Source organism: Stenotrophomonas sp. Ste86 (assembly GCF_024519465.1).
Lineage (GTDB): Bacteria > Pseudomonadota > Gammaproteobacteria > Xanthomonadales > Xanthomonadaceae > Stenotrophomonas.
This window is the reverse complement of sequence record NZ_JALJRW010000003.1, coordinates 1-57,057: the sequence shown is the minus strand read 5'-3', so window position 1 is coordinate 57,057 and position 57,057 is coordinate 1. Positions and strand designations below refer to the sequence as shown.

46 protein-coding genes and 1 pseudogene are annotated in these 57,057 nt (G+C 68.2%); 28 read left to right on the top strand and 19 right to left on the bottom strand.

The genetic code is table 11. The annotated features are described in order from the left end of the window. Positions 1 to 340 precede the first annotated feature (340 nt). A complete protein-coding gene (locus NR101_RS04055) occupies positions 341 to 1,222 on the top strand; it encodes a hypothetical protein (protein ID WP_256776895.1) in 882 nt (293 codons plus the stop codon). 122 nt (positions 1,223 to 1,344) lie between these two features. Here NR101_RS04055 and NR101_RS04050 read toward each other — a convergent pair whose 3' ends face one another. Further along, complete coding sequence (locus NR101_RS04050) at positions 1,345 to 1,944, bottom strand: DUF6058 family natural product biosynthesis protein (protein ID WP_256777709.1); 600 nt, start codon at positions 1,942 to 1,944, stop codon at positions 1,345 to 1,347. 285 nt (positions 1,945 to 2,229) lie between these two features. On the opposite strand from NR101_RS04050, the gene NR101_RS04045 reads away from it, so the two are divergent. Then, positions 2,230 to 3,120 (top strand): NAD(P)-dependent oxidoreductase, encoded by an 891-nt coding sequence (locus tag NR101_RS04045; protein ID WP_256776893.1) that lies wholly within the window; start codon positions 2,230 to 2,232, stop codon positions 3,118 to 3,120. 382 nt (positions 3,121 to 3,502) lie between these two features. Here the strand turns inward: NR101_RS04045 and NR101_RS04040 are convergent, their stop codons facing one another. Continuing rightward, complete coding sequence (locus tag NR101_RS04040; protein ID WP_256776892.1) at positions 3,503 to 3,658, bottom strand: hypothetical protein; 156 nt, start codon at positions 3,656 to 3,658, stop codon at positions 3,503 to 3,505. Between the two features lie 244 nt (positions 3,659 to 3,902). Here NR101_RS04040 and NR101_RS04035 point away from each other — a divergent pair, with 244 nt between their 5' ends. After that, the gene (locus NR101_RS04035; RefSeq protein WP_256776891.1) at positions 3,903 to 4,745 is read left to right on the top strand and encodes an alpha/beta hydrolase-fold protein; all 843 of its coding nucleotides are present in this window, start codon (positions 3,903 to 3,905) and stop codon (positions 4,743 to 4,745) included. An 80-nt stretch (positions 4,746 to 4,825) separates the two neighbouring features. Continuing rightward, positions 4,826 to 5,500 (top strand): MliC family protein, encoded by a 675-nt coding sequence (locus tag NR101_RS04030; protein WP_256776890.1) that lies wholly within the window; start codon positions 4,826 to 4,828, stop codon positions 5,498 to 5,500. A 40-nt stretch (positions 5,501 to 5,540) separates the two neighbouring features. Here NR101_RS04030 and NR101_RS04025 read toward each other — a convergent pair whose 3' ends face one another. From NR101_RS04025 to NR101_RS04010, 4 genes are all read right to left on the bottom strand, one after another. Continuing rightward, positions 5,541 to 6,206 carry a DUF3011 domain-containing protein gene (locus tag NR101_RS04025; RefSeq protein ID WP_256776889.1) on the bottom strand — a complete coding sequence of 222 codons (666 nt, stop codon included), beginning with the start codon at positions 6,204 to 6,206 and terminating at the stop codon, positions 5,541 to 5,543. Between the two features lie 123 nt (positions 6,207 to 6,329). Then, entirely contained in the window at positions 6,330 to 6,596 is a 267-nt protein-coding gene (locus NR101_RS04020; RefSeq protein WP_256776888.1) for a hypothetical protein, read from the bottom strand. Between the two features lie 80 nt (positions 6,597 to 6,676). Beyond that, the gene (locus tag NR101_RS04015; protein ID WP_256776887.1) at positions 6,677 to 7,078 is read right to left on the bottom strand and encodes a response regulator; all 402 of its coding nucleotides are present in this window, start codon (positions 7,076 to 7,078) and stop codon (positions 6,677 to 6,679) included. A gap of 86 nt (positions 7,079 to 7,164) precedes the next feature. Beyond that, positions 7,165 to 7,929, bottom strand: a complete 765-nt coding sequence (locus NR101_RS04010; protein ID WP_256776886.1) for a CPBP family intramembrane glutamic endopeptidase — start codon at positions 7,927 to 7,929, stop codon at positions 7,165 to 7,167. A gap of 163 nt (positions 7,930 to 8,092) precedes the next feature. Between NR101_RS04010 and NR101_RS04005 the strand changes: the two genes are divergently transcribed. Then, a complete protein-coding gene (locus NR101_RS04005) occupies positions 8,093 to 8,392 on the top strand; it encodes a zf-TFIIB domain-containing protein (RefSeq protein WP_256776885.1) in 300 nt (99 codons plus the stop codon). Between the two features lie 22 nt (positions 8,393 to 8,414). Here the strand turns inward: NR101_RS04005 and NR101_RS04000 are convergent, their stop codons facing one another. The 6 genes from NR101_RS04000 to NR101_RS03975 all read right to left on the bottom strand — a co-directional run bounded on the left by NR101_RS04000 (position 8,415) and on the right by NR101_RS03975 (position 15,801). Continuing rightward, positions 8,415 to 8,927, bottom strand: coding sequence for a GNAT family N-acetyltransferase (locus tag NR101_RS04000; RefSeq protein WP_256776884.1), 513 nt, complete (start codon positions 8,925 to 8,927; stop codon positions 8,415 to 8,417). Positions 8,928 to 9,189: 262 nt separating this feature from the next. Continuing rightward, positions 9,190 to 10,269: a copper resistance protein B gene (locus tag NR101_RS03995; protein WP_256776883.1), complete on the bottom strand. Its 1,080-nt coding sequence runs from the start codon at positions 10,267 to 10,269 to the stop codon at positions 9,190 to 9,192. Beyond that, a complete protein-coding gene (locus tag NR101_RS03990; RefSeq protein ID WP_256776882.1) occupies positions 10,266 to 12,059 on the bottom strand; it encodes a copper resistance system multicopper oxidase in 1,794 nt (597 codons plus the stop codon). The genes NR101_RS03995 and NR101_RS03990 overlap by 4 nt, the downstream gene beginning before the upstream one ends. Before the next feature lie 104 nt (positions 12,060 to 12,163). Further along, positions 12,164 to 12,559 carry a CopL family metal-binding regulatory protein gene (locus tag NR101_RS03985; protein ID WP_256776881.1) on the bottom strand — a complete coding sequence of 132 codons (396 nt, stop codon included), beginning with the start codon at positions 12,557 to 12,559 and terminating at the stop codon, positions 12,164 to 12,166. 94 nt (positions 12,560 to 12,653) lie between these two features. Next, the gene (recQ, locus tag NR101_RS03980; RefSeq protein WP_256776880.1) at positions 12,654 to 14,456 is read right to left on the bottom strand and encodes a DNA helicase RecQ; all 1,803 of its coding nucleotides are present in this window, start codon (positions 14,454 to 14,456) and stop codon (positions 12,654 to 12,656) included. A 793-nt stretch (positions 14,457 to 15,249) separates the two neighbouring features. Then, complete coding sequence (locus NR101_RS03975; protein WP_256776879.1) at positions 15,250 to 15,801, bottom strand: Dps family protein; 552 nt, start codon at positions 15,799 to 15,801, stop codon at positions 15,250 to 15,252. A gap of 96 nt (positions 15,802 to 15,897) precedes the next feature. Here NR101_RS03975 and hrpA point away from each other — a divergent pair, with 96 nt between their 5' ends. Further along, on the top strand, positions 15,898 to 20,001 hold the full coding sequence (gene hrpA, locus NR101_RS03970) for an ATP-dependent RNA helicase HrpA (RefSeq protein WP_256776878.1): 4,104 nt from the start codon (positions 15,898 to 15,900) through the stop codon (positions 19,999 to 20,001). Between the two features lie 53 nt (positions 20,002 to 20,054). On the opposite strand, the gene NR101_RS03965 is transcribed toward hrpA, so the two are convergent. After that, entirely contained in the window at positions 20,055 to 20,579 is a 525-nt protein-coding gene (locus NR101_RS03965; protein ID WP_256776877.1) for a hypothetical protein, read from the bottom strand. A 125-nt stretch (positions 20,580 to 20,704) separates the two neighbouring features. Here NR101_RS03965 and NR101_RS03960 point away from each other — a divergent pair, with 125 nt between their 5' ends. Together NR101_RS03960 and NR101_RS03955 are read left to right on the top strand one after the other, a co-directional pair. Next, complete coding sequence (locus NR101_RS03960; RefSeq protein WP_256776876.1) at positions 20,705 to 22,885, top strand: bifunctional (p)ppGpp synthetase/guanosine-3',5'-bis(diphosphate) 3'-pyrophosphohydrolase; 2,181 nt, start codon at positions 20,705 to 20,707, stop codon at positions 22,883 to 22,885. 29 nt (positions 22,886 to 22,914) lie between these two features. Then, positions 22,915 to 24,471 carry a hypothetical protein gene (locus tag NR101_RS03955; protein ID WP_256776875.1) on the top strand — a complete coding sequence of 519 codons (1,557 nt, stop codon included), beginning with the start codon at positions 22,915 to 22,917 and terminating at the stop codon, positions 24,469 to 24,471. Between the two features lie 4 nt (positions 24,472 to 24,475). Here NR101_RS03955 and NR101_RS03950 read toward each other — a convergent pair whose 3' ends face one another. Continuing rightward, complete coding sequence (locus tag NR101_RS03950; protein ID WP_256776874.1) at positions 24,476 to 26,575, bottom strand: glycosyltransferase; 2,100 nt, start codon at positions 26,573 to 26,575, stop codon at positions 24,476 to 24,478. Between the two features lie 96 nt (positions 26,576 to 26,671). Here NR101_RS03950 and mrcB point away from each other — a divergent pair, with 96 nt between their 5' ends. The 4 genes from mrcB to tsaB are packed head-to-tail and all read left to right on the top strand — an operon-like array spanning position 26,672 to position 32,477. Beyond that, positions 26,672 to 29,110, top strand: coding sequence for a penicillin-binding protein 1B (gene mrcB / locus NR101_RS03945; RefSeq protein WP_256776873.1), 2,439 nt, complete (start codon positions 26,672 to 26,674; stop codon positions 29,108 to 29,110). Between the two features lie 22 nt (positions 29,111 to 29,132). Continuing rightward, positions 29,133 to 29,663, top strand: a complete 531-nt coding sequence (locus NR101_RS03940; RefSeq protein WP_256776872.1) for a hypothetical protein — start codon at positions 29,133 to 29,135, stop codon at positions 29,661 to 29,663. Between the two features lie 37 nt (positions 29,664 to 29,700). Then, complete coding sequence (locus NR101_RS03935; protein ID WP_256776871.1) at positions 29,701 to 31,764, top strand: ATP-dependent DNA helicase; 2,064 nt, start codon at positions 29,701 to 29,703, stop codon at positions 31,762 to 31,764. Positions 31,765 to 31,769: 5 nt separating this feature from the next. Continuing rightward, complete coding sequence (gene tsaB / locus NR101_RS03930) at positions 31,770 to 32,477, top strand: tRNA (adenosine(37)-N6)-threonylcarbamoyltransferase complex dimerization subunit type 1 TsaB (RefSeq protein WP_256776870.1); 708 nt, start codon at positions 31,770 to 31,772, stop codon at positions 32,475 to 32,477. Between the two features lie 118 nt (positions 32,478 to 32,595). Here the strand turns inward: tsaB and NR101_RS03925 are convergent, their stop codons facing one another. Continuing rightward, positions 32,596 to 33,483 carry an energy transducer TonB gene (locus tag NR101_RS03925; protein ID WP_256776869.1) on the bottom strand — a complete coding sequence of 296 codons (888 nt, stop codon included), beginning with the start codon at positions 33,481 to 33,483 and terminating at the stop codon, positions 32,596 to 32,598. Beyond that, positions 33,480 to 34,430: a glutathione synthase gene (gshB, locus tag NR101_RS03920; protein WP_256776868.1), complete on the bottom strand. Its 951-nt coding sequence runs from the start codon at positions 34,428 to 34,430 to the stop codon at positions 33,480 to 33,482. The genes NR101_RS03925 and gshB overlap by 4 nt, the downstream gene beginning before the upstream one ends. A 250-nt stretch (positions 34,431 to 34,680) precedes the next feature. On the opposite strand from gshB, the gene pilG reads away from it, so the two are divergent. The 7 genes from pilG to NR101_RS03885 all read left to right on the top strand — a co-directional run bounded on the left by pilG (position 34,681) and on the right by NR101_RS03885 (position 46,846). After that, positions 34,681 to 35,082: a twitching motility response regulator PilG gene (gene pilG / locus NR101_RS03915; RefSeq protein ID WP_017356958.1), complete on the top strand. Its 402-nt coding sequence runs from the start codon at positions 34,681 to 34,683 to the stop codon at positions 35,080 to 35,082. Positions 35,083 to 35,100: 18 nt separating this feature from the next. Continuing rightward, complete coding sequence (locus tag NR101_RS03910; protein WP_256776867.1) at positions 35,101 to 35,463, top strand: response regulator; 363 nt, start codon at positions 35,101 to 35,103, stop codon at positions 35,461 to 35,463. Then, positions 35,463 to 35,993: a chemotaxis protein CheW gene (locus tag NR101_RS03905; RefSeq protein WP_256776866.1), complete on the top strand. Its 531-nt coding sequence runs from the start codon at positions 35,463 to 35,465 to the stop codon at positions 35,991 to 35,993. Before NR101_RS03910 ends, NR101_RS03905 begins: the two co-directional genes overlap by 1 nt. A gap of 43 nt (positions 35,994 to 36,036) precedes the next feature. Beyond that, positions 36,037 to 38,073 carry a methyl-accepting chemotaxis protein gene (locus tag NR101_RS03900; RefSeq protein ID WP_256776865.1) on the top strand — a complete coding sequence of 679 codons (2,037 nt, stop codon included), beginning with the start codon at positions 36,037 to 36,039 and terminating at the stop codon, positions 38,071 to 38,073. A 94-nt stretch (positions 38,074 to 38,167) separates the two neighbouring features. Then, on the top strand, positions 38,168 to 45,040 hold the full coding sequence (locus tag NR101_RS03895; RefSeq protein ID WP_256776864.1) for an Hpt domain-containing protein: 6,873 nt from the start codon (positions 38,168 to 38,170) through the stop codon (positions 45,038 to 45,040). Then, a complete protein-coding gene (locus NR101_RS03890; RefSeq protein WP_256776863.1) occupies positions 45,027 to 46,343 on the top strand; it encodes a chemotaxis protein CheB in 1,317 nt (438 codons plus the stop codon). Before NR101_RS03895 ends, NR101_RS03890 begins: the two co-directional genes overlap by 14 nt. Before the next feature lie 29 nt (positions 46,344 to 46,372). Then, a complete protein-coding gene (locus tag NR101_RS03885; RefSeq protein WP_256776862.1) occupies positions 46,373 to 46,846 on the top strand; it encodes a chemotaxis protein CheW in 474 nt (157 codons plus the stop codon). Between the two features lie 250 nt (positions 46,847 to 47,096). On the opposite strand, the gene NR101_RS03880 is transcribed toward NR101_RS03885, so the two are convergent. Both NR101_RS03880 and bioA read right to left on the bottom strand, forming a co-directional pair. After that, on the bottom strand, positions 47,097 to 47,831 hold the full coding sequence (locus NR101_RS03880; protein WP_256776861.1) for a 16S rRNA (uracil(1498)-N(3))-methyltransferase: 735 nt from the start codon (positions 47,829 to 47,831) through the stop codon (positions 47,097 to 47,099). Further along, on the bottom strand, positions 47,822 to 49,213 hold the full coding sequence (gene bioA / locus NR101_RS03875; RefSeq protein ID WP_256776860.1) for an adenosylmethionine--8-amino-7-oxononanoate transaminase: 1,392 nt from the start codon (positions 49,211 to 49,213) through the stop codon (positions 47,822 to 47,824). The genes NR101_RS03880 and bioA overlap by 10 nt, the downstream gene beginning before the upstream one ends. 50 nt (positions 49,214 to 49,263) lie before the next feature. Here bioA and nudE point away from each other — a divergent pair, with 50 nt between their 5' ends. From nudE to gcvH, 9 genes are all read left to right on the top strand, one after another. Beyond that, positions 49,264 to 49,812 (top strand): ADP compounds hydrolase NudE, encoded by a 549-nt coding sequence (nudE, locus tag NR101_RS03870; RefSeq protein ID WP_256776859.1) that lies wholly within the window; start codon positions 49,264 to 49,266, stop codon positions 49,810 to 49,812. Next, positions 49,809 to 50,612, top strand: a complete 804-nt coding sequence (gene cysQ / locus NR101_RS03865; protein WP_256776858.1) for a 3'(2'),5'-bisphosphate nucleotidase CysQ — start codon at positions 49,809 to 49,811, stop codon at positions 50,610 to 50,612. The genes nudE and cysQ overlap by 4 nt, the downstream gene beginning before the upstream one ends. 20 nt (positions 50,613 to 50,632) lie before the next feature. After that, complete coding sequence (mazG, locus tag NR101_RS03860) at positions 50,633 to 51,445, top strand: nucleoside triphosphate pyrophosphohydrolase (protein ID WP_256776857.1); 813 nt, start codon at positions 50,633 to 50,635, stop codon at positions 51,443 to 51,445. After that, positions 51,442 to 51,765 carry a YnfA family protein gene (locus tag NR101_RS03855; protein WP_256776856.1) on the top strand — a complete coding sequence of 108 codons (324 nt, stop codon included), beginning with the start codon at positions 51,442 to 51,444 and terminating at the stop codon, positions 51,763 to 51,765. Before mazG ends, NR101_RS03855 begins: the two co-directional genes overlap by 4 nt. A gap of 213 nt (positions 51,766 to 51,978) precedes the next feature. Further along, a complete protein-coding gene (locus NR101_RS03850; protein ID WP_256776855.1) occupies positions 51,979 to 52,281 on the top strand; it encodes a DUF962 domain-containing protein in 303 nt (100 codons plus the stop codon). 50 nt (positions 52,282 to 52,331) lie between these two features. Then, the gene (locus NR101_RS03845) at positions 52,332 to 53,294 is read left to right on the top strand and encodes an SPFH domain-containing protein (RefSeq protein WP_256776854.1); all 963 of its coding nucleotides are present in this window, start codon (positions 52,332 to 52,334) and stop codon (positions 53,292 to 53,294) included. Between the two features lies 1 nt (position 53,295). Next, positions 53,296 to 53,727, top strand: coding sequence for an NfeD family protein (locus tag NR101_RS03840; protein WP_256776853.1), 432 nt, complete (start codon positions 53,296 to 53,298; stop codon positions 53,725 to 53,727). Positions 53,728 to 53,802: 75 nt separating this feature from the next. Next, on the top strand, positions 53,803 to 54,915 hold the full coding sequence (gcvT, locus tag NR101_RS03835) for a glycine cleavage system aminomethyltransferase GcvT (protein ID WP_256776852.1): 1,113 nt from the start codon (positions 53,803 to 53,805) through the stop codon (positions 54,913 to 54,915). Between the two features lie 90 nt (positions 54,916 to 55,005). Continuing rightward, the gene (gene gcvH / locus NR101_RS03830; RefSeq protein WP_256776851.1) at positions 55,006 to 55,401 is read left to right on the top strand and encodes a glycine cleavage system protein GcvH; all 396 of its coding nucleotides are present in this window, start codon (positions 55,006 to 55,008) and stop codon (positions 55,399 to 55,401) included. A 957-nt stretch (positions 55,402 to 56,358) separates the two neighbouring features. On the opposite strand, the pseudogene NR101_RS03825 reads toward gcvH, so the two are convergent. Further along, positions 56,359 to 56,883 (bottom strand): annotated as a pseudogene (locus tag NR101_RS03825) (hypothetical protein); the annotation flags it as partial. Positions 56,884 to 57,057: the final 174 nt, after the last annotated feature.

The following is a 57,057-nucleotide window of genomic DNA, read 5'->3' as shown; positions in this document are numbered from 1 at the left end:
CTTTTAATCTTTTGGTCGATGGTTCGAATCCATCACGGCCCACCAATTGCATCAACAACTTAGGCGCCCGATGGGCGCCTTTTTTGTGTCTCCGGGATAATTGCCGGGCACTCAAGTGGCTCCACCCTCCCGTTTGCTCGGCCTGGCGCCACGCTGGCGGCGGAGGATCGCGAAGTCACGCACCAATCCAGCGCACATTGCCACTGCTACCAGACTATTCCTACATCCTGGGACGGAAGCAGAGCGGTAGTATCGAGGCCATCTAAGGAAGCCGGCGTGACTTGGGCTAGCCGTAGAGAGATGCTGTGATCGAAGACGGCGAAGCCATCAGGAGAGATGCGTGCTCAGGATCGTGTGGTTTGGGGTGGCCGCTGTGATTGGATGTGGGCTCGCCACAGGGGACGCCGGGGCTGCCGCGATTCGCTGTGACACCTGCAGAGTCGACCGGGACTTCCGTGCTGAAGCGGTGAAGATGGGGGCGGGTACGCACCTGGTCTACAACCTGCGTGCGAATATGATTCAACAGTACTACGTGGGCCACGACAGCACCGATGCTGGTGGTGGTGAAGTTACGCGTGCCGTACGTTCTGCAGGACCGGTGGTGCAACGGGAAACACCGCCAGCACCTGCAGTTGAACAGATACGCCGGGGTAATGGGGGGAGTGTGGAAGTCGGCGGAACATTGCGACCCACGTACTTTGTCCCGGTTGACATGCTTGGACTCAATCCGGACGCGCGCTCCAGGACGGCGTACGACTACGTGCGAGACCAGAACCTGCGAGGGATGGTTGAGTCGGCGGTGGGCAATGTGAATGTCATCTCCCAGGTTGTCGGGGGCCATGGGCTGACGGCGGCAACCGATCTGCCGCGGCTGGCCGCCAACGACACCGGCTTTCGCGACCTCGCCAGGCCTATGTTCAAGGTCATCTTCAAGGATGGCTCATTTGTCATGATCGCCGTCAATCCGGAGCATCAGAATGGCGAATCCGAGCAGGGTAGCGAGCGAACTGCCGCCGGGCAGTTCATCCCCTCTGACCTTCAGGGAGTCGAAGGGACGTGGACGGATCATGGTGGCGAGAATCTAGCGCGCATGGCGACGCATATGGCGTCGCTCGGTGCCACGATGACGTCCTCGGGGCCGTCTGGCGGCTCCGTGAAAGCCATCACATGTAGCGGAACCGCTGCGGCGAAGACGTGCGCGGTCGAATACAGGATTCGATAGCGCCACGTGCGTTGGGTACTGGGGTCCATCAAGCAGAAGGCCGCCCAATGGGCGGCCTTCTTTGCGTCGAAACACCGCTTAACGAATCGGCCCAAGCTCGACGCCCGCACGCGCGTGGCCCGTCAGCGGCCGGCGACGCGTGGCCGCAGATCGTCCACCAGCCGCTTCCTGCTGCTGCGCGCGTACTCTGCCGGCGAGAAGGGCATCGCCGCGCGGGCATAGTCATCGATGAGCTGCAGCAGCGCCGTGGGGGACACGTCCGACGGTGCGGGATCGCTGCCGTCACCGGTGAGGGCAATGAGCTTCTCCTGCAGAACCTCCTTTCGCACGATGCCGGCACCGGTGGACGGGTCCGACACACACAGGCCGAACGTACCGCTGGCGAAGTGGGGCAGGAGCGCCTGGATTCTTGCTTCCACCTCGTTCGGGTCCTCGAACCATGTCTGCAGGGCATCGCGCAACTCGTTGGTCAACGTCGATATCACCGCGTTGCGTTCGTCGCCGGGCGTCGCTCGCAGGGCAATCTGCACCCATCGCGTGTACTCGGGACGGAAGTAGGCGCCCTCCAGCACTTCGCGGGTCGGGATGACGCCGAACGCAGCCGAGCGGATCGTGCCTTGCTTACAGACGTACGTCGGGTGGGGCAATGCACCTGCCATCACCAACGCATCGACTTGCTCGACGGAGGTGCCGGCCAGTGCCGCCAACCCGGCCTTGTCCACGAAGTGATCGTGCAGATACGCCTTTAGTGTCATCGTTGTTCCATCGTGGGCTGAGCGTGCAGGACGCCGGAGCGCTCATTGCGTCCGGCAGACACCAGCATGGTACGACGCTTCCCTAACAGGGTGATCGCGCCAAGCCCGGGTACGGAGGCCGCCTGTGTTGATCGTTCTGGCGTCTACGTGCGCGTTCCTGTCGGAGCCGCCGGGGCCTTGGTCCAGCGGCACCGACTATGGCTACAATCGAGCCATCCCGGTAGCTCCCGGGCGCTGACCAAGTGCCACACAGTGAAGATTCTGCTGACAGGAAGTTCTGGCCGGGTCGGACGCGCGATCTTCGGCGCGCTCGCGGCACGGCACGAGGTGGTTGGCTTCGACCGCAACCCGTTCAATACCACCCGGCACGTGGCCGACATCACCGACGCGCGGGCCCTGCGCAGCGCGCTGGTCGGGGTGGATGCGGTCATTCATTCGGCGGCGCTGCATGCGCCGCATGTCGGGCTGGTCCCGGACAGCGAGTTTCACCGCGTCAATGTGGAAGGCACGCGCACCTTGGCCATGCTGGCGCGCGAGGCCGGGGCAAGTCGATTCGTCTTCACCAGCACCACGGCGCTGTACGGGCATGCGATCGTGCCGGGCCGCTGCACCTGGATCGATGAACGCACCCCACCGCTGCCGCGCACGGTCTATCACCGCTCCAAATTGGCGGCCGAACACTGGCTTGAAGATGCCGCCAGTCCGGGCTTTCAGGTGCGGGTGATCCGGATGTCGCGCTGCTTCCCGGAAATCCCCGAGCGCCTGCTGCTGTACCGGCTGCACCGTGGCATCGATGTGCGCGACGTGGCCGATGCGCATGCGGCCGCGCTGCACAACACCGGTCCGATGTTCCAGCGCTATATCGCCAGCGGGTGGACGCCGTTCGGCCCGGAGGACTGCGAGCGCCTGGTCAGCGACCCCCGCGCGGTGCTGGCGCGGCGCTGCCCGCAGTGGCTGGCCGAATACGACCGTCGTGGCTGGACGCTGCCGGTGGTGGATCGCATCCATGATGCCAGTGCGGCCAGCATCGGCTTGGGCTGGCGAAGCCAGCGTGGCCCGGAAGCGATCCTGGCACAGTTGGAGGCGCGCTCTATCGAGGTGTTGCCGCAGCCGGTGCGCGAGAAGGTCTGTGTGATGGAGTAAGGCGGTGATCATTCGCTCGACGCGGCGCGCTACACAACTGCGATGTCGGCCTTGCCGTGCGGTTGCATCCATGCGCGAAGGCACGAGCGAAGGCATGAGCGAAGGTCATGCATTGAGAACCGGTTGATTCAAGCGCGCGATGCTGCCGCTACGGACGGGCCGTTACCCGAGGGCACGCGCGATATGGTCGAGATAATGGTGCGCGATACGCGCAGGCATCATGATCAGTTGCATGCCGCGTTGGGCGACATACGCAGGCGCGACGTATAGGAGGTCGGCGAGGAGGTCGTCGCATGATAAATGTTTCATTGCCGGGATGACGCACCGGCCACTGCGAGGCTGCGCCTGTCGCGCAGCCCCACCCTGATTGCAGCTGCATCCGTTACTTCTGCTGCGGATTCTTGCTGGTGTCTTTGTTGCCCTGTTCCTGCTTCTGCTGCTTGGCCAGCGTGTCCTTGCGCTCCTGCTCCTTCTGCTGGTCAGTCTGGGCGGCGGCATTCTTCTGCACGTTGTTTTCGTTGTTCTGCATGTTGGACATTGCATTGCTCCATTACGACGTGATGTCGTGCGATCCACACTGGACCTGGTGGTGTTACGGAGCGGTCGCACGTGCATGAGGGTGGGGTTAGCGCCGTGCGTGACACGGCCTGCCATTCATTGTTGCGGCACGGCAACGTCGGGCTGAATGCGGTCGCGCATAATGCGGTTCCGGCCATGGGCCATGCGATGAACGAAGGCGACAGGTGTCAGGATTCCTGAGAGGTAGCGCGCGGCGGACCCCAATGCGCCTTGCGCTGTTCTGCATGCTGATGGTGCTGGCATCGGTGTCGCACGCTAGCGAGCGTGGCATCGCTGCAGGCGCGTCCACCGCCATGCCGCTGGTGATCGGAGAGACCTTCACCCTCGACTCGAAGGTGCTGGGCGAAACCCGTCGGATGACGGTCTACCGGCCAAGCGCCTGGAACGTGCCCGCAGGCCAGCCGCTGCCGGTGCTGTACATGCCCGATGGCGGGATCGGCGAAGACTTCCTGCACGTGGCCGGCCTGATCCAGGTGCTGGTCGGCAATGCGGGCATGCGCCCGTTCCTGCTGATCGGCATCGAGAACACCGAGCGTCGCCGCGACATGACCGGGCCTACCGACGTGCCGGAGGATCGGAAGATCGCACCGCGCGTGGGCGGGTCGAGCGCGTTCCGGCGCTTCCTGCGTACCGAGCTGATGCCGCAGGTACACCAGCGCTATGCAACCACGGATGAGACCGCGATCATCGGCGAATCGCTGGCCGGGCTGTTCGTGGTGGAAACCCTGCTGCGCGAGCCGGATCTGTTCGACAGCTACATCGCGCTGGATCCGAGCCTGTGGTGGAACCGTGGACAGTTGGCCGATGACGCTGTGGCGTTGCTCACCGCGCACGCGACGCAAGGCAAGCAGCTGTTCGTGGCCAGCAGCAGCCAGCCCGACATTGCCAGGGCCAGTGCAAGGTTCAGCGCGCAGGTGAGCGGCAAGGTGCCCGGTGTACGCGTGCATTACCTGCCGATGCCCGCCGAAACGCACCAGACCCTCTACCATCCTGCCGCGTTGCAGGCACTGCGCGTGCTGTTTCCACCTGCACCGTCCAGGCCCTGAACGAGGCGATCGTGCACACCACGCTGGCCTTGCGGGGCGCACAATAGGACGTCTTTTTGCTCACTGATGTTGGAGGTGCCATGAACCGTTTCGTCCTGCTTGGGGTGGGGGCGCTTGCGCTCGCGGCCTGTTCCAAACCTGCGCCGTCCGATACCGCCACGCCCGCACCCGCGCCAGACACCGCCGCAACAACGCCCGCGCCGACCACCACGCCCCCCGCGACGGCGGCCGAGCCGACCCTGCAGCCGCCGTCGTTCGATTGCGCCAAGGCGCAGTCCGAGTCGGAGAAGCTGGTCTGTGGTGATGCCCGTCTGGCCGCGCTGGACCGCCAACTGGCGGCCCTTTACAAGGGCGTGCAGACCAGCCCGGACGAACTGGATATCGCGGCCGAACAGCGCGGCTGGGTGAAAGGGCGCGATGCCTGCTGGCAGGCCGTGGACCGCCACCGCTGCCTGGTCGAGTCCTACCAGACCCGGATCGTTGAACTGAACATCGGCAGTGGCGGCGTGCCCGCACCGACGCCGGTGAAGTACCAGTGCGACGACGCCAGCAAGCCGGTGAGCGTGGTGTTCTACAACGAACTGGATCCGCAGGCGGCGGTGGTCAGCTGGGGCAGGGACCAGGCGATCGTCTTCCCGGCCCAGGCCGCCAGCGGCAGCCGTTACACCCGCGAGGGCGTGGAGTTCTGGGAACATCAGGGTGAGGCCACGCTGGATTTCTACGGCACCACGATGAGCTGCAAGGCCGCCGGGTGACGCGTGTGGCCGGCGGTCTCCTGGCGACCGTCGGCCGTCGTCAGCGCACGCGGCGGTAGCGCACTTCGTTCTGCCGGTCGCCAACTTCGGTGGTGACAAAGCCATCGCGGCTCTGGCTGACGTCGAACACGCTGCCGCCGACATTGAGCTGACCGCCGTTGACCCAGCCGGACAGATTCTGTCCGCGCGCCTGCGCGGACATGCGCCCGTCATTGTCGATGCGCATGCGGATGTCGGCGCCGTAGATCGGGTTGTAGCCCTCGAACTCGCCGGTCATCCAGCTGGGCACGTACGAGGTATGCCGTGCGCCCTGGTAGTTATCGTCGCTGTAGCGGTCGTCCTGCTTGTTCGCGTTGTGCACCAACGCACCCAGGATCGCCGCGCCGACCAGGACGCCGGCGGCAACCTTGGCATCGTGGTTGTCGTGGTCGTCGTCATCGTGGCGCGCGCCACCGTCGTGGACGCGGAACGAGCCTCTGCACCCATCGTCCACCCAGACCTCGCGGCGGTCGTAGTCCCAGCTGCGGCCCTGTCGGCAATCGGCGCCGGACAGCTTGCGGTCCAGGGTGACATAGCCGGCGCGAGGTAGTGGGCAGGACTGGTAGCGGTTGTCGCGGCTTTCGCAGGTGACGAAGTCATCGGCGCGCGCGTCCGACAGCACGGCGGCCAACAGCAGGGGGGCGGTCAGCAGGAGGCGGGTCTGCATGGTGCGGTTCCGGCAGGAGAGGGCACATGCAAACGATGCCATCCATGGATGAAAACCGGATGAAAGCGTAGGCTTTCCCCGCGGCACAACGCTGCGGTGGCCACAGGGGGCCGGGATGGTGGGTCACGGACGACGCGGCGTCATGGCCTGGCTTTTAGTGCTGGCTTGCATGGCCAGCGCGGCTGCGCACGCGGGCAACACGCCCTGCTCCGGTGGCAAGGGCGGGATCTCGCACTGCGCGGCAGGCCAGTTTGTCTGCAACGATGGCTCGATCAGTGCCTCGAAGAAGGTGTGCAGCGCCGCAGGCAATGCCAGCGGCGCGCGGTTCGCACCCTCGGCCCCGGCGGCCGCGGCGGGCAGCTGTCCGTGCAGCGCAGGCCTGCTGTGCACGGGCCCGCGTGGCGGCCGTTACTGCCTGACGCCGTCAGGCAACAAGAGCTATAAGCCTCGCGACTGATCGGGTGCGCGCCTCAGGCGGCCTGCCCGGTTTCCATGTCGCCGAAGCAGGCGCGGATGGCGTCCAGCAGTTCGCTCATGGAATAGGGCTTGGGCAGGAAATGGATGCCGGGCCGCAGCCGCGCGGTGACCGTGGCCGGGTCCAGCCCGGAGGTGACCAGCACCGGCAGGCTGGGCTGGAACGCCTTGATCCGCTCGGCCGCGTCGATCCCGCTCAGGCCGCCCAGGCAGACATCGGTGAACACCAGGTCGAATCGCTCGCCGGCCAGCAGCAGGCCCAGCGCGGCTTCGGCCGAACTCACGGCGGCAACGTCGCAGGCCTGGCTTTCCAGCGCCATGCGGCTGAGCTCGCGGGTGTCTTCGGTGTCTTCGATCAACAGCACGCGTGGTGCGACGTGGCGCTTGGACAACAACATGACGCGGTGTTCCTTGGGGCTGGGGCGGAAAGGGCGCGCAATTATGCGGGGGGCCGCGGTGAGGAGATCGTGCACGCGGCGGCTGGCTAACGCGCAGCCTGCGCGGGAGGGCGCAGCCAACAGGCCAGGGTGAGCACGGCCATTGCCACGGCGGCCAGGCGCAGCGCGGTGACCTTCCAGTCAAGTGCCATCGCCTCATCGAGGATGAACAGGTTCCAGGCCAGGTTGAGCGAAATGTGCAGGGCCAGGCCGCTCCACAACGTGAGCCGGTCCAGATGGTTCAACCAGGCAAACGCCAGGCCGCCGACGATGATCAATGCCAGGATCTGCAGGGCGGTGGCGCCCCCGTCCAGGCCGCCAGCACCCAGCCAGTGCACGGCGCCGAACATCAGCGCCTGTGGCAGGGCCGCCAGCCAGGCCGGCCAGTGCAGTACCCGCACCAGGAAGATGAAGCCCAGGCCGCGGTAGAGGATTTCTTCGGCGAGTGGGAACACGAACGCGAGCATGAGCAGTGTCAGCGGCGCCGGTGCGGTGTCCAGCCGGCCGAGCGCGGCCAGGCCGATCCAGCACGGCAGCGTGGCCAGCAGCACCAGCACCGGACCGCGTGCGCCGTGCCAGCGCAGGCCCAGGCTGTCGGCCAGCGGCAGGTCACGCGGCTTCAGCAGCGCGGCCAGCAGCACGGCCGTCAGCACCGCCAGCAGGTTGTCGAGCAGGCTGCCGCCGAACGGCATCGGCAGGCGCGGTATGGGCAGGCCGGCGGCGGCACTTAGATCGCGCAGGTTCAGGCCGATGGCCACGCCCAACAGGGCCAGCAGCGAAGCCCACCCTCGGGGCGAAGTGGATGAAGGCATGGCGGCGACGATCCTTGTGGTCAGGGGGAAAGTCTGCCCCGGCGTCGGGCCAGGGGCGCGCGCCGGAAGTCCCGGTGCCGATGGTCATGGCCTTGGCGTGTTGCGTTTCAGTCATCCACATGCAGGTACAGTCGGGGCTGGAACAGGATGAGGATGCACAACGATGCAATGCCCCGTATGCAAGACCCAGGCGCTGGTGATGTCCGAGCGCCAGGGCATCGAAATCGATTACTGCCCGCAGTGCCGTGGGGTGTGGCTGGACCGTGGCGAGCTGGACAAGATCATCGAGCGCTCCACCGATGCGGCCGCGCCCGTGCGTGCCGCCGTTGCGCCGCCGCAGGCACCGTCGCCGGCGGTGCAGCATCGCGATACCCGCCATCTGGGTCAGCAGCAGTACGGTGACCAGCAGGGCTACCGCAAGAAGAAAAAAGAGAGTTTCCTGTCGGACCTGTTCGACTTCTGAGCCGGCGCGCCGGGCCTGTCGATCAGGGCCGGCGCAGGATGAACTCCAGGTCGCGGCTGTCGCCGACCACGAAGTCGTACGTGCCGACCTGCACACAGCCGTAGCGCGCATAGAAGCGCTGCGCCCCGAAATTCTCCGACCACACGCCCACCCACAGGGTGCGGCGTCGCGGTTCATCGAGCCACTGCAGGAACGCGTCCATCAGCCGCGCGCCATGGCCGCCACCCTGATGGCTGGCCAGCACGTACAGGCGCTTGAGCTCGACATCATCGGGGACTGCATCGGCATGCGGCAGGGTGTTGGCACCCGCCGCCAGATAGCCCACGGCCTGGCCGGCGTCTTCCAGCAGCCACACCGCGCTGCGTGGATCCGCCAGCTCCTGTCGCTGCGGGCCCGCGCTGTAGTGGTCGTGCAGGAACGCCTGCAGATCCTGCGGCGGATACGAATCGCCAAAGGTTTCGGTATAGGTGGCGACAGCGATCGCCGAGACGGCCTCGGCATCGGCGGGGGTGGCGCGGCGGATCTGCAGGGACATGGGCGCAGGCGCAGTGGATGGCCCGGCAGCGTACGCCATCGCGGCCAACGGGAGCGAAAACCACCGGCGGAATGGCGGAACCTGCTTTCCCGCGCATCACATCATTACCCGGGACAGCCAACGAGCAAGGCGCCCGGGTGTCGGACAGGCGACGACCGCGCCGCGCGCGGCAGCCTGTGACGCCCCGGATGGGCCCGTCGGATCCGGCATGCACGACCCCTGTTATCCCGGGCGCCCGCCGCGCCCGGGATCTTTTTTTGGCTTAGAACCAGACACGCACGCCGGCCACCCAGCGGGTGTCGCGGGCGCGTTCGCCGGCGGCCTGGTGATAATCGGCGGTATCGCCGAACAGGCGTTCATGGCTGATGCCGATGTACGGGGCGAAGCGACGGTTGAACTCGTAGCGCAGGCGCAGCCCGGCCTCGACCTTGTTCAGGCCGCTGCCGTTGCCATAGCGCGGTTCGTCCTTGGCGGTGAACGTGGCCTCCACCAGCGGCTGCAGGATCAGCCGGTTGGTCAGCAGCAGCTCGTATTCCACTTCCACGGTAGCGGCGACCTGACCGCCCTGGCCGACATAGGCCGTGGCCGAGGTCTCGAACTTGTACGGCGCCAGCCCCTGGATGCCGACCGCGGCCCAGGTGCGCGAATCGCCGCGACCGAGTTCCTGCCGGGCACCGACCAGCACGTCCCACCACGGCGACACGCTGCGGCCATACAGGACGTCCAGGTTGGCCGAGTCGGTGCGTCCACCGCTGCGCTCGCCTTCGCTGCGCAGCCATACCCGGTGGATGTTGCCACCGACCCAGCCGCTGGCTTCCCAGGCCTGGCCGTTGCCGTGCTTGCCGTCCCAGTGCTCCAGCCGGTTGACCAGCAGCATGCTGTGGATCTCGGGCGGGTGTTCCATCGCACCGTGTTCGATCGCAGGGAAGGCGGCGATGCGGTCGGCATCGGTCACCGTCGGTATCGGTTCCCGCGGGATGTCGGGGGCCAGTGGCTTGGCCGGGCCGTGGCCCATCGCGGCGTGGTCCATCGTCGAATGATCGGCGTCACCGTGGCGGGTCGGCGCAGGATCCATCTGGCCGTGATCCATGCTGCCGTGATCCATCTTCGAGTGGTCCATCCGGCCGTCGTCCATGGCGCCGTGATCCATTTTCGAATGGTCCATCTGGCCGTGGCCCATGCTGGCGTGATCCACCGTGTCTTCATCGACCGTCGGCACATCGGTGCCGGGCGGCGGCGTCATGGCATGGCCTGCGTGCGACTGCGCCCACGCCGGGGCGGAGAGCGCCAGCAGCAGCGCGCTGGTCAGGATCGACCTCGTGACAATCGGAGAACGGCTCATTCTTCGATCCTCACTTCGCGCATCATGCCCGCTTCCATGTGGTACAGCAGGTGGCAGTGGTAGGCCCAGCGGCCCAGCGCATCGGCGCGCACGCGATAGGTGCGGCGGGTGCCGGGCGGCATGTCGACGGTGTGCTTGCGCAGCTGGAACGCGCCGTCGGCGTTTTCCAGGTCGCTCCATACTCCGTGCAGATGGATCGGGTGCTGCATCATGGTGTCGTTGACCAGCACGATGCGCATGCGCTCGCCGTAGTTCAGGCGCAGCGGTTCGGCGCTGGCGAACGGGATGCCGTCAAAGGACCAGCTGAACTTTTCCATGTGGCCGGTCAGGTGCAGCTCGACCTCGCGGCCGGGTTCGCGGCCATCGGGATCGTCGAACAGGCTGTGCATCGCGGCGTAGGTGAGCACGGTGCGGCCGTTGTCGCGCAGGCCGATGCCGGGATCGTCGAGCTTGGGAGCGGTGGCCATGCTCTGCATGTCGATCAGCGGGTTGCCCTTCTCACTGGGCGGGTGCCGGGGCGTCTTGTCGGTGCCGCCGTGCGCGGCGTGGCCCATGTTGGCGCCGCAGCCGCCTTCCATGCCCTTCATGTCGTGCCCCGACATGCCGTTCGAGGCATGGCCCCTGTCGTGGCCCATGTCGCTCATCGTCAGCAGTGGCCGTGGGTCGCGCGCCGGGATCGGCCCCTGCAGACCGTGGCGGACGGCCAGCGTGCCGGCCGCATAGCCGGTGCGGCCCATGTCCTGGCAGAAAATCGTGAACGCGTCCTGGCCGGTAGGTTCGACGATCACGTCGAAGGTCTCGGCCGGTGCGATGCGGAATTCATCGATGCTGACCGGGTGGATGTACTGGCCGTCGGCGGCGACTACGGTCATCTTCAGCCCCGGGATGCGCACATCGAAGTAGGTCATCGAGCCGCCGTTGATGAAGCGCAGCAACACCTTCTCGCCGCTGCGGAACAGCCCGGTCCAGTTGCCGGCCGGGGCGGTGCCGTTGAGCAGGTAGGTGTAGGTATACGCGTTGATGTCGGAGATGTCAGTGGGGGTCATCCGCATCCGGCCCCACATGCCGCGATCGGCGGTGGCCGCCGCCCAGCCGTCCTTGCGCACATCGCGCAGGAAGTCGGGCAGGGTGCGCTTGTAGTAGTTGTCGAACTCGGCCAGCTTCTTCATGCGCCGGAACAGGGCACCGGGGTCCATGTCGGTCCAGTCCGACAGCAGGATCACGTGCTCGCGGTCGACGTGGTACGGCGCTGGCTGCAACGGGTCGATGATGAGCGCGCCGTACAGGCCGGCCTGTTCCTGGAACATCGAGTGGCTGTGGTACCAGTAAGTGCCCGACTGCTTGAGGGTGAAGCGGTACTGGTAGGCCTCGCCGGGGGCGATGCCGTTGAAGCTCAGGCCGGGCACGCCGTCCATGTTGGCCGGCAGCAGGATGCCGTGCCAGTGGATCGAGGTGGGGTGGCCCTGCAGCGCGTTGGCCACGCGCACGTTGACGGTGTCGCCCTCGCGCCAGCGCAGGATCGGCGCGGGCAGGCTGCCGTTGACGGTAATGGCCGGGCGGGTGCGGCCGGTGAAATTGGCCAGCGATTCACCGATGCGCAACTGCACATCAGGACCGCTGAGGACCTGCGGGGCGCCGGCCACGGCCGGGCCGGCGGCAGCGAAGGCGCGCGCGGGCAGGCCGCTGGCGACCAGGCCGGCGACCACGCCACCGGCGGCGGCGCCCTGCACGAACAGGCGGCGCGACGGCATGGGCAGGCTGCCCGGGCCGGGTGTGTTGGGGAAAGACATTGCAACTCCGAATCGGATCCGAATGGCACACGGGTGCCGTCACACCGCGCACGCAACGGCGTGCACGGCATCGCATCGCACAGGCGCTCGCGATGAGCGCCGGATCAGGCGATCGGGGGGCGGGTGATGCGGTCCAGCGGCGGCGTCGGCAGCGACGGGCGCGTGGGGCTGGTCGGTACCAGCGACAACGGCGGCGGGCTGGGAATCCAGCTGATCGCCGCGGTCAGGCTGGGGTGCTGCGCGCAGTTGCGCAGGCAGTCCTTGATCTTGCAGTGATCGCCGTCGTGCGGCGCCTGCGCGGCGGCGCCATCGGCGACGCTGGCGGTGTGATCGTGGTGGCGCGTCGGGGCCGGGGCGTCACCGTGGCAGGGCGGCGCGGGTGCGGCGGCCACCGGGGCCGCCATCGCCAACGCCATCGGTGCGGCCATGGCCACGTTCAGCCCGTTGAGCAACAGGCTGAGCATCAGGACCACGCGCAGGAGGAGGGAGCCGGCGGACATGCGGCTTACCCTAGCGCCAAACCGGCGCGCCTGCACCTGCGGCTGAACGCGATATTCAAGTCTGGAGACGGCTCCGTCGGGGCGCGTGCCTGCATCAGCCTTCTTCGCGGACGATATCCACCAGCCGCTCGCCGTAGCGGGCCAGCTTGGTGCCGCCGATGCCACCCACCCGGCCCAGGGCATCGATGCTGGTCGGGCGCTGTTCGGCGATGTTGCGCAGGGTGCTGTCGTGGAAGATGACGAAGGCCGGCACGTTCTGTTCCTTGGCCAGTTCGGCGCGCAGGCTGCGCAGCGCGTTGAACAGGGCCAGGTCCTCGGGCAGCACGGACAGGCCGGTCCGCTGGCCGCTGCGGTCGCGTTCGCGGGTCTTGGGGCTCTCCCGTCGCATCATGACCTTGCGCTGGCCCTTGAGCACCTCGCGGCTGCCGTCGGTGAGGCGCAGGCCGCCGTAGGCTTCGCTGTCCACTTCGAGCAGGCTTGCGGCGACCAGTTGCCGGAACACGCTGCGCCATGTGCGGGCGTCGAGGTCCTTGCCGATGCCGTAGGTGCTCAGTTCGGTATGCCCGAACTGGCGGATCTTGTCGTTCTCGCCGCCACGCAGGATGTCGATCAGGTGGCCAACGCCGAAGCGTTGGCCGCTGCGGTAGACGCAGCTGAGTGCCTTCTGCGCGGCAACGCTGGCATCCCAGGCGTCGGGCGGGACCAGGCAGTTGTCGCAGTTGCCGCAGGGCTGCGGGTAGGTTTCCCCGAAGCCGGCGAGCAGTACCTGGCGGCGGCACTGCATGGATTCGCAGTAACCGAGCAGGTGGTCGAGCTTGGAGCGTTCCAGGCTTTTGCGTTCTTCACCGGCCTCGGACTGCTCGATCATCTGCTTGAGCAGCACGACATCGCCCAGGCCATAGCAGAGCCAGGCTTCGGCAGGCTCGCCGTCGCGGCCGGCACGGCCGGTTTCCTGGTAGTAGCCTTCCATGGACTTGGGCAGGTCGGTGTGGGCGACGAAGCGGACGTCGGGTTTGTCGATGCCCATGCCGAAGGCGATGGTGGCGCACATGACGATGCCGTCCTCGCGCAGGAAGCGGCGCTGGTTGGCGGCGCGTACTTCGGCGGGCAGGCCGGCGTGGTAGGGGAGGGCGTTGAGACCTTCCTTGCACAGGAATTCGGCGGTTTCCTCGACCTTGCGCCGCGACATGCAGTAGACGATGCCGGCTTCCTGGCGGTGGACCTTGAGGAAGTCGAGCAGCTGGCGCTTGGCGTTGTCTTTCTGGACGACGGTGTAGCGGATGTTGGGGCGGTCGAAGGAGCTGACGAAGTGCTGGGCGCCGGTGAGGTCGAGCCGCTCGGCGATTTCGCGCTGGGTGGGCGGGTCGGCGGTGGCGGTGAGGGCGATGCGCGGGACGTCGGGCCAGCGTTCGTGCAGGACGGTGAGCTGGCGGTACTCGGGGCGGAAGTCGTGGCCCCACTGGGAGACGCAGTGGGCTTCGTCGATGGCGAACAGGGCGATGGTGCTGCGCGAGAGCAGCGACAGGAAGCGTCCGGTGAGCAGGCGTTCGGGGGCGACGTAGAGCATGTCCAGTTCGCCGGCCAGCAGGTCGCGTTCGACCCGGGCAGCGGTTTCGCCATCGAGGGTGGAATTGAGGTATTCGGCGCGCACGCCGAGCTGGCGTAGGGCTTCGACCTGGTCCTGCATGAGCGCGATCAGCGGCGAGATGACGATGCCGGTGCCGTCGCGGAGCAGGGAGGGCACCTGGTAGCACAGCGACTTGCCGCCGCCGGTGGGCATCAGTACGAGCGCGTCATTGCCGGCAGCGACATGTTCGACGATCGCCTGCTGCGGACCGCGGAATTCGTCGTAACCAAAGATGCGGCTGAGCAGGTCGTGCGCGGGGCGGGAAGACATCGGACTAGTTTACCCCGCCGGGCGGTCTGGCCGGGTCCGCCAACAGTGGATCGGTGGGTAGGGCTTTGCCCGTAGGCTTCCCGAGCCGAAGCCGAAGCCGAAGCCGAAGCCGAAGCCGAAGCCGAAGCCGAGTCCGAAGCCGAGTCCAAAGCCGAGTCACATGGCTCCCTTGCTGGTGGTTGGCGCGGGGTGGGTGGGTTGGCGGGACACGCCTTGAACCCATCCATGGGGGCTCGGTGTTGCCATCCATGGCAACACACGGTCCCGCCAACCCACCCACCCCACGCCCCGACAGTTGGCTGGTGCGGATGGGAGGGTGGGGCGAAGGCGAATGTGGGTCGGAGTTGGAGTTGGAGTTGGACCAGAGCAAAGGGCCAAGAGCGAAGGGCAAAGGGAAAAGGGCAAAGGGAAAAGGGCAAAGGGAAAAGGGCAAAGGGAAAAGGGCAAAGGGCAAAGGGCAAAGGCAGGAGGTAGGGCCAGGTCCAGAGCCGACGGCCAAGATCAGAGGGCAAAGTGCGGCGCCAATGCCGAGGCCGGGTCCAGAATTTTGTATTCAATCCAGGAAAAGAGGACCCATAACGCAGAACAGGCGCCACCGGGCGCCTGTTCTGCATGCTTTTCTCTCTTCCCAACCGCTGGGTGCACATCTCTCCGGGCGAGGGTCCGCCCCCCTTGCCGGGACCGTCGGGCGCCATGGATGGCGCCCGCGAGCCCCCAGGGATGGGTTTACGGCGTGTCCCGGCAAGGGGGGCGGACCCTCGCCGCGCGCAGGGAAAAACGCGCCAACAAACCCTTACTGCAACAAAGACCGCAACATCCACGCATACTTCTCGTGCGTCTGCAGGCGCTGGGTCATCAGATCTTCGGTCGGGGCGTCGTCGGCGTCGTCGGCCACGTCCAGCACCTTGCGGGCGGTACGGCACACGGCCTCGTTGGCGGTGACCAACTGGCGTACCATCTCACGCCAGTCCGCACTGTCGGTCAGGCCCGGCTCCTCGGCGATCGAGGTCAGGGCGGCGAATTCGCGGTAGGAGCCCGGGGCGTTGAAGCCCAGTGCACGGATGCGTTCAGCGACGTCATCCAGGGCCGCCCACTGTTCGGTGTACTGGGTCTCGAACATGGTGTGCAGCGAGTTGAACATCGACCCGGTCACGTTCCAATGGAAATTGTGGGTCTTCAGGTAAAGCGTGAATGCGTCCGCCTGGAAGGCCGACAGTCCATCGGCGATCTTCTTGCGATCGCCCTCCTTGATCCCGATATCGATGTTCGGGGCCGACGGGGCCGCCGCGCCGAGCTGCTGCTTGGCCGTCTTGGTCTTTGCCGGGGTCTTGGTCGTCTTCGCCATGGGAGAACTCCTTATGGATGGGATGAATCGGATGGCCTTCACAATAGATCAGACTACCCTTTCAGTAGTAAACAAAAGTTCTAAACGAATCGATTGATGAGCGCTATCGAAAAACCACATGCAGCACGCCTGGCCCAGCAGCAGTCCGCGATCAACGGGGCCATGAGCCGCGACCGCGGTCGTTTGCTGGGGATGCTCTCGCGTTGGCGGGCCAAACCGGGCGATGCGGGTCTGGCGGCGGCGTTCGAGCAGGCCTTGCAGGCGTCGGTGCAGCGCCGTGAAGCGCGTGCGCGGAATCTGCCGGCCATCACTCTGGACGAGCAACTGCCGATTGCGCGTGAAGCCGAGGCGATCACCGCGCTGATCCGCGCGCACCAGGTCGTGGTGATCGCCGGCGAAACCGGCTCGGGCAAGACCACCCAGCTGCCCAAACTGTGCCTGGCCGCCGGTCGCGGCGTGGCCGGCATGATCGGCTGCACCCAGCCGCGACGGATCGCCGCACGCGCCGTGGCGACGCGTGTGGCGCAGGAACTGAAATCCGAACTGGGCACCACCGTGGGGTACCAGGTGCGCTTCACCGACCGCGTCGGCGATGACACCCGCATCAAGTTCATGACCGACGGCATCCTGCTGGCCGAGATCAGCAGTGACCGCTGGCTCTCGCAGTACGACACGATCATCGTCGACGAAGCGCACGAGCGCAGCCTCAACATCGACTTCCTGCTCGGCTACCTCAAGCAACTGCTGCACAAGCGCCCGGACCTGAAGCTGATCGTCACCTCGGCGACCATCGACACCTCGCGTTTCGCCGAACACTTCAACGATGCCCCGGTGATCAGCGTCGAAGGCCGGACCTTCCCGGTGGACGTGCGCTATCGCCCGCTGGAAGGCGAAGGCGGCGGCGACGCGGACGGCGGTCGTGATGGCGAACGCACCGTCAATGAGGCCATCGTGGCGGCGGTGGATGAAATCACCCGGATCGATCCGCGGGGCGACATCCTGCTGTTCTTCCCCGGCGAGCGCGAGATCCGCGACGCCCACCAGGCGCTGGAACGGCGCAAGTACCGCGAGACCGAAGTGCTGCCGCTGTATGCGCGGCTGTCGGTCAAGGACCAGGACGAGGTGTTCAACCCGGGCGGCAAGCGTCGCATCGTGCTGGCCACGAACGTGGCAGAAACCTCGCTGACCGTGCCGCGCATCCGCTACGTGGTCGATCCGGGCCTGGCCCGCATCAAACGCTACAGCCCGCGGCAGAAGCTGGACCGGCTGCATATCGAAGCGGTATCCCAGGCCAGCGCCAACCAGCGCAAGGGCCGCTGCGGACGTGTTTCCGAAGGCATCTGCTACCGCCTGTATTCGGAGGCGGATTTCCAGTCGCGGGCGGAGTTCACCGATCCGGAAATCCGCCGCTCCAGCCTGTCCGGGGTGATCCTGCGCATGCTGCAGCTCGGCCTGGGCCAGATCGAGGATTTCCCGTTCCTGGAAGCGCCCGACGAGCGTGCCATTGCCGATGGCTGGCAGCAGCTGGGCGAGCTGGGTGCGGTGGATGCCGAGCGCCGCCTGACCCCGGTGGGTCGCCAGATGGCGCGGCTGCCGGTGGACGTCAAGCTGGCGCGCATGCTGGTGGCCGCGCAGGCCCAGGGCTGCCTGCGGCCGATGCTGGTGATCGCCTCGTTCCTGGGCATCCAGGACCCACGCGAGCGCCCGCCGGAGGCCCGGGGCGCGGCCGATGCGGCGCACGCGTTGTTTGCCGACGGGCGCTCGGAGTTCGTTGGGGTGCTGCGGCTGTGGGATGGCTATCGCCAGGCCCACGAGGACCTCACCCAATCCAAGCTGCGCGGCTGGTGCGAACGGCATTTCCTCGGCTTCCTGCGCATGCGCGAATGGCGCGAGCTGCATCGCCAGCTGCGCGTGCTGTGCGAGGAGCTGGGCTGGACCGAAGAACCCGCCGCGACCGCGCTGGAACCGCTGCTGGCCGGCTCGACCGCGCCGGCCCCGGCGCGCGATGACGAGGCCAAGGTCAAGGCGACCCGGGGGCAGCAGCATCGCGCCGCGCGCCTGGCCCGCGAAGGCAAAAGCGAGCCGCCGGCCGCGCCGGCGCCCGCCACGGCGGCGGCGGTCGAACCCCGAGAGGCGCGCGGTGGCTTCAGCGACAAAGTGCGCGCCGCCGCCTACCAGACCCTGCATCGCGCGCTGATTGCCGGCCTGCCCACGCAGATCGGCCACCGCAGCGACAAAGGCGATTTCCTCGCCCCGCGCCAGCGCCGCTTCCTGCCGTTCCCTGGATCGGTACTGGCCAAGCGGCCGCCGCCGTGGCTGCTGACCGCCACGCTGCTGGACACCCAGAAAATCTGGGGCCTGACCAATGCCGCGATCGAGCCGGACTGGGTGATCGCCGAGTTGCCGCACCTGCTGCTGCGCAAGCACTTCGACCCGCACTGGTCGCGTGCCCAGGGCCAGGTACTGGCCTCGGAGCAGATCAGTCTGTTCGGGCTGGTGCTGGCACCGAAGAAACCGGTGCACTACGGCCGCATCGCGCCCGGCGAAGCGCACGACATCTTCGTGCGGCAGGGCCTGGTCACCGGCGAGATCAACACCCGTGCCAGCGTCATCGCCGACAACCTCAAGGTGCTCGCACAGGCCCATGAGGAGGAAGCCAAGCTGCGCCGCGCCGGCATCGTCGCCGACGAAGGCTGGCAGGCGCGCTGGTACCTGGACCGGGTGCCGTCGGAGATCCACTCGGCCACCGCGCTGGATACCTGGTGGAAGGGCTTGGCCCCGGAAAAACGCCGCGCACTTGCCTGGTCGCTGGCCGACCTGCTGCCGGGCGAAGGCAGCGATGCCGAACGCTATCCCAAGTACCTGCCGCTGGGCGACGCGCGCCTGGCGCTGCACTACCGCTTCGAGCCGGGCAGCGAGGACGACGGCGTCAGCCTGGACGTGCCGCTGCACCTGCTCAATGCGCTGGATGCGGCGCGGCTGTCGTGGCTGGCGCCCGGCTTTGTTGCCGACAAGGCCTCGGCACTGATCCGCAGCCTGCCCAAGGCGATGCGTCGCAACTACGTGCCGGCACCGGACTTCGGCCGGGCGTTTGCAGAGGCGTTCCCGGACCCGAGCGCCGATGACATCCGCGGCGAACTGGCGCGCTTCCTCTCGCGCGCCACCGGTGCACAGGTGGCCGCGACCGATTTCGATGACGCCGCGCTGGACGCCCACCTGCGCATGAACCTGCGCCTGTTCGATGCCAACGGCACGCTGCTGGCCAGTTCGCGCGACCTCGATGCCTTGCGTGCACGTTTCGGCGGGCAGGCCGGCGAGGCCTTCGCCGCCCGTGCCGGACGCGCGCTGGCCGTGGCAGGGCTGCGCGATTTTCCGACCACGCCGATCCCGCTGCAGGTGCCTGGCGAAGCCGGTGTGCCGGCCTATCCGGCGCTGGTGGACGAAGGCGAGACGGCTGCGCTGCGGATCTTCGCCGACCCTGCCGAAGCGGCCGAACGGCATCCACTGGGCGTGCGCCGCCTGCTTGAAATCGCGTTGGCCGACAAGGCCAAGCAAGCGCGCAAGCAGTTGCCGGTGCCGCCCAAGACGGGCCTGCTGTACGCGGCGATCGAATCGCAGGAACGCCTGCGCGGCGATCTGGTCGATGCGGCGATGAACGCGATGCTGGCCGACGGCCTGGGCGATATCCGCGATCCGGCGACGTTCGCCCATCGCCGCGACGTGGCCGGCAAAGGCCTGTTCGGCGAGGCGATGGCGCGGCTGAAACTGGCCGAGAACATCCTGGCCCACGTGGCCGAACTCAAGCCATCGCTGCAATCGACCCTGATGGGCTGGGCACGCGGCAACCTGGACGACCTGGAGCAGCAGTTGGCGGCGCTGGTACATCCCGGTTTCCTGCGCGATACCCCGGCCGATGCCCTGGCGCAGTACCCGCGCTACCTGCGCGCGATGATCCTGCGCAGCGAGCGTGCCAAGCGCGATCCGCCGCGCGACCAGGCGCGCATGCTGGAATTGCGACCGTTCCTGGATGCGCTGGCCGAGGGCGAGGCACGCGGGTTGCGCCAGCGCCCGCAATGGCAGGCACTGCGCTGGGACCTGGAAGAATTGCGGGTCTCGTTGTTCGCGCAGGAACTCGGCGCGAAAACCGGTGTGTCGGCCAAGAAGCTGGCCCAGCGCGTGACCGCGTTGCGCCAGGCCTGAACCGGCCATGCCCCGTGCCGTAGGGGCACGGGGCAACGGGTCGGTCCACCGGCTTACTTGATCCGGCGCACCTTGGCGCGGATGTTCACCCCGTCCACGCGCATGTACCAGACCCCGGCCACGCCCGGGGTGATCGCGACCGCGGCGTCGGTCTTGCGCCCGCCCGACAGGGTCGTGTCGTCGGTCTGCTCCCATTCCTGCGCGTTGGCGAACACGTACTTGCGGCCCTTGCCGAAGCCGCGGAACTCGCCGGGCAGGGTGGTGGCGATTGGTTCCTTGCTGCCGAAGTCGAAGAAGCCGCGGTTCTTGACGATCACTTCCTGGCGGCCTTCTTCGCGCGCCTGTTCGCGGACCTGTTCGCGCACCTCGGCGGTGGCCGCGGCCACCTTGCCCTGCAGCCAGCCATTGAGGGCGGCCAGTTCGGTCGGGCTGAGCTTGTCGAGCCCGGCGGCCTTGAATTCGGCCGGCGACATCTGCTGCTGCAGGTCGCCCTCGACCACGCGCTGTGCCAGCGCGGGGCCGGTCATGCTCAACAGGACGGCCGCACTGGCCAACAAGCGTAGACGGGAAAAGCGCATGGCAGGTCTCCGGTGGTTTGCCGCAGTGTAGGGCCAGCGGCACCGTTCGGGGACGGGCGGCATGAGCTCATGCGCGCGGATACGCGCGTTTTGATTGTCCGCAGGCGGTCGCGGCGCTAGTGTAGATGCCTCTGTCTTGCCTGCATGATGCTGTGAACCGCGCTTCTGTCCCCGGCCTGGATGCCTTGTTGAACCGACCCTCGGCGGCGTTGCTGCCGCCTGCGCTGCGCGAGGCGCTGCTGCAGCGCTGGCAGCTGCCCGAGGCCGACCCACAGATGCACGCCAGCTGGTCGGTGCTGGCCGATACGCTGGACGCGCTGGCGCTGTTGTCGGCCGATGAGAGCGCCTTGCTGGCCGCGCTGCTGTTCGACCTGCCGTGGCTGCGTGCCGGCCTGGACGCCCTCCCGCTGGGGCCGTTGAAACCGGCCGTGGTCGGCCTGCTGGAAGGCCAGGATGCGGCCGACCAGGTCTGGGCACTACACGCCGGGCGCGATGCCGGGCGCAACAGCGAAGGCCTGCGCCGGCTGCTGCTGTCGATCATCCAGGACCTGCGGGTGGTGCCGGTGCTGCTGGCCCGGCAGTTGGCGCGCATGCGAGGTGCCGACCGCCAGCCTGAAGAAGAGCGCCGCGCGCTGGCCCAGCTGACCCGCGACATCCACGCCCCGCTGGCCAATCGGCTGGGCATCTGGCAGTTGAAATGGGAACTGGAAGACCTGGCCTTCCGTCACCTGGAACCGGAGACCTACCGGCGCATCGCGCGCGAAGTGGACGAGACCCGGCTGGCGCGCGAGCGCTACGTGGAAACGGTCAAGAAGGTGCTCTCGCGCGAGTTGCTGGCGCAGGGCATCAGCGCCGAGGTCAGTGGCCGCCCGAAGCACATCTACAGCATCTGGCGGAAGATGCAGAAAAAGAAGCTGGCCTTCGAACAGCTCTACGACATCCGTGCGGTGCGGGTCATGGTGCAGGACGTGGCCGCCTGCTACGCCGCACTGGGCGTGGTGCATTCGCTGTGGGCGCCGGTGCCCAGCGAGTTCGACGATTACATCGCCCGCCCCAAGGCGAATGACTACCGGTCGCTGCACACTGCGGTGATCGGCCCGGAAGGCCGCACCATCGAAGTGCAGATCCGCAGCCACGACATGCACGCCCAGGCCGAACTCGGCGTGGCCGCGCATTGGCGCTACAAGGAAGGCAGCAAGGGCGCTGAAAAGGCCTTTGACCGGAAGATCACCTGGATGCGCCAGCTGCTGGAGCATTCCCAGGACGGCCAGGCCGGTGAGCTGGCCGGCGCGCTGGATGCGGAGCTGACCGAGGACCGGGTCTACGCACTGAGTCCCAAGGACGAGGTGATGGACCTGCCGCAGGGCGCCACCCCGCTGGATTTCGCCTACCACGTACACACCATGGTCGGGCACCGCTGCCGTGGCGCCAAGGTCAACGGCCGCATCGTGCCGCTGACCTACCGGCTGCGCAGCGGCGACCGCGTGGAGATCCTGACCGGCAAGGAGGCCGATCCGCGTCGCGACTGGCTGCTGGTTTCCAACGGATACCTGGCCAGCAACCGTTCGCGTGAAAAGGTGCGTGGCTGGTTCCACAAGCTCGACCGCGCACGCAACGTGCAGGCCGGGCGCGACCTGCTCGACCGCGAGCTCAAGCGCCTCGGCCTGCAACATGCCGATCTGGCCATCGCGGCCAAGAAATTCCACGCCGACAGTGTCGATGACCTGTATATCCAGGTCGCGCTGGGCGACACCGGACCCAACCAGGTCAGCCGCGCGCTGCTCGAGGCCGAGCGTGCGGCCAGCCAGCCGGCCGCACCGGCGCTGCCCCGGCCGACCGCGCGCCGCGACAGCCTGGGTAAATCCAAGTTCACCGTGCAGGGGGTGGGCAACCTGCTGGTGCAGCTGGCGCGCTGCTGCCAGCCGGTGGCCGGCGAACCGATCGTCGGCTACCTCACCCGCGCCCGTGGGGTCACCGTGCACCGCACCGACTGTGCCGCACTGGCGCGGCTGTCGGCCACCAGCCCGCAGCGGATCCTGCCGGTGGAGTGGGGCCAGGCCGGCAGTGGCTATGAAGTGGATGTGGTGGTCGATGCGGTCGATCGGCGCTGGCTGCTCAAGGACATCACCAACCTGATCGCGCAGGAAGATGCCTACGTCCTGGATATCCACAGCGACAACGTACGCAACAGTGGCCGCGCGCACCTGCGGCTGCGGCTCAAGGTCAGCGACTACGGCCAGCTCTCCACCTTGCTGGGCAAGCTGGATGCTCTGCCCGGGGTGAGCGAAGCGCGACGTCTAGGCTGACCTCACGTGGCCCACGCTAGGCTCAGGGAATGAGCCACCCCCCTGACCACGAAGACGCCGCGCATGCCGCGCTGCGCAGGGTGCGCCGTGAGGGCCGCTGGTGGTGGCTGCAGGCGCGCCATGCGCGGCGTGTCTGGCGTTGGGTGCTGCCGATCGCCGCGCTGGTGTTCATCGCCCTGGTGATGCTGCGCGGCCCACTGGCCAACTGGTTCTGGAACGAGCCACAGATCGAACAGCTGCTCGATCAGGGCGACCGCGCGCTGGCTGCTGGCCGCCTGAGTGCAGACGATGGCACCGGCGCGCGCGAGTTGTACCAGGCCGCGCTGGCGCTGGATGGCGACCGCAGCCAGGCCCGTACCGGGTTGGCGCGGACCGCGCAGGCGGCGTTGCAGCAGGGGCGCGAGGCACTCGACCGCGGCGATATCGAGGCGGCGCAACGTGGACTTGCGCTCGCGCGCGCGCTGCAGGTGCCGCAGCGCGATGCCGAGCAGCTCGCGCAACGATTGGCCCAGCGTGGCACCGCCCATGCTGGCATCGCGGTGCTGCTGGGGCGCGCCGAGGCGGCCTTGCAGGCCCAGCGCCTGGACGGGGATCTGGACAGTGCATTGCCGCTGTTCCAGCAGGTGCTGGCGGTAGCGCCAAACCAGCTGCGTGCGCTCGAGGGCCGCGAGGACGCCTTGTCTGATCTGTTGCAGCAGGCACGCGATGCCTGCGGGCGCGGCGATCTGGCGCGGGCGTCGGCGCTGCTGGGCAGCGCGCGCGGCTACGACCCGGGGCATGTTGATCTGCCGGTCACCCAGGAAGCGCTGAACAATGCCCTTGAAGCACGCCTGCGGCAGGCGAACCAGGCACTGCGGCGGCAGCGCTGGGACAGTGCTGCGGCCGACTTCCAGGCGGTACTGGCGGCCGCGCCGGAGGACCCGGTGGCGCGGCAGGGCCTGCAGCACGTGATCGACGCGCAATTGGCCAACGCCACCCGGCTGGCGGGCGACTTCCGCTTCGAGCAGGCCGACCGCGCGCTCGCCGCGGCGCACGCGCTGGGCGCAACCGAGCGTGCGCTGGGCGCGGCCCGACAGGTGCTGGCGCAGGCACGCCAGGCCGCGCAGGCACTGAAGACGCCGGGGGCGCCGCGCGCACAGCGCGAGCGGCGTCTGCGCGCGCTGCTGGCGCGGATCGTGGACGCCGAGGCGCGGGGGCAGTTCCTGTCGCCACCCGGCGGGAGTGCGTATGACGCGCTGCGTGAGGCGCAGGCGCTGGCCGCCTATGACCCGCGCGTGCGCGCGGCGGCGCAGCGGCTGTTGCCGGCCAGCCGCAGCTGCTTTGAAGATCGCCTGCGCGAAAACCGGGTGCAGGCGGCGGGCGCTTGCCTGGAGGCTTGGCAGACATTGTCACCGGGCGAGGCCACGCTGTCGGCGGCACGTCGCCGCCTGGCCCAGCGTTGGTTGGCGATCGGCAGCGAGCGGCTTGGCGCGGGCGACCTGGCGTTCGCGCAGCAGGCATTGGCGCAGGCGCGGCACTGGCAGCCGGACCTGGCCGAACTGGGCGAGTTCGAGCAGCGCCTGCGCGATGCGGGCGGCCCGGGTTGAGGCCTCAGTCCAGGAATACCCGCTGCACGGTGTCGCGTGCGGTTTCCAGCGAGAAATGCGCGGCCACGTTGTGTCGCCCCGCACTCGACAGGCGTTGCCACAGCGCCGGGTCCTGGTACAGGCGCACCACTGCGGCGGCGAACGCGGCGGCATCGTCGGCCACCAGCACATCCTCGCCGTCATGCAGGTGCATGCCCTCGACCGCGCAGGTGGTGGCGACCACCGGCTGGCCGTGGGCCATGCTCAGGTTGATCTTGCCCTTGACCCCGGCGCCGAAGCGCAGCGGCGCCACCGCGATCCGGACCTGGTCCATGTAGGGCGTCACCACCGGCACGAAACCATGGATTTCGACGCCCGGCTGGGTGGCCGCCAGCGTCCGCAGCGCATCGGGAACATCGGCGCCGATGCAGTGGAAGCGGATCTGTGGCAGCTGCGCGCGGATCAACCCGAATACCTCGCCGATGAACCAGTGCATGGCATCCACGTTCGGTGGATGGCGGAAGCCGCCGACGAACACCAGGTCCTGACGGTCGGCCCAGTCGCCGCCGCCGGGCGCGACTTCGTGCAGGTTGGAGATCAGTTCCACTTCCAGGCCCGGCGCGTCGGTCTTCAACTGCTCGCGTTCGGCCGCGCTGACCAGCACGGTGACATCGCTGGCGGCCATCACCGCCAGTTCGCGCGCGCGGGTGCGCTCGGCATCGCGCAGCAGCCCGGCGTTGCCGGCCAGTTCGGCGCCACGGCGTTCGCGCAGGTAGTGCAGGTCCACGGTATCGAACACGGTGCGGGCCTGGGGCGCGTAGCTGCGCAGCAGCGGCAGGCATTCGCTGGCCACATGGTGGCGCACCATCATCACCACCGCAAAGCGCGGCCCGTGTTCGCGCAGCCACGGCCCGATGCCCTGCAGGAACGGCGCATACCAGACCTCCACGCCCAGCCGCTGCAGCGCCTCGGTGGGGGCGCCGGCATGTTCGCGGCGGGTCGGGACGAACACCACGTGGGCGCCGCCGTCGATCAGCATGCGGATCAGGTTGTACTGGCGCAGCGAGCCGGAATCGCGGTCGGGCTGCGGCACCGCTTCGTCCAGGATCAGGACCTGGCGCTGCCGGCGATGCAGCAGCGCGGGCGAGGGCACGCTGCCGACCGGTGGCTGGGCAAGCAGCGCCTGCGCCCATTTGTCGGCGAAGACGCTGCGGTTGCGCACCTGGTAGGCCTTGACCCCGCTGCCGGTGTCGGTGCCGTTGCTGGTGCCTTCGTCGTGCACCACGCGGCTGGCCGGCTGCACCAGCACGCGCAGGCCGGCGGCGCGCACGCCGAAGGCCAGGTCGGTGTCTTCGTAATAGGCCGGGCGGTAGCGGGTGTCCAGGCCGCCCAGCTGGTCCCACAACGCACGCGGGATCATCAGCGCCGCACCGGAGCAGTAATCGGCATCGCGCAGCGCGGTGTAGCGGGGATCTTCGGCCGATTCGAAGCGGCCGTAACTCCAGCCGCTGCCATCCTGGAAGACCACGCCGCCCGATTCCTGCAGACGACCGTCCGGATACAGCAACTGCGCGCCGACCAGGCCGGCCTGCGGCACCTGCACGAATGTGGCCAGCAACGCATCCAGCCAGCCCGGCTGCGGCACGGTGTCGTTGTTGAGCAGCACCACATAGCGGCCGCGCGAACGCGCCACGCCGTCATTGCACGCCTCGATGAAGCCGCCGTTGCGCTCGCGGACCTCGTAACGGAGCCCGTTGACCTGGCGCATCCATTCAGCGGTCTGGTCGCTGCTGCCGTCATCCACCACCAGGATTTCGCAGGCCGCGTGCGGCGGGTGCGCGGCCAGGGCGAGCAGGCAGGCCAGGGTATGCGCTGCCTGGTTGTAGACCGGGATGATGATGCTGACCACCGGTGCGTGGCTTTCGGGCACGCTGAACGGCGCGAAGGGCAGGGCGGCGGGCTGGTACAGCGGCGCGCGGCGCGGCGGAGGCAGTGCCTGGGTATGCACGCGGATGCGCTGCCAGGTGGCGCGCCAGCCCCGGGTACGCAGGCTGGCCAGGCTGCGGTGGAACAGACCGAGCATGCGGTTCAGGAAATAGCGTGCATCGGCCAAGGACATCGACATCCCGTTGCAACTCCAGCTTAAGCGGGGGAACCCGGGAGAACGCGCCGCTCGCGGTGGCTGCGTTAGACTCGCCGGAATTCATATTCTCGCATCCCCGTGCCCCGACGCTACGATTCCGACGACATCGACGAGTTCGAAGACGACACCGAAAGCCGCGGCCCGCTGTGGCGGCGACGGTTGATCACCTGGGGCATGGCGGCGTTCGCGCTGGCACTCGGGTTCCTCATTCCCTATACGGTGTACCTGAACAAACAGGTCACCCAGCGCTTCGGCGAGCTGCGTTGGCAGATCCCGACCCGCGTCTACGCCCGCCCGCTGGCGCTGGCGCCGGGCGTGGCGATGGATGCGGCCACGCTCAAGACCGAGCTGGCCGCCGCGGCCTACCGCGATGACGGCACCGGCAAGTCCGCGGCAACCTTCAGCCAGGAGGGCGGCCGCTTCGTCATTGCCAGTCGTGGCTACAACGATGTCGATGGCCGGGTCGCCCCGCGCCGCGTGGAGTTGAGCCTGTCCGGTGGCGAAATCGCCTCGCTGCGCGATGCCGACAGCCGCAAGGCGATCAAGGCCGCGCGGCTGGATCCGGCGCGGATCGCCACGCTATACGGGCAGAAGCAGGAAGAACGCCGGCTGGTGCGCATCGAGGACACCCCCGAACTGCTGGTCACCGGCCTGCAGGCGGTGGAAGACAAGGACTTCAACCGCCACCACGGCATCGACCTCAGCGGCATCGCCCGCGCGATCTGGGTGACCCTCCGTTCCGGCGGACAGAGTCGCCAAGGCGCATCGACCCTGACCCAGCAGCTGGCGCGCAGCGGCCTGCTCGGAATCGGCAAAGAGCAGACGGTCACCCGCAAGTTCAACGAGGTGCTGTACGCGCTGATCATGGAAGCGCGCTACGACAAGCGCACCATCCTGGAGGCCTACCTCAACCAGGTCTACCTCGGCCAGCGCGGCAGCCAGGCGATCCACGGCATGTCCTCGGGCGCCGAGTTCTGGTTCGGCCGCGATCTGTCTTCGCTCAACACTGAGCACGTCGCGCTGCTGATCGGGCTGGTCAAGGGTCCGTCCTACTACGACCCGCGCCGCAATCCCGAGCGCGCGCTGGACCGGCGCAACTTCGTGTTGGGCAAGCTGCACGAAAGCCAGTTGATCGATGACGCCGAGTACCAGCGTGCGCTGAAGGCGCCGCTGGGCGTGCCCAAGACCCCGGGGCTGATCGCCGCCAACCGTTTCCCGGCCTATGTGGACCTGGTGCGTCGCCAGCTCGGCCACGACTATCCCGAATCGGTGCTGCAGGGCGCCGGCCTGAGCGTGATGACCGGCATGGCGCCGTCGGCGCAGGCCTACGCGGAAGGTGCGGTCACCAAGACCATCAAATCGCTGGAGAGCAAGAAGCGCCCCGAGCTGCAGGCGGGTATGGTGCTCACCGACGTGCACAACGGCGATGTACTGGCCGTCGTCGGCAGCCGCGACGTGTCCGAACCGGGCTTCAACCGCGCCATCGAGGCGCAGCGGCCGGTCGGTTCGCTGCTCAAGCCATTCGTGTACCTGCTTGCCCTGGCCCAGCCGGACCGCTATTCGCTGGCTACCTGGGTGGACGATTCGCCGGTGACGGTGCAGCTGGGACGCGGCCGCAACTGGTCCCCCGGCAACGCCGACAACCGCAGCCACGGCACGGTGCGCCTGATCGATGCGCTGGCCCATTCCTACAACCAGGCCACGGTCCGGGTGGGCATGCAGGTCGGCCCGGAGCGGGTGACCCAGCTGATCCACGTACTGGCCGGGCTCAAGGCCGACCCCAACCCGGCGGTGATTCTCGGTTCCACCGACCAGAGCCCGTATGCGATGGCCCAGCTGTATCAGTTCCTGGCCTCCGGCGGCGAGATCCAGCCGCTGCATGCGGTGCGCGGCGTACTCGACCCGCAGGGCAAGCTGATGAAGCGTTATGACAAGACGCCTGCGCCGGCCCAGGAAGGCGACTCGATTGCCGCCAACCTGATCAGCATCGGCCTGCAGCAGGTGGTGGCCAGCGGGACCGCGCAGCGTCTGAACGCCGACGGCCTCGGCCGCCTGCAGCCGGCCGGCAAGACCGGCACCACCAACGACGGCCGCGACAGCTGGTATGCCGGCTACACCGGCGACCACCTGGCGGTGATCTGGATGGGCAACGACCAGAACGAACAGGCCGGGCTGTATGGCGCCACCGGTTCGATGCGGGTGTGGTCGGGCATATTCCAGCGCCTGCCCAGCGCGCCGTTGAAAGTCAGCAGCAAGGGCCTGGACTGGCAGTACGTGGATGCCAGCGGCACCGGCAGCACCGATGAAACCTGCCCCGGCGCACGTCGCTTCCCGTTCGTGGTCGGCTACGCGCCGGCGTATGCGCCGTGCACGGCCTCGACCGCCGTGCCGGAAGGCGAGGGCGGTGAAGCCACTGGCGAAGGCGGTGGCTGGCGCAGCTGGTTCGGGCTGGACAAGAAGCCCGAGCCTGCCGCCGAGCCGGCCCCGGCCGCTGCAACCCCTTCCCCAGCGCGATGATTCCGGAACGAGGCCGGCCCGCATGACCCACCGTACCCTGATCCGTTCCGCATCCCTGCTCACTCTGAGCCTGGCGCTGACTGCCTGCGTCACCCCGACCGCGCCGGTGAAGGCGCCGGTGGACACCACGACGCCTGCCCAGCGCATGGCGGCGGTGGACGCGGTGGCCGCCGGTGCCGACGAAAAGGAACTGGCGATACAGCCGCTGCGCGATGCCGAGATCGAAGACCTGCGCATGACCGCGCAGGCCCGGCGCCAGGCCAACGACCTGGCCGGCGCAGCCGATGCATTGAACCAGGCGCTGCTGATCTCCGAAGGCGATCCGTCGATCCTGCAGGAACGTGCCGAGATCGCGCTGCTGCAGGGCGACTGGGCGCGCGCGGAAACCCTGGCGCGCAAAGCGGTCGAGCTGGGCTCCAAGACCGGCCCACTGTGCCGCCGTCACTGGGCCACCATCGAGCAGTCGCGGCTGGCCCGTGGCGAAAAGGAAAACGCGGTCTCCGCGCACGCGCAGCTGGAAGGTTGCACGGTGCCCGGAATCAAGCGCTATTGATGTAGTGCCGGCCGCTGGCCGGCACTAACCTTCCTTCATGTCCCGCCTTGCCCATGCCAGCAGCGAAGCCCTCAGCGAGGGCGGCACGCTCGCCAGCCAGCTGGATGCCTTCGTCGCACGCCCGGCGCAGCTGCGCCTGACCGTGGCCATCGCCGAGGCCTTCGACCAGCGCGATGTGCTGCTGGCCGAGGCCGGGACCGGCACCGGCAAGACCTACGCCTACCTGGTGCCGGCGCTGCTGTCCGGGCTGAAGATCATCATTTCCACCGGCACCCGCGCGCTGCAGGACCAGCTCTACCATCGTGACCTGCCACGGGTGCGTGCCGCGCTCGGCGTCGGCCACAGCAGCGCCCTGCTCAAGGGCCGCGCCAACTATTTGTGCCGTTACCGGCTGCAGCAGGCGCGCGGTGAGCCCCGCTTCGTGTCGCCCGAACAGGTCGCGCAGTTCCAGCGCATCCTGGCCTGGTCGGGGCGCACCCGTTTTGGCGACATGGCCGAGCTGGACGCGCTGCCGGAAGATTCCCCGCTGTACCCGATGGTGACCTCCACCGTCGACAACTGCCTGGGCACCGAGTGCCCGTTCTGGGACGACTGCTTCGTGGTGCAGGCGCGCCAGCGTGCACAGGCGGCCGACGTGGTGGTGGTCAACCACCACCTGCTGCTGGCCGACCTGGCGCTCAAGCAGGAGGGCTTCGGCGAGATCCTGCCCGGCGCGCAGGCGTTCGTGATCGACGAAGCGCACCAGCTGCCCGAGCTTGCCGCCAACTTCTTCGGTGAAAGCTTCGGCATGCGCCCGTGGCAGGAACTGGCGCGCGACTGCCTGGCCGAAAGCCGCAGCGTGGCCGGCGCGCAGGCCGCGCTGCAGGTACCGGCGGCAGCGCTGGAACAGATCCTCCGCGACCTGCGCACCGCCATGGACGGGTTGCCCCCGCGTGGCACCCAGTGGCGGGCACTGACCGTGCCGCAGGTGCGCGACGGCTTCGATGCGGCGATGAGCGCGCTGGTGAACCTGCGCGATGCACTGGTTGGCGTACGCGAGGCCTCGCCCGGACTGGATGCCTGCCACGCCCGGGCGCTGGAAGCGGTGTCGCGGCTGTCGCGCTGGCTGGGCGACGACGCGCCGATGCTGGATTTCGATACCGACCCCGAGCACGCGCCGGCCCCGGCGGAAGTGTTGTGGTACGAACTGACCCCGCGTGGTTTCCGTTGCCAGCGCACGCCGATGGATGTGTCCGGCCCGTTGCGCGAGCATCGCCAACGCTCGATGGCGGCGTGGATATTCACCTCGGCCACGCTGACCGTGGACGGCGGCTTCGAGCATATTTCCCAGCGGCTGGGCCTGGACGATCCGGTCACGCTGCTGCAGCCCAGCCCGTTCGACTGGGCCACCCAGGCGCTGTGCTACCTGCCCACCGATCTGCCCGATCCTGCCGCGCGCGGCTTCGGCACCGCGCTGATCCGCGCGCTCACGCCGGTGCTGGACGCTTCGCACGGACGCGCCTTCCTGTTGTTCGCCTCGCACCGCGCGTTGCGCGAGGCGGCCGAGGCATTGCGCGATGCGCCCTGGCCGTTGTTCGTGCAGGGCGAGGCGCCGCGCGCGACGCTGCTGCAGCGGTTCCGCGAATCGGGCAACGGCGTGCTGCTGGGCTCGGCCAGTTTCCGCGAAGGCGTGGACGTGGTCGGCGACGCGCTCAGCGTGGTGGTAATCGACAAGCTGCCGTTCGCCGCGCCGGACGATCCGGTCTTCGAGGCCCGGCTGCACGCGATCCGCCGCGATGGCGGCAACCCGTTCCGCGACGAACAGCTGCCGCAGGCGGTGATCGCGCTCAAGCAGGGCGTGGGCCGGCTGATCCGCAGCGAGACCGACCGGGGCGTGCTGGTGCTGTGCGACCCGCGCCTGCTCAGCCGCGGCTACGGCCGGATCTTCCTGGATTCGCTGCCGCCGTTCCGGCGCACCCGTTCTCTGGACGATGTGCGCGGCTTCTTTGCGCCACAATGGCTGCCTGCCGACCTGCCGTCGCCGCCGGTTTCTGCGGCGGCCCCGTCCGTTGCCCCCGTGCTGCCCGCTGCACCTGATGATTTCCCCACTTCCCTGTTCTGACCGCCATGAAACTGCTTGCCTTTGAAACCGCCACCGAAGCCTGCTCCGTTGCCCTGTATGTGGATGGGCAGGTGCTGGAGCGGTTCGAGATCGCCCCGCGCCGGCATGCCGAACTGAGCCTGCCGTGGGCCGAAGCGCTGCTGGCCGAGGCCGGGGTGGCGCGTTCGCAGCTGGATGCGATCGCGCTGGGGCGTGGACCGGGCGCGTTCACCGGCGTGCGCCTGGCGATCGCCATTGCCCAGGGCATTGCGCTGGCGCTGGACCGCCCGCTGGTTCCGGTCTCCACGCTGCAGGTGCTGGCACTGCGCGCGCCGGCCGATGCCGACTACGTGCTGAGCAGCATCGATGCGCGCATGGGCGAGGTGTACGTGGCCCGTCAGGTACGGGTGGACGGCCAGTGGCAGTTGCAGGGCGAAGAGACGGTGTGCGCGCCGGAGGCGGTGGTATTGCCCGATGGCACGCGCTGGTTCGGCGTGGGCACCGGCTTCGGTGCGGCCGAGGGTGTGTTGGCCCGCCGCCTGGGCGACCAACTCGACGGCGTGGATGCCCAGGCGCTGCCGCGAGCGTCGGATGTGCTGGCGCTGGCGGTGCCGGCGTTCGCGCGCGGGGAGGGCATGGCCCCGGAACGAGTGGAGCCGGCGTACCTGCGCGACAACGTCGCCTTGACCCTGGTCGAGCAGCAGGCGGCGCGGGCGGCGAAGCAGGCGTCCTAGGAAGGCGCCAGCCACGCATGGCGTGGCTCTACCGGGGCGATCATCCAAGGGGCGAGGGCCGGCAAACGGGCGGCAGCGCCATGCCCTGGATGGCTGTACGGTCCGGCGATGCTGACGATCAGCGGTCGTCGCGCAGCGTGCCGCCGGGCAGGAACGCCCAGGTGCGGGTGACCTGCAGTATCTCCACGCCATCCTCGGTCTTGGGCAGGGGCGGGAACGGCTGGGCCAGGCGGATCACCCGCAGGGCCGCTTCATCCAGCAGCGGGGTGCCGCTGCTGCGCAGGATGCGGGCGCTTTCCACGCTGCCATCGCGGCGCACCCCGACGGTAATCACCACCTGCCCACCCAGCCGACGCTGACGCGCCTCATCGGGGTAGTTCAGGTTGCCCACGCGCTCGGCGCGGTCGACCCAGGCACGCAGGTAATTGGCGTAGGCGTATTCCCGGGTGCTGGCCGAGACGAACTTGCGGTTCGGGCGCTTGGCGTACTGCGCCGAGCGCAGGTGCACCTCGGCGGCCAGGCGGGCCATCTCGGCGTCGCGCTGCTCGCGTGCGTTCAGCGGTGCCTCCGGCTGCGGATGCTCGGGCAGCGGTTGCGGCTGGGCGCTGGCGACCTGCTCGGTGCTGTTGCGGCTGGACACCACCCGGGTCTGCGGCGGCGGTGGGCTGGCCGCGTCCTGGCGCTGCTGCGGCACCGGCGACAGCCCGGCCTGCGGCTGCGGCACGATCCCGGCCTGGTTGTCGCGCGGTCGCAACGCCTTGTCGTGGTCGCCGCCGCCCTGCTGGTTGGCCTGGGCCAGGAAGTCGGCCTGCTTGGGCGTGAGCGGGGTCTGGGTCTGGCTGAAGATCACATCCAGGGTCGGCACCAGCGAGGCCTTGTCGCTGACCGCAAAGCCCACGCCCAGGATCAGCAGCGCATGCACCAGCAGCGACAGCGCCAGGGTCGCGCCCAGGCGCTGCGATTCGCGTGCCTGCAACGGCACCAGCGGCGCGACCGTCGCGGTCATCGCGGCAGACCGGCCTCGATCGCATCGAACAGCGTCCCGGCGATGTTCAGCCCGAACTGGGCGTCCAGCTCGCGCACGCAGGTCGGGCTGGTGACGTTCACTTCGGTCAGGTAGTCCCCGATCACGTCCAGGCCGACGAAGCGCATCCCGCGGCGCTTCATCTCCGGGCCGACCTGGGCGGCGATCCAGCGGTCGCGCTCGCTCAGCGGGCGGCCTTCGCCGCGGCCGCCGGCGGCCAGGTTGCCGCGGAACTCGTCGCCCTGCGGGATCCGGGCCAGGCAATAGTCCACCGGCTCGCCATCCACCAGCAGGATGCGCTTGTCGCCGGCGGTGATGTCCGGGATGAACTTCTGCGCCAGGGCCAGCGTGCGCTCGCCGTCGGTCAGGGTTTCCAGGATCACGTTGAGGTTGGGATCGCCGGTGCCGCTGCGGAAGATCGAGCGCCCGCCCATGCCGTCCAGCGGCTTGAGCACGGCCTGGCCGTGTTCCAGCACGAACGCCTTCAGGTCGGCGTTGCGGCGGCTGACCAGGGTCGGCGGGCAGCACTGCGGGAACAGCAGCGCGGCCAGCTTCTCGTTGAAATCGCGCAGCCCCTGCGGATCGTTGACCACCAGCGCGCCGGCCTGCTGGGCCACGCTCAGTACATGGGTGTCGTAGATGAATTCGGCATCCACCGGCGGGTCCTTGCGCATCAGCACGACCTGGCCGGGGCCGAACACGGTCTGGCTGAATTCGCCCAGGCTGAACCAGTCGGCCTTATCCTCGCGCACCTGCAGCGGCGCGGTCCGGGCCACCGCCTGGCCGTCGCGCAGGGCCAGCCCACCGGGGCTGACGTAGTGCAGGGCGTGGCCGCGGCGCTGGGCTTCCAGCAGCATCGCGAAGGTGGTGTCCTTGGCAATCTTGATATGGGCGATGGGGTCCATCACCACGATGACGTTCAACGGCATGGTCGCAACCTGGCGGGCAGGGCGATGATGGTAGCTGCAACCGGGCCCGCCTGCCTGCCCCGGACCGGTGCAACGCAGTGTCCGGCGGCCGGCCCGGTTTGCGCAAAACCGGCGCCGGCCGTCACCGCCGACCCGCCTGCGGCTTGGCTGAAGTGGCCGCGCTTGAAGCCTGCGCCGGAAGTGCGATATAGATACGCTTTCGCAGCGGCGCCGGACCAAAGCAGAAGCGTCGCGCGCTCGGGGAAAGGTAATGACTGAAAACATGGCTGCGGGTGGGGAACTCGCAGGGCTCAGGGTCATGGTCATCGATGATTCGAAGACCATTCGCAGGACCGCCGAAACACTGCTCAAGCGCGAAGGCTGCGAGGTGGTGACCGCGACCGATGGTTTCGAGGCGTTGGCCAAGATCGCCGACCAACAGCCGCAGATCATCTTCGTGGACATCATGATGCCGCGTCTTGACGGGTATCAGACCTGTGCGCTGATCAAGGGAAATCAGCTGTTCAAGTCGACCCCGGTGATCATGCTGTCCTCCAAGGACGGCCTGTTCGACAAGGCGCGCGGCCGCATCGTCGGCTCGGAGCAGTACCTGACCAAGCCTTTCACGCGTGAAGAACTGCTGGGTGCCATCCGCACATACGTCAACGCCTGACCAGGGGGGAAAGGCACAATGGCTCGAATCGTTCTGATCGAGGATTCACCGACCGACCGTGCGGTGTTCACGCAGTGGTTGACCAAGGCCGGGCATGAGGTTCTCGAAGCGGACAACGCCGAGGACGGGCTGGTGCTCGTCCGCGAGCAGTCGCCGCAGCTGGTCCTGATGGACGTGGTGCTGCCGGGCATGAGTGGCTTCCAGGCGACCCGCGCGATGGCGCGCGACGCGGCGACAAAGCACATCCCGGTGGTCATCGTCAGCACCAAGGCGATGGAAACCGACAAGGCGTGGGGGCTGCGCCAGGGGGCCGCCGATTACATCGTCAAACCACCGCGCGAGGAGGACCTGATCGCGCGGATCAACGAGTTGGTGGTCTGATGCGTTCTCCTTTCGACATCCTCGAAGTCTACGAACGGCGCAGCCTTGCCCATGCCGTGCAGCTGCCCGAACGGCAGTTCGCGCAGGATCTGTGGCGTGGCGTCGGCTACCGGGTGGGCAAGCGGCATCTGGTCTCGGATTTCCGCGAAGTGGTGGAAATCGTGCCGATGCCGCCGATCACCCCGGTCCCCGGCGCACAGCCGTGGCTGCTGGGCGTGGGCAACCTGCGCGGCAATCTGTTCCCGGTGGTGGACCTGAAGTACTTCCTGGAAGGCGAGCGCACCGTGCAGCAGGAAGGCCAGCGCGTGTTGATCATGCGCCAGGCCGGCGGCGACGTCGCCCTGACCATCGATGAACTGTTTGGCCAACGCAGCTTCGAGCAGAACCAGGACATCGCCGTCGGCGACCTGGCCAGTGGTCGCTATGCGCACTTCATCGACCGCGCCTTCCACGGCGACGGTCACGACTGGGGCGTGTTCTCGCTGTCGCTGCTGTCGCGTACTCCCGAATTCAGGCAGGCCGCAGCCTGATCGCTGCTGCCTGTCTCACCGCATTGAAGATCGAGGTTGAACGATGAGTACTGCTTCGGAATCCGCCAAGGCCGGCAAGCTCGGGTCGGTGGGAACCAATTTCTGGCTCGGCCTGCTGGCCCTGTCGATGATCGTGTTCGGCGTCAATACCGGCGTGGCCACCTGGCAGGGCAGTCGCCTGGCCGGCGCCAGTACCGGCGCGGCCGACCTGCAGGTGTTGTCCCAGCAGCTGGCCAACCAGGGCCGTGAAGCGGTGCTGGGCAACGCGCAGGCCTTCACCGCGTTCAAGGAAACCAAGACCCGCATCGAAAGCACGGTGAGCAGCCTGCAGGGCCGCTACGGCAGCGAAGCGAACGTGTCCGGTCCACTCAGCCAGCTCAGCCAGACCTGGGAGCCGCTCGGCAAGAGCGCCGCCCAGCTGGTGGCAAGTGAGCCGGCCGTGCTGGCCCTGGCCGGCAACGCCAACAACTTCGTCAATGGCGTGCCGGCACTGCAGGCACAGCTCAATGAAGTGGTCCGCGCGATGTCGGCCGGTGGCGCGCCTGCCTCGCAGGTGTACAACGCGCTGCAGCAGGTCGTGGTGGTCGGCTCGATGGCCCGCCGCGTGACCGAAATGCGCGCCGGTGGCGGCGGTGCCGCCGCGGCAGGCGACGCGCTGGCGCGCGACTCGGTGGTGTTCACCCAGGTGCTGGATGCGCTGCGCAACGGCAACGAAGAGCTGGGCATCGCCCCGGTCCGCAATGCCGGTGCACTGGCGGCGCTGGAACAGTCCCAGAAGCAGTGGGACACCATGAAGAAGGACGCCGATGCGATCCTGGCCAGCTCGCGCCAGCTGTTCTCGGCGCAGTCCTCGGCCGCGGCCCTGACCGGCGGCGCGACCAGGATGCTGGATGACAGCAAGAAGCTGTTCGAAGCGTTTTCCTCGTTCGGCTCGGTGCGGGATACGCGCCTGTTCCCGAATTTCTGGCTGGGCGTGATCTCCGGCGCGCTGTCGCTGATCGCCATCATCGGCTTCGTCAGCAGCACCGTGCGCAGCCGCTCGCGCGAGCAGGACCTGCGTTACCAGACCCAGGTGGAATTCAACAGCCGCAACCAGCAGGCCATCATGCGGCTGCTGGACGAAATCAGCTCGCTGGGTGAAGGCGACCTGACGGTGAAGGCCTCGGTGACCGAGGACATGACCGGCGCGATCGCCGACGCCATCAATTACGCCGTGGACGAACTGCGCCACCTGGTGACCACGATCAACGACACCTCGGCCAAGGTCGCGCTGTCCACCCAGGAAACCCAGGCCACGGCCATGCAGCTGGCCGAAGCGGCCGGCCACCAGGCCAACCAGATCACCTCGGCGTCGGACCGCATTGGCGAAATCGCGTCGAGCATCGAACAGGTGTCGCGCAACTCGGCCGAATCGGCCGACGTGGCACAGCGCTCGGTGGTGATTGCCGCCGAAGGCGCCGGCGTGGTCCGCGAGACCATCCAGGGCATGGACCAGATCCGCGACCAGATCCAGGAGACCTCCAAGCGCATCAAGCGCCTGGGCGAGTCCTCGCAGGAAATCGGCTCGATCGTGGAACTGATCAACGACATTTCCGAGCAGACCAACATCCTGGCGTTGAACGCCGCGGTGCAGGCCGCCTCGGCCGGTGAAGCCGGTCGTGGTTTTGCGGTGGTGGCCGACGAAGTGCAGCGACTGGCAGAACGTACCTCCGGCGCAACCCGGCGTATCGAAGGCCTGGTCCAGGCCATTCAGGCCGATACCAACGAAGCGGTCAGCTCGATGGAGCAGACCACCGCCGAGGTGGTGTCCGGTGCGCGCCTGGCCGAAGACGCCGGTACGGCCCTGACCGAAATCGAACGCGTGTCCAACGCGCTCAACAACCTCATCAAGAACATCTCGATCGCCGCCCAGCAGCAGTCGTCGGCCGCGTCGGACATCACCCGCACCATGGGCGTGATCCGTCAGATTACCGGCCAGACCTCGCAGGGCGCGGGACAGACCGCCGAGTCGATCGGCCATTTGGCACAGCTGGCGGCCGACCTGCGCCGCTCGGTTGCCGACTTCAAGCTGCCGGCGTGAGCCGCGGGCAGGGCGGAGAGGGAAGGAATCAGCAGATGATGCATCGCGAGAATTCAAAGCACGACACGCGCGCCACCCTGCCGGGAGTCCCGGCATGAGCACGCTGCGCGATGCCATGAGCCACGCCGCCCTGGGCTGGGTCAAGCCGGAGCTGGATGAGACCCTGCGCCAGGTGCGCAACGAGGTCGAGTACTACGTGGAGGACCCTGCCGACGGCAGCCGCATGCGCTTCTGCGCCGGCTACCTGCACCAGGTGCAGGGCACCCTGCGCATGGTCGAGCTGTATGCCCCGGCGATGGTGGCCGAGGAGATGGAACAGCTGGCCAACGCGATCGGTGCCGGTGAGGTGCCCGACCGCGACGAAGCCTGCGCGACCCTGATGCGCGGCAGCGTACTGCTGCCTGACTATCTGGAACGCCTGCAGAACGGCCACCGCGACATTCCGATCGTGCTGCTGCCGCTGCTCAATGACATCCGTTCGGCGCGCGCTGCGCCGGGCATCAATGAAAGCGTGCTGTTCGCTTTCGCCCCGGACAGCGTCAGCGCCACCGAGGCCGAACTCGACCACGCGCGCGGCAGCCTCAGCGGCCGCAACCGCGAGCTGCTCGACACCGTCGGCAATGCGGTCAAGGAAGAACTCCTGCGGATCAAGGACGCGCTGGACCTGCACCTGCGCACCGGCGGCGAGCCGGTACAGCTGCAGACCCAGGTCAACGAACTCGGCGCGGTCGCCGATACCCTGGGCATGATGGGCCTGGGCGTGGCCCGTGGCGTGGTCGTGCAGCAGCGCGATGCGCTGCGCGGGGTGGTCGACGGCGAGCAGCAGATCGATGAGAGCCTGCTGCTGGATATCGCCGGCGCACTGCTGTACGTGGACGCGTCGCTGGATGACCAGGTCGCGCATCTGGGTGCCAACATCAGCGGTGAAGACGATCCGAGCGCGGTGGAAAACCGACGCACGGTGGAAGTGCTCGCGCATGAAGCGATCGCCAACTTCGCCGCCGCACGCGAACACTTCGTCGCCTTCATCGAAACCAACTGGAACCACCAGCAGCTGCAGGAAGTACCGCGTCTGCTTGGCGAGGTCGCCGGTGCGCTGCGCATGCTCGACCTGGCCACGCCGGCCGACTACCTGCAGGGCGTACGCCAGTACATCGCGGTGGAACTGATCGGCCGCCAGCGCGTGCCCAGTGGCCGCCAGCTGGATACGCTGGCCGATGCCATGGCCAGCCTGGAGTACTACCTGGAAGCGCTGCGCGAGCGTCGCCCGGGCCGCGACGAAATCCTGGACATCACCCGCACCAGCCTGGAAACCCTGCGTTACTGGCCGCTGCCCGATGCGCATGCCGCCGCCCCGGATGCCAGCGCCGAAGCGCTGCCGGTGGCACCGGAAGCGATCGAGCTGGCGCCCTGGGAAACGCCGGCGCCGGAACATATCGACACCGCCATGGCCGCGTCCGCACCTGCCCCGGGCAGCGTGCCGCCGTCGCTGCCGGATTTCACCTTCGACCCGCTGCCCGATGCGTCCGCCCCGGCACCCGCCGCAGACGCGGGCGATGCCGCCGGCCTGGTGTTTGCCGCCTCCACCGCCAGCGTCCCGGACGCGGTGCAGTGGACGCTGTCCGACCCGGCCACGCGCGATGACGCCGCCAGCTTCGTCCACTTCGACCCGGTGTTCGCCGAAGACACCACCGCGACCCGCTGGGACACCCAGCCGCCCATGCATGCCGCGCTCGACGCGCTGGATGCGCTGCATGCCCAGGCCGCGCCGTCCGAGGCGGTGGAGCCGGCCGACAGCCACGCGCCGCTGTCGTTCAGTGGCGGCTTCGACCCGGTCTCCGCCGAGCACGACGCGCTGGAGATCAGCGACGAGCCGATCACGTTCACCTTCGACGCGCCGCTGCACAACGCCGATGGCGTGCTGTCGCTGCAGATCGATGACGCCCCGGCCACGCCGGTGCAGGACGTCCTCGTCGACGCCGCGCCGGCCCTGGACGTTGAGCACCTGCCGCCGTTCCTGCAGGCCGAGGTCGATACCTTCGACGCAGGCACGGCAGAGCCGGCGCTGGACGTCGGAAACGCGGCAGCTGCCGCAGACCCCGCAGACGCCGCGGAAGCCGCAGACCCCGCGGAAGCCGAAGCTGCAGAAGTCACAGAAGTCGCAGAAGTCGCAGACGCCGATGAGGTCATCGAGGCCTTCGAAGCCACTGACGCCACTGACGCCACTGACGCGAGCGTGCCTGCGTTCGACGCCGATGCCGACGCCAACGCAGCTGACAGCGCCGATGCGCACGATCAGACGCCGCTCATCACCCACAGCAGCACCGGCGTGCATGCTGCGGTGATCAGCAAGATCGAACTGGACGACGAATCGGCGCGCTTCCTGGCCGAGCTCGACGCTGCTGCATCGCAGTTCAGCACCGAGCCGCAGGCCGCGCCTGCCGCCTCGCCTGCGGTCGCGGAAAGTGCGGCAGTCGACGAGGCCGACAGCATCGAGGCCGGCTTCGAGGACGACGGCGAGAACATCGACCAGGACATCCGCGAGGTCTTCATCGAAGAGTTCGACGAGGAACTGGTCAACCTCGGCAATCTGCTGCCGGTCTGGCGCGCCGCGCCGGACAACATGGACCGGCTGCGTCCGATCCGTCGCGTGTTCCATACCCTCAAGGGCAGCGGCCGCCTGGTTGGTGCACGCACCCTGGGTGAATTCAGCTGGAAGATCGAGGGCATGCTCAACCGCGTGCTCGACGGCACCCGTCCGGCGACGCCGGCCGTGGTGGCGATGGTCGGGCAGGCCTACGACGTGCTGCCGCAGCTCAACGCCGCGCTGCGTGGCGAGGGCCGGGTGACCGCCGACCTGCAGGCCATGCAGGCCATCGCCGACCGCGTTGCTGCCGGCGAAGAGACCTTCCATGTACCGCTGCAGCGTGCGTCCCCGGTCGTGGCGGCACCGGTTGAAACTGTTGAGACCATCGAGCCTGTTGTCCAGGCACCGGTGCAGGCGGTCGAGGCGACCGGCACGCCGGCCAACATCGATGAAGTCCTGCGCGAAATCCTTGAAGCCGAAGTGGACACCCACCAGGCGACCTTGCAGGCCTGGCTGCGCGAGGCCAGCGTGGCCCCGCAGCCGGTGACCGACACCCTGCTGCGCGCGGTGCACACCATGAACGGTGCGTTCGCGATGACCGACGTGCCGGAAATCACCGCGGTCACCGGCGTTGCCGAGAGCTACATCAAGCGCTCGCTGGCCGCCGATGCCACCCCGGATGCCGAAGGCGTGGACGCGCTGTCGGCCACCGCCGAGGCGATCCGCACCACCATGACCGCGCTGCAGGCCGAGGCGCCGCGCATTCCGGTGCAGACCGCGCTGGCCGCGCGCCTGCAGGCGTTGGCCGACACGCTGCCCGAGGCACGCTGGCCGGCGCTGGTCGCCGACGACGAGCTGGCGTTCGAGCAGGACGCGCTGGATGCCCTGGAACAGGAGGATGCCGCGCAGGCCTTCGCCGCAGATGACGCCGCCGTCGCCGCCCCTGGGCAGGACGCGCTGTCCACGCTGCCGCAGGCAGACGGGCAGGGCGGCTACGCCGGGCGGGATGACAGTGCCGATGCGCAACTGCAGCAGGCCGAGCTGGAGGCCGACGCGCTGTCGGTGGTCGACCTTGCGCCGACCGACGCCGAGGACGCAGGCCAGGGCGGTGGCCTGGAAGCGCACGTGCTGGAGAGCGACGCACTGGTGTTCGGCGAACTCACCGCCAGCGATGACCTGTCGGCGTACTTCGACGCCGAGCTGCCGACGACGCCCGCCGCGGTGAGCGCGGACGATGCCGCGCCGCCTGCAGATGGCCAGCAGCCGGACGAGGCGATCGCCGCGCAACGCGCGCACGACGGACTGGACGCGGTCGAACTGACCGGCGCCGAGGACCTGTCGCGCTACGTCGATCTGGATGTCACCCCGGCCGTCGACGCGCCCGTGGTGGATGCGCCGATGGCGGAAGTGGCCGTCGATGACGCGCAGACTGTCGACGCCGAACTCGGCACCGACGTCGAAGTCGACGTCGAAGCCGAAGCGGACGCCGACGCCGAAATCGCAGACGAACCACTGGTCGAGGCGGTCGAGGTCGAGGCTGTCAACGCAGACGCCGGTACCGCTGGTGTTGACGCTGTCGCGGAAGAGCAGGCGGAAACCCCCGCTTTCTCCGAGCGCGATGTCGACACTGCCACCGAAGAAGAACGCGAAGCATTGGAGGACGCGCTGCCTTCGACCCCGGCGTTCGGCGAGCTGGTCGACGAGCAGCAGGCGCTGGACGATGGCCTGACCGTCATCGACGCGCCGACGGCACGGGACGACACCGACAGCGTGCTCGGCCTGGATGCCATCCATGAGATGCAGGAGCAGCGCGACGAGGCCGATGCCTTCGCCGAAGACGCGGTGGATGCCGATGCCACCGAGACCGCCGCGCCCACGCCGTTCTTCGAACTGGAAGACGCGCCCGTGGTCGCGGCGGCCGGAACCGCTGCCCTGGCCTCGATCGCCGCCGGCACGAGCACGAGCGGCACGTCGGCTGCCAACGACGCGGTCGGCCTCGACGCTGAAGAAAGCGTCGAGGAAGACAGCACCGAGCCACTGGACTTCAGCGTTCTGGACGAGGAGCTGGTCGATATCTTCGTGGAAGAAGGCAAGGACCTGCTCGACCATTGCGATGGCCTGATCAGCGAACTGCGCTCCGCGCCGAATGACCGTGACGTCATCGCCGGCCTGCAGCGCGACCTGCACACCCTCAAGGGTGGCGCGCGCATGGCCGGGATCAACCCGATCGGCGACCTCGGCCACGGCATCGAGTCGTTGCTGGAAGCCGTTGCGTCCAACCGCACCGACATCGACCGCAGCGATGTGCACCTGCTGGAACGTGGCTTCGATCGCCTGCACCAGATGCTGACCCGCACCGGCCAGCACCGCAGCGTGGCGATGCCCGAGGACCTGATCGGCGCCTTCGAACAGCGCACGTTGGGCCGGATTGAACCGGTCGCGGCCGACAGCGCCGTCGATGCACCCGATGCCGCCCCGGTGGAGGTCGACACGGCCGTCGCCGAGGCCCCGCTGTCCGCGCCGTTGCCGCTGGAGGCCAGCAGCGAAGACGACATGCTGGCCCGTCCGCAGCAGGAGCAGGTGCGCGTGCGCGCCGACCTGCTCGACCGTCTGGTCAACCACGCCGGTGAAGTGGCGATCTACCGCTCACGACTGGAACAGCAGCTCGGTGCCTTCCGCGGTGCCATGGGCGAACTGGACCGCACCAATGCGCGTCTGCGCGACCAGCTGCGTCGCCTGGACCTGGAAACCGAGGCGCAGATCGTCGCCCGCTACCAGCGCGAGCAGGACCAGGCCGACCACAAGTTCGATCCGCTCGAACTGGACCGTTTCTCCACGCTGCAGCAGCTCAGCCGCGCGCTGAACGAGTCGGCGGCCGATCTGGGCGGCCTGCAGGGCGTGCTGGACGACCTGTCGCGCCAGTACGACGTGCTGCTGCAACAGCAGTCGCGGGTCAGCTCGGAACTGCAGGATGGCCTGATGCGGGCGCGCATGGTGCCGTTCGACGGGCTGGTGCCGCGCCTGCGTCGGGTGGTCCGCCAGGCCGGCCAGGACACCGGCAAGCAGGTCCACGTCACCCTGGATGGAACGCACGGCGAACTGGACCGCAACGTGCTCGACCGCATGGTCGCGCCGCTGGAGCACATGCTGCGCAACTCGGTCGCCCATGGTCTGGAAACCCCGGACCAGCGTCGCGCCGCCGGCAAGCCGGAGGAAGGCGAGATCGCCATCCGCCTGCGCCGCGAAGGCTCGGAAATCGTGCTGGAAGTGGCCGATGACGGCGCCGGGCTGGACCGCGAGGCGATCCGTCGCCGCGCCGAACAGCGTGGCCTGATCGAGGCCGACGCCGTGCTCGGCGATGCCGAACTGGACGCGATGATCTTCTCGCCCGGTTTCAGCACCGCCGAGCAGGTCAGCCAGCTGGCGGGCCGTGGCGTGGGCATGGACGTGGTGCACAACGAAGTGCGCCAGCTTGGCGGCTCGGTGGACATCCACTCGGTGCGCGGCCAGGGCGTCACCTTCACCCTGCGCCTGCCGCAGACGCTGGCGGTCACCCAGGCGGTGTTCGTGCAGATCGGCGAGACCACCTTCGCCGTGCCGGTGGCCTCGGTCAGCGGCATCGGCCGGATCTCGCGCGAGCGCTTCGAGACCATCGACGGCAGCTACCACTACGGTGGCGAAGCCTTCGCCCTGCACGATCTGGGCACGCTGATCGGCCAGGGCCAGGCCCGCGCCGAAGGCCAGGCCCAGGTGCCGCTGCTGCTGGTCCGCGCCGGTGAACTGCGCGCGGCCGTGGCCATCGACCAGGTGCTGGGCAACCGCGAAATCGTGGTCAAGCCGGTCGGCCTGCAGATCGCCTCGGTGCCGGGTATCTACGGGGCGACCATCACCGGCGATGGCCGGGTCGTGGTCATCCTGGACGTTGCCCCGCTGGTGCGCCGCTTCCAGGCCAATCCGCACAAGCCGATCGCCCCGACCACCCAGGTCAGCGACCGCGACGTGCCGCTGGTGATGGTGGTCGACGATTCGCTGACCATGCGCAAGGTCACCGGGCGCATCCTGGAACGCCACAACTTCGAAGTGGCCGTCGCCCGCGATGGCGTGGAAGCGCTGGAGCGGCTGGAAGAACGTGTGCCCGACCTGATGCTGCTGGATATCGAAATGCCGCGCATGGATGGCTATGAACTGGCCACCGCGATGCGTGCCGATCCTCGCTACAAGGACGTGCCGATCGTGATGATCACCTCGCGCAGCGGCGACAAGCACCGTCAGCGCGCCTTCGAAATCGGTGTCCAGCGTTACCTGGGCAAGCCTTACCAGGAATTGGACCTGATGCGAAACGTGTACGACCTGCTGGGGATCGCCCGTGTCCGCGAATGACCTGCCTTCGCTGTTGTCGGTAGCGCTGCTGGCGCGGGTCGGTCCTGCCCGTGAGCGCCTGCGTGAGGCGCTGGCTCAGGCCGGCGCCACCCTGGTGCTGGAGGAAGATCCCAACACGCTGGAGCTGCAGGCGCTGCGTGACGCCGCGCCGGGTGCGGTGCTGATCGCGCTGGAGCCGGCGATCGAAGACGCGCTCGAACGGCTGGACCCGGTACTGGGCTCGCCGTCGCTGACGCTGATTTTCGACGAAGCCGAACTGGCCGCACGCCGCGATGGCTGGGAAGCCCAGCGTTGGGCGCGGCACCTGGTGGCCAAGCTGCATGGCCACCACGACGTATTGCCGCCGGGTTCGGAACAGGACGGCCTGCTGCAGCCCGAGCCGGGCCTGCCGACCACGCCGGCACAGCTGCATGCCGATGCCCCGCTGGACTTCCATGTGCGCGAGGCCTTCGACGCCGCCGGCGACGTGCCGGCCGATGGCCTGTACCAGGCGCCGGATACGATGAGCGAGCCGATGTCGCTGGAAGAGGCGCTGGCCGCGCTGCAGCCGGCGCCGTCCGCGCCGCCGCCGGTTCCCGTGTCCGCCCCGCCGGCTGCGCCGCCGCGCGTACCGCTGGGCGATCACAGCAGCTGGTCGCTGGTGGATGACGATGCGGTCGAGGCGATCGCACCGCCGCCGTCGGCACCCGCCAGCGCCGCAGCGCCGCCGACCGATTTCGACATCGCGCGGCTGTCGCTGGTGGAACTGGAGGCCGAGCGCCCCGCCGACGGCGCCGCCGCCGGTGCCGTGCTGGTGCTGGCCGGCATCGGCGGGCCGGACGCGCTGCGTCGCCTGCTGGCCACGCTGCCGGCCGGGTTGGCCACGCCGGTGCTGGTGCATATGCGCCTGGACGGGGGCCGTTACGGCAACCTGGTCAAGCAGATGGCGCGCGTCTCGGCGTTGCCGGTGGTGTTGGCCGAAGCGGAACAGCCGGTGCAGGCCGGCAACGCCTACATCCTGCCCGATGACGTGGGCCTGGCCGTTCGCGATCGCGGGCTGTATTTCAGCGCCGATGCGCAGGGTGTCCAGGTCGGCACGCTGCCGCCGGCCGACAGCGCCGTGGTGCTGCTCAGCGGCGCCGATGCCAGCCACGTGGATGCGGTGCTGGCGCTGGCCGGAGAAGGCGCCTGGGTGGCCGGGCAGGTCGGTGAAGGCTGCTACGACCCCACCGCCGCCAACGCCGTGGTCGCCGCCGGCATGCAGGCCGGTGAGCCGCCGCAGCTGGCCCATAGCATCGTCGAACGTTGGGGCGTACGCGAGTAATCGCCGCGCCCCCTTCCAGGAATCACGCCATGAGTTACGCCAGCAACGACGAAATCCGCGGGGTATTGATCCAGGCCGGGCACGAACGCGTGCTGCTGCCCAATGCCACCGTGGCCGAAATGATGTCCAAGGTCGCCGTGCAGACCGTGCCCGACGCGCCGGCCTGGCTGGTCGGGCAGATCGCCTGGCATGGCTGGGACGTGCCCCTGCTGTCGTTCGCCCGGCTGTCCGGGCTGGGCGATGAGCTGGTGACCAGCAACAACAAGGTGGTGGTGCTCAAGGCACTGGGTGGCAACGCCAAGCGCCCGTACTTCGCCCTGCTGACCCAGACCTTCCCGCAGTTGATCGCGGTCCCGCGCGACGGCCTGCTGGCCGACGCTTCCGAGGAAACCCTGCCGCAGGGCGTGCACATGCGCGTGCTGCTCGGCGAGCAGAGCGCGCTGCTGCCGGACCTGGATGCGCTGGAAGCAGCGCTGGACGAGGCCTACCCCGTCGCGGGGTGAGTCTTCGCGTTACTTGCCTCCAGATCCCCGCGCCTGGCGGCGCGCCCCCTTGACTCAAGGGGGCTGTTCCACCCGATGCGTGCCGGATTGCCGGAGTGCCGGCGTGCTTCGGCGCCCGTGCCTTCCGCTGTATGTTGGCACCGCGTTTGGCACGGCGTTCGTATCGATCAACGACCCATACCTGCCGAACGCGCACGATTCGGCCCTCCGGTAGAGCCACGCCATGCGTGGCTGCTGTTGCCGTTGCCACTTACCCCAGGTCGCCCAACCGCGCCTGCACGGCGGCGATCGCGGCCAATCCGGCGGTTTCGGTGCGCAGGATGCGCGGCCCCAGTTGCAGGCCCTGGAAGCCGGCCTCGGCCAATGCCTGGCGGTCGCGTGGCGACCAGCCACCCTCCGGGCCGATCGCGATCACCACTCCGCCCGGTGTCGGCTGCAGGGTGGACAGGCGATGCTCGCCGAGCGGGTCCAGGGTCAGTTTGAGCGCCTGCGCCGGCATCTGCCGTGCGGCGTCCAGCAGCGATTGCGGTGCCGCCACGTTGGGAACCCGCGCGCGCCCGGATTGACCACACGCCGACACCACCACGCTGGTCCAGTGCGCCAGCCGCTTCTCGGCGCGCGCCGCATCCAGTTTCACCTCGGTGCGCTCGGCGTTGACCGGCACGATCGCCGCCACGCCCAGTTCAGTGGCCTTCTGCAGGATCAGGTCCATCTTCTCGCCACGCGCGATGCCCTGCAGCAGGGTGATGTGCAGCGGCGACTCGTTGTCCAGCGCGGTGGCCGCGTCGATCCGGACCTGCGCATCGCGCTTGCCCACCACCACCAGCGTGGCCGGGTAATCGTGCCCATCGCCGTTGAACAGCACGCAGCCGTCGCCCTCGCGCAGGCGCATCACCCGCACCAGGTGGTTGGCCGCCTCTTCGGGCAGCGACAGGGTCTGGCCCACCGCCAGCGGGATGTCGATATGGCACCGGGTCACGCGCATGCAACGGCCTCCTCGATTGCGGCCAGGGTGGTCTGGGCCAGCAGGTCCAGGTGTTCGTCTTCCACGCAGTACGGCGGCATCCAGTACAGCACGTTGCCCAGCGGCCGCAGCACCACCCCACGCTTGAGCGCGGCGGTATAGGCATGCAGCCCCACCCGCGCCTCGGCGGGGAAGGGCGTGCGTTTGTCGCCATTGCGGGTCAGTTCGAAGGCCACCACCATCCCGGCCTGGCGCACATCGGCCACGTGCGGGTGGTCGTTGAACGGAGCGGCCAGCGTGCGCATCACCTCGGCGGTGCTGCGGTTGCGCGCGATCACGTCTTCGCCGGCGAAGATGTCCAGCGTCGCCAGTGCGGCGGCGCAGGCCAGCGGATTGCCGGTGTAGCTGTGCGAGTGCAGGAACGCGCGCTCGCGCGAATCGTCCAGGAACGCGTCGTACAGCGCCTGGGTGGCCAGCACCGCCGACAGCGGCAGGAACCCGCCGGTCAGGCCTTTGGACAGGCACAGCAGGTCGGGCATCACCCCGGCCTGCTCGCAGGCGAACATCGTGCCGGTGCGGCCGAAGCCGGTGGCGATCTCGTCGGCGATCAGGAACGCGCCGTTGGCATCGCACAGTGCGCGGGCGCGCTGCAGGTAGACCGGGTCGTGCATGCGCATGCCGCCGGCACATTGCAGGCGCGGTTCCAGGATGACCGCGCAGATCTCACCGGGGTGCTGGTCGAACAGCGTGGCCAGCGCGTCGGCGGCCTGGTGGGCGCGCTGCGCGGCGCTCTGGCCGGGCTCGGCCAGGTAGGCGTCCGGCGAGGGGGCGAAGAGCGCCTCGGTCAGCAGCGGGGCATACACGCGGCGGTACAGCGGGATATCGCCCACCGACAGCGCGCCGAGCGTTTCGCCGTGGTAGCCGTTCTCCAGCGCCACGAAGCGGGTACGGTGGTGCTCGCCACGGTTGCGGAAGTAGTGGAAGGCCATCTTCAGCGCCACCTCGACCCCGGCCGAGCCGTTGTCGGCATAGAACACCTTGGCCAGCGGGTCGCGTCCGGCCTGGCGCGGGGCGATCGCCAGCAGGCGCTCGGCCAGACGCACCGCCGGTTCATGGCTGAAGCCGGCCAGCATCACCTGCTCCAGCTGGGTCGCCTGGTGGGCGATGGCGGCGCCGATCCGCGGCTCGGCGTGGCCGAACAGGTTGGTCCACCAACTGCTGACCCCGTCCAGGTAGCGTTTGCCGTCATGGTCGATCAGCCACGGGCCTTCCCCCCGGGCGATCGGCACCAGTGGCAGGGTGTCGGGGTGTTCGCGCATCTGCGTGCACGGGTGCCAGAGCACGGCCAGGTCGCGACGGCGCCACTGGTCGGCCAGCGATAGGGGGGCTGGGTCTGCTAGCATTTCGGGCTCATGAAGACGTTTTCACCAGCACCCATTCTAGAGAGGCTCGCATGAGTCGTCGCCTGCCCATCATCCACCGCATCACGGACGAGCAGAGCGGGCCGTTCCAGCGCCAGCACCTTGATCTGGAATTCTCCAACGGCGAACGCCGCTGCTTCGAGCGCCTGATCAGCCATGGGCATGGCGCGGTGGTGGTGGTGCCGATGCTGGACGATGAAACCGTTCTGCTGGTGCGCGAGTACGCCGCCGGCGTCCACCGCTACGAACTGGGCCTGGTCAAGGGCCGGATCGATGCCGGCGAAACGCCGGTGCAGGCCGCCAACCGCGAGCTCAAGGAAGAAGCCGGTTACGGCGCGCGGCGGCTGGACGTGCTGCGCGCGATGACCCTGGCGCCCACCTACATGAGCCACCAATCGTGGCTGGTCGTGGCGCGCGACCTGTACCCGGAGCGGCTGGTTGGCGATGAGCCCGAGGAACTGGACGTGGTGCCCTGGAAACTGGCCGACCTGGACCAGCTGATGCTGCGCGAGGACTTCTCCGAAGGGCGTTCACTGGCGGCGCTGTTCATCGCCCGCCAGTGGCTGGGCGGCCAGGAATGATCAAGCTCACCACCGATCTGCGCGAAACCGTCATCGCCATCGCCCAGGACGCGGCCGCCGCCATCATGGCCGTGTATGCGACCCCGTTCGATGTGGAAATCAAATCCGATCGCAGTCCGGTGACGGCCGCCGACCTGGCCGCCAACCACGTGATCGAGCGCGGCCTGCAGCAGCTCACCCCGGACCTGCCGATCCTGTCCGAGGAATCGGCGCAGGTGCCGTGGGAGGTGCGCCAGCACTGGGGCGCCTACTGGCTGGTCGACCCGCTCGACGGCACCCGCGAGTTCGTCAAGCGCAACGACGAGTTCAGCGTGAACATCGCGCTGATCTACCAGGGCGCGCCGGCATTCGGCGTGGTCCTGGCCCCGGTGACCGGTACGGTCTGGCACGCCATGCGCGGCGAACTGGCCTACCGCCGGCTGGGCATGCACGATTCGGTCCTGCGCGCCCGAACCCCGGCCACCGCGCCGCTCAAGGTCGCCGCCAGCCGCTCGCATCGCAGCGAACAGACCCAGGCGCTGCTGGACCGGATGGGCGACATCGAGGTGATCGCGCAGGGCTCGTCGCTGAAGTTCTGCCGGCTCGCCGAAGGCACGCTGGACGTGTATCCGCGGCTGGGCCCGACCTCCGAATGGGACACCGCCGCCGGCCAGTGCGTGCTGCACGCCGCCGGTGGCGCGGTGCTGTCGGCGGCCACCGGCAAGCCGTTCCGCTACAACCGCCGCGAGAGCCTGTTGAACGGCGATTTCATCGCCCTGGGCGACACCCGCCTGCCATGGCGGCAGTGGCTGCCGGCCTGATCGCTGCAAAGGAGCATGGGATGACCGCGACTGCTGAACTGGACCGCCTGCTGGGCATCATGGCGCGGCTGCGCGACCCACAGGGCGGCTGTCCGTGGGACCTGCAGCAGGATTTTGCCAGCATCGCCCCGTACACCATCGAGGAGGCCTACGAGGTCGCCGATGCGATCGACCGCGGCGACCTGGACGACCTTCAGGACGAATTGGGCGACCTGCTGCTGCAGGTGGTGTTCCATGCGCAGATGGCCAGCGAGCAGGGCGCCTTCGCGTTCGCCGACGTGGCCCGTTCGATCAGCGACAAGCTGCAGCGCCGCCACCCGCACGTGTTCGCCCAGGTGCAGGTGGATGGCGCCGAGGGCGTCAACGCCAACTGGGAAGCGATCAAGCGCGCCGAGCGTGCCGCCAAGGGCGACACCGACACCTCCGCACTCGCCGGCATTTCACGCGGACTGCCCGAATGGCAGCGGGCGATGAAGCTGCAGGCGCGCGCGGCGCGGGTTGGTTTCGACTGGCCCGGTCCTGCGCCGGTGATCGACAAGGTGCGCGAAGAACTGGATGAAGTCGCCGCCGAGTTCGCACAGGGCCCGGTCGAGCACAACCAGGCGCGCCTGCAGGAAGAACTGGGCGACCTGTTGTTCGTCTGCGCCAACCTGGCCCGCCACGCCAAGGTGGACGTCGGCGCCGCGCTGCGCCAGGCCAACCACAAGTTCGAGCGCCGCTTCCGCGCGATGGAAGCCAAGGCCGACGCGGCCGGGCAGGCGCTGGCCGCGCTGGACCTGGACGCGCAGGAAGCGCTCTGGCAGCAGGCCAAGGCCGACGAAGCCAAGCCGTGAAGACGCTGCTGCTGTTCGTGCTCACCGCCGTGGCGGAAATCGTCGGCTGTTACCTGCCGTGGTTGTGGCTGCGCAAGGACGGCAGCGCGTGGCTGCTGCTGCCGGCGGCGGCCAGCCTGGCGCTGTTCGCCTGGCTGCTGACCCTGCATCCGGCTGCCAGCGGCCGTGTGTATGCGGCCTACGGTGGGGTCTACATCGGCACCGCGTTGATGTGGTTGTGGCTGGTGGACGGCATCCGCCCCAGCCGCTGGGACCTGCTCGGCGTCGCCCTCTGCCTGGCCGGCATGATGGTGATCATGTTCGCCCCGCGCACCACCTGACAGGTGAGGTAGTGCCGGCCGCTGGCCGGCTCCTCGGAAAGCGTCCCCGAACGTGCATTGCCGGCCGCTGGCCGGCTCCTCGGAAAGTGTCCCCGAACGCGCACTGCCGGCCGCTGGCCGGCTCCCCGGCCGCCTTTTGCAGAGCCGGCCAGCGGCCGGCACTACCGGGACGCACGCGCTATGCTGGGTGCGTCCGGTTTCGCAAGGCGCGCCATGTCCCGCTTCGCCAATTTCCGCGAGTTCTATCCGTTCTATCTGGACGAGCACCGCAATGCGGTCTCGCGCCGGCTGCACGTTGTCGGCAGCTGCACGGTGTTGTTGCTGGTCGCCTTCGCGATCGTGCGCGGCCAGCCCGTCTGGCTGCTGGCAGCGCTGGCCTGCGGGTACGGGTTTGCCTGGGTGGGGCACTTTTTCTTCGAGAAAAACCGGCCAGCCACCTTCAAGCATCCCTTCTATTCTTTCGCCGGCGACTGGGTGATGTTCCGGGACATCCTCTGTGGCCGGATCCGGTTGTAATGGCAGCGTAGCCATGCCCGGGCCCGGCCCGGCATCAAAGGAGTGACGCGATGTTTCCGACCGTGCTGTTTTCGCTGGTGCTGGCCTTCGTGGCCGTGGTCATCCTGTTCAAGGCAGTGCGGATGGTGCCGCAGGGGTATGAATGGACGGTGGAGCGCTTCGGGCGTTACACCCACACGATGTCGCCCGGCCTGCATTTCCTGATCCCCATCGTGTACGGGGTGGGGCGCAAGGTGAACATGATGGAGCAGGTGCTGGACGTGCCGGGCCAGGAGGTGATCACCAAAGACAACGCGGCGGTACGCGTGGATGGGGTGGTGTTCTTCCAGGTGCTGGATGCATCCAAGGCCGCCTACGAGGTGTCCGTGCTGGAGGTGGCGATGATCGCGCTGGTGCAGACCAACATCCGCACCGTGATCGGCTCGATGGACCTGGATGAATCGCTCAGCCAGCGTGAGGTGATCAACGCCAAGCTGCTGAACGTGGTCGACCATGCGACCAATCCGTGGGGCGTGAAGGTCAACCGGATCGAGATCCGCGACATCCAGCCGCCGCGCGACCTGCTCGATGCGATGGCGCGGCAGATGAAGGCCGAGCGCGAGAAGCGTGCGCAGATCCTGGAGGCGGAGGGCTCGCGGCAGTCGGAGATCCTGCGTGCCGAAGGCGAGAAGCAGGCCGCCGTGCTCGAGGCCGAGGGGCGCAAGGAGGCCGCCTTCCGCGACGCCGAGGCGCGTGAACGCTCGGCCGAAGCCGAGGCCAATGCGACCCGCATGGTGTCCGAAGCCATCGCCCAGGGCGACGTGCAGGCGATCAACTACTTCATCGCGCAGAAGTACGTGGAGGCGTTCAAGGAACTGGCGACCTCCCCGAACCAGAAGCTGGTGCTGATGCCGATGGAGGCCAGCGGGGTGATCGGCTCGATCGCCGGCGTCGCCGAGCTGGCGCGCGAGGCCTTCGCCAAGCAGGAAGACAAGCGCGCCACGCGCGGCGTGCCGCCGCGGGTCGGAGGCTGAGATGCGCTGGGAAGTCGTCGGCTGGGGCGCGCTGGCGCTGGTCCTGTTCGCGGCCGAGGCGCTGGCGCCGGGCGCCTTCATGTTGTGGATCGGGATCGGTGCCGCGGCGGTGTTCGTGCTGGTGGCGGTGTTTGCCGACATCCCGTTGCTGTGGCAGGTGGTGGCCTTCGTGCTGCTGTCGGTGGTGTCCATCCAGTGCTATCGGCGTTGGGGACGTTCGCATGGGCGGCAGAGCGATGCGCCGCTGTTGAACCGGCGCGCCGAGCAGTTGATCGGCCGGGTGGTGGTGATCGACCAGGACATCGTGGCGGGCAAGGGCCGGGCCAAGATCGACGACGCGTTCTGGGTGGTGGCCGGCCCGGATCTGCCTGCCGGCAGCCGGGTGCGGGTAGTGGCGGTGGAGGGGATGACGCTGAAGGTGCAGCAGGTCTGACGCAACGCCGCAGGCGTTGTGAAGTCGGTTCTGGGATAATCGAGGTCTTGCCTTCATTCCCCCGGAAAAACGGTCATGACCCAGAAGACGCTTCTCAACGAGACCCACCGCGCACTCGGCGCCAAGATGGTCGATTTCGGTGGCTGGGACATGCCCATCCATTACGGTTCGCAGCTGGACGAGCACCACCTGGTGCGCAGCGACGCCGGCATGTTCGACGTCAGCCACATGACCGTGGTGGATCTGCGCGGTGCGCAGGTCAAGCCGTTCCTGCGCAAGCTGCTGGCCAACTCGGTGGACAAGCTCAAGGCGACCGGCAAGGCGCTGTACTCGTGCATGCTCAATCCGCGCGGCGGGGTCATCGATGACCTGATCGTGTACTACCTGGCCGACGATTTCTTCCGCATGGTGGTCAATGCCTCCACCCGCGAGAAGGACCTGGCCTGGATCCGCGAGCAGGCTGCCGCGTTCGACGTGGCCGTCACCGAGCGCGAGGACCTGGCGATCATAGCCGTGCAGGGGCCGACCGCGCGCGAGCGGGTGATCGGGCTGGTGGGCGAGGGCGACCGCGCGGCACTGGAGAAGCTGGGCCGTTTCGCCGCGCTCGAGGCGACCGCCAGCAGCGGCGCGCCGTTGTTCGTGGCGCGCACCGGCTACACCGGTGAAGACGGTTTCGAGATCCTGCTGCCGCAGACCGAGGTGGTCGCATTCTGGAACGCGCTGGCCGCTGCCGGCGTGCGTCCGGCCGGGCTGGGCGCACGCGATACGCTGCGCCTGGAAGCCGGCATGAACCTGTATGGCCAGGACATGGACGAAGACATCACCCCGTACGAGGCCGCGCTGGCCTGGACGGTGGCGCTTGATGAGGGCCGTGATTTCATCGGCCGCGACGTGCTGGAAGCGCAGAAGGCGGCCGGCGATGCGCGTCAGCTGATCGGCCTGGTGATGGACGAGAAGGGCGTGCTGCGCCACGGCCAGGCGGTACTGACTGCCAGCGGACAGGGCGAGATCCTGTCCGGCACGTTCTCTCCGACGCTGGGCAAGGGCATCGCGTTCGCGCGGGTGCCGGCCGGTGAACTGGGCCTGGTGCACGTGGACATCCGCGGCAAGCAGGTGCCGGTGCGCGTGGTGAAGTTCCCGTTCGTGCGCGAGGGCCAGGCCCAGCCGGGCGTGCTGGCCGACGCCTGATGTTTTTGACGGCGCCGACCTGTCAGCGGTCGGCGCCGATGGTTACACTACCCCCGTTTCTTGACCCCTGAAATTCCTCGGAGCAGTCCCATGAGCGAGATCCCCGGCGACCTCAAATTCCTCAAGTCCCATGAGTGGGCACGTGTCGAAGGCAACGGCCGCGTCACCATCGGTATTTCCGACCACGCCCAGGGCCTGCTCGGTGACCTGGTCTACGTCGAACTGCCGGCGGTGGGCGACGAAGTGAAGGCTGGCCAGCAGGCGGCCGTGGTCGAGTCGGTCAAGGCCGCCTCGGACGTCTACAGCCCGGTCACCGGCACCGTGGTCGAAGTGAACGAAGCGCTGTCGGACAAGCCGGAAACCATCAACGAAGATGCCTACGGCGAAGGCTGGATCTACGTGGTGGAGTTCTCGGCCAACGACGAGTTGAACGATCTGCTCGGCCCGGACGAGTACGCCGAGCTGCTGGAAAACGACGAACATTGATCGTCGCCTGATCGAAGGAACGGCCGCCTGGTGCGGCCGTTTTTTTTTGCCCGCGCGGTGGCGCACGGCGGGCGAGGTTGGTCGCCACGCCAGGTTTGGATCAACGTCGATGGCGCTGCCGTTATGTGTACGTGATGAAAAACCGGTGCGGCGCGCGCAAAGGATGATCCGGCAGGTACTCATGCGGAACGGTTGGGTCGACGTCGGCGTGGGTCATGAGGGTGCCTTTCGGTGTCCGCGCGCGCGCGTCGGGAACCGGCGCGGTGGTCGTACCCGGTGCGCGCGGCGCATCGGATCGGTACGAACCGAACGGTCGCGACGGTCTGAAAGTTTGCGCATTTGTGCAAATCCGATGGCAAAAAGCGATCGAGCATGTGAAAAGTTTTCGCGTCCGTTTGGGTGCCGTGTGGGTAGGCGTTCGGCCGTAAGCGCACGCACGCGCGGGTCAGGTGGTGCACATGCGCCGGGCGCGCGCTGAAAATACGAAAGTGCTTCTTTTAAGTGGTTTTCTTTTCGCATGTGCTGCGCGATGCACGTCGATGCGGTGCGTGCGGCGTGTCATGGCATGCCGCTGGCGGTGTTTGCAGCGGGGGTGGCGACGCCGTCGCGGGGACGCTCCATGTGAAATTTTTTCGCCCGGGTTGTTGACAGTGAAAAAAACCGTGATTAGGTTTCGCCACAGCAGACCTTGCTGCGAACAGAGTGAGCAGAATCGACATCCAGTCGCGAAGCACAACCTGGACATCCACCTCGCGTCCGAAGACGGTGGAGATGGCGTCGCTTCCCCCGGCGAACTCCAAGGCCCCTTCCCATTCGATACCTGCCCGGCCACCTGCGGTGGGTATCCCCGTATCCGTCACGACGCGCTTGACGCGACGGCGGTCCCCGCGATGTCGCACTGCGGGTTTGCTTTACCTGGGCGTTTCCACTCCATAGATCACTGACGAGGAGCCATCCCATGGCAACCAAGAAAGCTGCGAAGAAAAAGCCGGCCGCCAAAAAGGCCGTCAAGAAGGTAGCCAAGAAAGCCGCTGCCAAGAAGGCCGTCAAGAAGGTAGCCAAGAAGGCCGCTGCCAAGAAGACGGTGAAGAAGGCAGCCAAGAAGGCAACCGCCCGCAAGGCAGTGAAGAAGACGGCGAAGAAGGCAGTCCGCAAGGTCGCCAAGAAGGCCGCCGCCAAGAAGACCGCAAAGAAGGCAGTGAAGAAGACGGCGAAGAAGGCAACCCGCAAGGTAGCCAAGAAGTCCGCTGCCAAGAAGACCGCCAAGAAAGCCGTCCGCAAGGTAGCCAAGAAGGCCACGGCCAAGAAGGCGACCAAGAAGACGGCCAAGAAAGCGGCCAAGAAGACCGCCAAAAAGGCCGTCCGCAAGGTAGCCAAGAAGGCTACCGCGAAGAAGGCCACCGCACGCAAGGCGCCGGCCAAGAAGGCGTCCGCCAAGAAAGCGGTGAAGAAGGTTGCAAAGCGCAAGCCGGCCGTTCGCAAGAAGAAGGCCGCTCCGGTCGCCCTGCCGGCAACTCCGGCACCGCTGATCTAAGTCGTTCCCGATAGCCGTACCTGAAACCCCCTTCCCTGGCAGCCCAGCGGGGAGGGGGTTTTTTTATGGTTCTTCTCCCATCTGAGGGGAGAAGGCGCACGGCCGGCCAGCTAGATTGTGGT

Excerpts from the sequence above, each read along its gene's own strand:
- NR101_RS04015 (WP_256776887.1), bottom strand. The coding sequence starts at position 7,078 with ATGTTGTTGTCCAAGCGCCACGTCGCACCACGCGTGCTGTTGATCGAA.
- NR101_RS04005 (WP_256776885.1), top strand. The coding sequence starts at position 8,093 with ATGCAATGCCCCGTATGCAAGACCCAGGCGCTGGTGATGTCCGAGCGC.
- NR101_RS03850 (WP_256776855.1), top strand. The coding sequence starts at position 51,979 with ATGTCCCGCTTCGCCAATTTCCGCGAGTTCTATCCGTTCTATCTGGAC.
- NR101_RS04025 (WP_256776889.1), bottom strand. The coding sequence starts at position 6,206 with ATGCAGACCCGCCTCCTGCTGACCGCCCCCCTGCTGTTGGCCGCCGTG.
- NR101_RS04040 (WP_256776892.1), bottom strand. The coding sequence starts at position 3,658 with ATGTCCAACATGCAGAACAACGAAAACAACGTGCAGAAGAATGCCGCC.
- NR101_RS03940 (WP_256776872.1), top strand. The coding sequence starts at position 29,133 with ATGACCCACCGTACCCTGATCCGTTCCGCATCCCTGCTCACTCTGAGC.
- NR101_RS03925 (WP_256776869.1), bottom strand. The coding sequence starts at position 33,483 with ATGACCGCGACGGTCGCGCCGCTGGTGCCGTTGCAGGCACGCGAATCG.
- NR101_RS04035 (WP_256776891.1), top strand. The coding sequence starts at position 3,903 with ATGCGCCTTGCGCTGTTCTGCATGCTGATGGTGCTGGCATCGGTGTCG.
- NR101_RS03960 (WP_256776876.1), top strand. The coding sequence starts at position 20,705 with ATGCCTCTGTCTTGCCTGCATGATGCTGTGAACCGCGCTTCTGTCCCC.
- pilG (WP_017356958.1), top strand. The coding sequence starts at position 34,681 with ATGACTGAAAACATGGCTGCGGGTGGGGAACTCGCAGGGCTCAGGGTC.
- cysQ (WP_256776858.1), top strand. The coding sequence starts at position 49,809 with ATGATCAAGCTCACCACCGATCTGCGCGAAACCGTCATCGCCATCGCC.
- hrpA (WP_256776878.1), top strand. The coding sequence starts at position 15,898 with ATGAGCGCTATCGAAAAACCACATGCAGCACGCCTGGCCCAGCAGCAG.
- NR101_RS03900 (WP_256776865.1), top strand. The coding sequence starts at position 36,037 with ATGAGTACTGCTTCGGAATCCGCCAAGGCCGGCAAGCTCGGGTCGGTG.
- NR101_RS03950 (WP_256776874.1), bottom strand. The coding sequence starts at position 26,575 with ATGTCGATGTCCTTGGCCGATGCACGCTATTTCCTGAACCGCATGCTC.
- recQ (WP_256776880.1), bottom strand. The coding sequence starts at position 14,456 with ATGTCTTCCCGCCCCGCGCACGACCTGCTCAGCCGCATCTTTGGTTAC.
- NR101_RS03975 (WP_256776879.1), bottom strand. The coding sequence starts at position 15,801 with ATGGCGAAGACGACCAAGACCCCGGCAAAGACCAAGACGGCCAAGCAG.
- NR101_RS03840 (WP_256776853.1), top strand. The coding sequence starts at position 53,296 with ATGCGCTGGGAAGTCGTCGGCTGGGGCGCGCTGGCGCTGGTCCTGTTC.
- mazG (WP_256776857.1), top strand. The coding sequence starts at position 50,633 with ATGACCGCGACTGCTGAACTGGACCGCCTGCTGGGCATCATGGCGCGG.
- NR101_RS04000 (WP_256776884.1), bottom strand. The coding sequence starts at position 8,927 with ATGTCCCTGCAGATCCGCCGCGCCACCCCCGCCGATGCCGAGGCCGTC.
- NR101_RS03990 (WP_256776882.1), bottom strand. The coding sequence starts at position 12,059 with ATGTCTTTCCCCAACACACCCGGCCCGGGCAGCCTGCCCATGCCGTCG.
- NR101_RS03935 (WP_256776871.1), top strand. The coding sequence starts at position 29,701 with ATGTCCCGCCTTGCCCATGCCAGCAGCGAAGCCCTCAGCGAGGGCGGC.
- NR101_RS03845 (WP_256776854.1), top strand. The coding sequence starts at position 52,332 with ATGTTTCCGACCGTGCTGTTTTCGCTGGTGCTGGCCTTCGTGGCCGTG.
- gcvH (WP_256776851.1), top strand. The coding sequence starts at position 55,006 with ATGAGCGAGATCCCCGGCGACCTCAAATTCCTCAAGTCCCATGAGTGG.
- NR101_RS03985 (WP_256776881.1), bottom strand. The coding sequence starts at position 12,559 with ATGTCCGCCGGCTCCCTCCTCCTGCGCGTGGTCCTGATGCTCAGCCTG.
- bioA (WP_256776860.1), bottom strand. The coding sequence starts at position 49,213 with ATGCTAGCAGACCCAGCCCCCCTATCGCTGGCCGACCAGTGGCGCCGT.
- NR101_RS03995 (WP_256776883.1), bottom strand. The coding sequence starts at position 10,269 with ATGAGCCGTTCTCCGATTGTCACGAGGTCGATCCTGACCAGCGCGCTG.
- NR101_RS03895 (WP_256776864.1), top strand. The coding sequence starts at position 38,168 with ATGAGCACGCTGCGCGATGCCATGAGCCACGCCGCCCTGGGCTGGGTC.
- NR101_RS04010 (WP_256776886.1), bottom strand. The coding sequence starts at position 7,929 with ATGCCTTCATCCACTTCGCCCCGAGGGTGGGCTTCGCTGCTGGCCCTG.
- gshB (WP_256776868.1), bottom strand. The coding sequence starts at position 34,430 with ATGCCGTTGAACGTCATCGTGGTGATGGACCCCATCGCCCATATCAAG.
- NR101_RS03905 (WP_256776866.1), top strand. The coding sequence starts at position 35,463 with ATGCGTTCTCCTTTCGACATCCTCGAAGTCTACGAACGGCGCAGCCTT.
- NR101_RS04030 (WP_256776890.1), top strand. The coding sequence starts at position 4,826 with ATGAACCGTTTCGTCCTGCTTGGGGTGGGGGCGCTTGCGCTCGCGGCC.
- NR101_RS03910 (WP_256776867.1), top strand. The coding sequence starts at position 35,101 with ATGGCTCGAATCGTTCTGATCGAGGATTCACCGACCGACCGTGCGGTG.
- NR101_RS03965 (WP_256776877.1), bottom strand. The coding sequence starts at position 20,579 with ATGCGCTTTTCCCGTCTACGCTTGTTGGCCAGTGCGGCCGTCCTGTTG.
- NR101_RS03885 (WP_256776862.1), top strand. The coding sequence starts at position 46,373 with ATGAGTTACGCCAGCAACGACGAAATCCGCGGGGTATTGATCCAGGCC.
- tsaB (WP_256776870.1), top strand. The coding sequence starts at position 31,770 with ATGAAACTGCTTGCCTTTGAAACCGCCACCGAAGCCTGCTCCGTTGCC.
- NR101_RS03955 (WP_256776875.1), top strand. The coding sequence starts at position 22,915 with ATGAGCCACCCCCCTGACCACGAAGACGCCGCGCATGCCGCGCTGCGC.
- gcvT (WP_256776852.1), top strand. The coding sequence starts at position 53,803 with ATGACCCAGAAGACGCTTCTCAACGAGACCCACCGCGCACTCGGCGCC.
- NR101_RS03880 (WP_256776861.1), bottom strand. The coding sequence starts at position 47,831 with ATGCGCGTGACCCGGTGCCATATCGACATCCCGCTGGCGGTGGGCCAG.
- nudE (WP_256776859.1), top strand. The coding sequence starts at position 49,264 with ATGAGTCGTCGCCTGCCCATCATCCACCGCATCACGGACGAGCAGAGC.